Origin of the sequence: Ensifer sesbaniae (assembly GCF_013283665.1) — a bacterium.
GTDB classification, from domain to species: domain Bacteria; phylum Pseudomonadota; class Alphaproteobacteria; order Rhizobiales; family Rhizobiaceae; genus Ensifer; species Ensifer sesbaniae.
In genome coordinates this window covers 1-56966 of sequence record NZ_JABEKU010000005.1, presented here as the reverse complement: position 1 = coordinate 56966, position 56966 = coordinate 1, and the positions used below count along the sequence as shown (strand labels likewise).

General features: G+C 58.2%; 47 protein-coding genes and 10 pseudogenes (1 of these 57 running past the window's edge). 28 read left to right on the top strand and 29 right to left on the bottom strand.

Annotated elements, in window-relative coordinates:
* The 9 genes from nifA to BHMPCIPO_RS32455 all read right to left on the bottom strand — a co-directional run.
* Positions 1-770, bottom strand: partial view of a nif-specific transcriptional activator NifA gene (gene nifA, locus BHMPCIPO_RS32495; RefSeq protein WP_173520889.1) — the start only. 880 nt of this gene lie to the left of the window's left edge; the window shows 770 of its 1650 coding nt (coding positions 1-770); the start codon lies at positions 768-770; the stop codon falls past the left edge of the window.
* 207 nt (positions 771-977) lie between these two features.
* Positions 978-1271, bottom strand: a complete 294-nt coding sequence (locus BHMPCIPO_RS32490; RefSeq protein ID WP_084435709.1) for a ferredoxin family protein — start codon at positions 1269-1271, stop codon at positions 978-980.
* A 14-nt stretch (positions 1272-1285) separates the two neighbouring features.
* Positions 1286-2593, bottom strand: a complete 1308-nt coding sequence (locus BHMPCIPO_RS32485) for an FAD-dependent oxidoreductase (RefSeq protein WP_173520888.1) — start codon at positions 2591-2593, stop codon at positions 1286-1288.
* Positions 2594-2604: 11 nt separating this feature from the next.
* Positions 2605-3717: an electron transfer flavoprotein subunit alpha/FixB family protein gene (locus BHMPCIPO_RS32480; RefSeq protein WP_173520887.1), complete on the bottom strand. Its 1113-nt coding sequence runs from the start codon at positions 3715-3717 to the stop codon at positions 2605-2607.
* Positions 3718-3734: 17 nt separating this feature from the next.
* On the bottom strand, positions 3735-4586 hold the full coding sequence (locus tag BHMPCIPO_RS32475; protein ID WP_173520886.1) for an electron transfer flavoprotein subunit beta/FixA family protein: 852 nt from the start codon (positions 4584-4586) through the stop codon (positions 3735-3737).
* 160 nt (positions 4587-4746) lie between these two features.
* Positions 4747-5124 (bottom strand): nitrogenase stabilizing/protective protein NifW, encoded by a 378-nt coding sequence (gene nifW / locus BHMPCIPO_RS32470; RefSeq protein WP_173520885.1) that lies wholly within the window; start codon positions 5122-5124, stop codon positions 4747-4749.
* Between the two features lie 100 nt (positions 5125-5224).
* On the bottom strand, positions 5225-6427 hold the full coding sequence (gene nifS / locus BHMPCIPO_RS32465; protein WP_173520884.1) for a cysteine desulfurase NifS: 1203 nt from the start codon (positions 6425-6427) through the stop codon (positions 5225-5227).
* 113 nt (positions 6428-6540) lie between these two features.
* Positions 6541-6861: an iron-sulfur cluster assembly accessory protein gene (locus BHMPCIPO_RS32460; protein WP_173520883.1), complete on the bottom strand. Its 321-nt coding sequence runs from the start codon at positions 6859-6861 to the stop codon at positions 6541-6543.
* 1230 nt (positions 6862-8091) lie between these two features.
* Positions 8092-8631 (bottom strand): peroxiredoxin, encoded by a 540-nt coding sequence (locus BHMPCIPO_RS32455; protein ID WP_173520882.1) that lies wholly within the window; start codon positions 8629-8631, stop codon positions 8092-8094.
* 556 nt (positions 8632-9187) lie between these two features.
* On the opposite strand from BHMPCIPO_RS32455, the gene BHMPCIPO_RS32450 reads away from it, so the two are divergent.
* The 13 genes from BHMPCIPO_RS32450 (at position 9188) to BHMPCIPO_RS32390 (ending at position 25261) form a co-directional block, all read left to right on the top strand.
* Positions 9188-9862 (top strand): nitrogen fixation protein NifQ, encoded by a 675-nt coding sequence (locus BHMPCIPO_RS32450; RefSeq protein WP_173520881.1) that lies wholly within the window; start codon positions 9188-9190, stop codon positions 9860-9862.
* 108 nt (positions 9863-9970) lie between these two features.
* Positions 9971-11299, top strand: a complete 1329-nt coding sequence (locus BHMPCIPO_RS32445; protein ID WP_210266770.1) for a dicarboxylate/amino acid:cation symporter — start codon at positions 9971-9973, stop codon at positions 11297-11299.
* Between the two features lie 244 nt (positions 11300-11543).
* Complete coding sequence (locus BHMPCIPO_RS32440) at positions 11544-12761, top strand: cytochrome P450 (protein WP_173520879.1); 1218 nt, start codon at positions 11544-11546, stop codon at positions 12759-12761.
* Between the two features lie 393 nt (positions 12762-13154).
* The gene (locus tag BHMPCIPO_RS32435; RefSeq protein ID WP_173520878.1) at positions 13155-13730 is read left to right on the top strand and encodes a nuclear transport factor 2 family protein; all 576 of its coding nucleotides are present in this window, start codon (positions 13155-13157) and stop codon (positions 13728-13730) included.
* A complete protein-coding gene (locus tag BHMPCIPO_RS32430; RefSeq protein ID WP_173520877.1) occupies positions 13730-15361 on the top strand; it encodes an SDR family oxidoreductase in 1632 nt (543 codons plus the stop codon). Before BHMPCIPO_RS32435 ends, BHMPCIPO_RS32430 begins: the two co-directional genes overlap by 1 nt.
* 178 nt (positions 15362-15539) lie before the next feature.
* Positions 15540-16595 carry an LLM class flavin-dependent oxidoreductase gene (locus BHMPCIPO_RS32425; protein ID WP_173520876.1) on the top strand — a complete coding sequence of 352 codons (1056 nt, stop codon included), beginning with the start codon at positions 15540-15542 and terminating at the stop codon, positions 16593-16595.
* A gap of 595 nt (positions 16596-17190) precedes the next feature.
* Complete coding sequence (nifH, locus tag BHMPCIPO_RS32420) at positions 17191-18084, top strand: nitrogenase iron protein (RefSeq protein WP_173520875.1); 894 nt, start codon at positions 17191-17193, stop codon at positions 18082-18084.
* Positions 18085-18183: 99 nt separating this feature from the next.
* The gene (gene nifD / locus BHMPCIPO_RS32415; RefSeq protein WP_173520874.1) at positions 18184-19686 is read left to right on the top strand and encodes a nitrogenase molybdenum-iron protein alpha chain; all 1503 of its coding nucleotides are present in this window, start codon (positions 18184-18186) and stop codon (positions 19684-19686) included.
* 102 nt (positions 19687-19788) lie between these two features.
* Positions 19789-21330, top strand: coding sequence for a nitrogenase molybdenum-iron protein subunit beta (nifK, locus tag BHMPCIPO_RS32410; protein WP_173520900.1), 1542 nt, complete (start codon positions 19789-19791; stop codon positions 21328-21330).
* Positions 21331-21382: 52 nt separating this feature from the next.
* Positions 21383-22873, top strand: coding sequence for a nitrogenase iron-molybdenum cofactor biosynthesis protein NifE (gene nifE, locus BHMPCIPO_RS32405; RefSeq protein WP_173520873.1), 1491 nt, complete (start codon positions 21383-21385; stop codon positions 22871-22873).
* Between the two features lie 9 nt (positions 22874-22882).
* Entirely contained in the window at positions 22883-24289 is a 1407-nt protein-coding gene (gene nifN, locus BHMPCIPO_RS32400) for a nitrogenase iron-molybdenum cofactor biosynthesis protein NifN (protein ID WP_173520872.1), read from the top strand.
* On the top strand, positions 24286-24768 hold the full coding sequence (gene nifX, locus BHMPCIPO_RS32395; RefSeq protein WP_173520871.1) for a nitrogen fixation protein NifX: 483 nt from the start codon (positions 24286-24288) through the stop codon (positions 24766-24768). The genes nifN and nifX overlap by 4 nt, the downstream gene beginning before the upstream one ends.
* Before the next feature lie 4 nt (positions 24769-24772).
* The gene (locus BHMPCIPO_RS32390) at positions 24773-25261 is read left to right on the top strand and encodes a NifX-associated nitrogen fixation protein (RefSeq protein ID WP_173520870.1); all 489 of its coding nucleotides are present in this window, start codon (positions 24773-24775) and stop codon (positions 25259-25261) included.
* A 316-nt stretch (positions 25262-25577) separates the two neighbouring features.
* On the opposite strand, the gene BHMPCIPO_RS32385 is transcribed toward BHMPCIPO_RS32390, so the two are convergent.
* From BHMPCIPO_RS32385 to tnpA (BHMPCIPO_RS32365), 4 genes and pseudogenes are all read right to left on the bottom strand, one after another.
* Complete coding sequence (locus BHMPCIPO_RS32385) at positions 25578-25883, bottom strand: hypothetical protein (RefSeq protein WP_058326152.1); 306 nt, start codon at positions 25881-25883, stop codon at positions 25578-25580.
* Complete coding sequence (locus BHMPCIPO_RS32375) at positions 25883-26590, bottom strand: transposase domain-containing protein (RefSeq protein WP_376741747.1); 708 nt, start codon at positions 26588-26590, stop codon at positions 25883-25885. Before BHMPCIPO_RS32375 ends, BHMPCIPO_RS32385 begins: the two co-directional genes overlap by 1 nt.
* Before the next feature lie 53 nt (positions 26591-26643).
* Positions 26644-26961 carry an IS66 family insertion sequence element accessory protein TnpB gene (gene tnpB, locus BHMPCIPO_RS32370; RefSeq protein WP_173520869.1) on the bottom strand — a complete coding sequence of 106 codons (318 nt, stop codon included), beginning with the start codon at positions 26959-26961 and terminating at the stop codon, positions 26644-26646.
* A pseudogene (gene tnpA, locus BHMPCIPO_RS32365) lies at positions 26942-27405 on the bottom strand (IS66-like element accessory protein TnpA). The gene tnpB and the pseudogene tnpA (BHMPCIPO_RS32365) overlap by 20 nt, the downstream one beginning before the upstream one ends.
* A 1597-nt stretch (positions 27406-29002) precedes the next feature.
* On the opposite strand from tnpA (BHMPCIPO_RS32365), the gene fdxB reads away from it, so the two are divergent.
* From fdxB to BHMPCIPO_RS33975, 5 genes and pseudogenes are all read left to right on the top strand, one after another.
* The gene (gene fdxB / locus BHMPCIPO_RS32360; protein ID WP_173520868.1) at positions 29003-29320 is read left to right on the top strand and encodes a ferredoxin III, nif-specific; all 318 of its coding nucleotides are present in this window, start codon (positions 29003-29005) and stop codon (positions 29318-29320) included.
* Complete coding sequence (locus BHMPCIPO_RS33410) at positions 29292-29678, top strand: exopolysaccharide production repressor protein (protein ID WP_246304815.1); 387 nt, start codon at positions 29292-29294, stop codon at positions 29676-29678. The genes fdxB and BHMPCIPO_RS33410 overlap by 29 nt, the downstream gene beginning before the upstream one ends.
* Positions 29679-29706: 28 nt before the next feature.
* The gene (locus BHMPCIPO_RS32350) at positions 29707-30192 is read left to right on the top strand and encodes a NifX-associated nitrogen fixation protein (protein WP_173520867.1); all 486 of its coding nucleotides are present in this window, start codon (positions 29707-29709) and stop codon (positions 30190-30192) included.
* Positions 30193-30386: 194 nt separating this feature from the next.
* The gene (locus tag BHMPCIPO_RS32345) at positions 30387-30731 is read left to right on the top strand and encodes a hypothetical protein (protein ID WP_173520866.1); all 345 of its coding nucleotides are present in this window, start codon (positions 30387-30389) and stop codon (positions 30729-30731) included.
* A gap of 250 nt (positions 30732-30981) precedes the next feature.
* Positions 30982-32327: pseudogene (locus BHMPCIPO_RS33975) on the top strand (tryptophan halogenase family protein).
* Positions 32328-32622: 295 nt separating this feature from the next.
* On the opposite strand, the gene BHMPCIPO_RS32335 reads toward BHMPCIPO_RS33975, so the two are convergent.
* The 3 genes from BHMPCIPO_RS32335 to BHMPCIPO_RS32325 form a co-directional block, all read right to left on the bottom strand.
* Positions 32623-33174, bottom strand: coding sequence for a recombinase family protein (locus BHMPCIPO_RS32335; RefSeq protein WP_312033100.1), 552 nt, complete (start codon positions 33172-33174; stop codon positions 32623-32625).
* Between the two features lie 26 nt (positions 33175-33200).
* On the bottom strand, positions 33201-33662 hold the full coding sequence (tnpA, locus tag BHMPCIPO_RS33965; RefSeq protein ID WP_376741746.1) for an IS66-like element accessory protein TnpA: 462 nt from the start codon (positions 33660-33662) through the stop codon (positions 33201-33203).
* A gap of 567 nt (positions 33663-34229) precedes the next feature.
* Positions 34230-35267 carry an IS110 family RNA-guided transposase gene (locus BHMPCIPO_RS32325; protein ID WP_173520834.1) on the bottom strand — a complete coding sequence of 346 codons (1038 nt, stop codon included), beginning with the start codon at positions 35265-35267 and terminating at the stop codon, positions 34230-34232.
* A gap of 1062 nt (positions 35268-36329) precedes the next feature.
* On the opposite strand from BHMPCIPO_RS32325, the gene BHMPCIPO_RS32320 reads away from it, so the two are divergent.
* The gene (locus BHMPCIPO_RS32320) at positions 36330-38162 is read left to right on the top strand and encodes a PHA/PHB synthase family protein (RefSeq protein WP_173520864.1); all 1833 of its coding nucleotides are present in this window, start codon (positions 36330-36332) and stop codon (positions 38160-38162) included.
* Positions 38163-38405: 243 nt separating this feature from the next.
* On the opposite strand, the pseudogene BHMPCIPO_RS34020 reads toward BHMPCIPO_RS32320, so the two are convergent.
* Positions 38406-38537: pseudogene (locus BHMPCIPO_RS34020) on the bottom strand (IS110 family transposase); the annotation flags it as partial.
* 648 nt (positions 38538-39185) lie between these two features.
* On the opposite strand from BHMPCIPO_RS34020, the gene BHMPCIPO_RS32315 reads away from it, so the two are divergent.
* Entirely contained in the window at positions 39186-41579 is a 2394-nt protein-coding gene (locus tag BHMPCIPO_RS32315) for a DUF3141 domain-containing protein (RefSeq protein WP_173520863.1), read from the top strand.
* Here BHMPCIPO_RS32315 and BHMPCIPO_RS32310 read toward each other — a convergent pair.
* A complete protein-coding gene (locus tag BHMPCIPO_RS32310) occupies positions 41571-41726 on the bottom strand; it encodes a hypothetical protein (protein WP_173520862.1) in 156 nt (51 codons plus the stop codon). The two genes, BHMPCIPO_RS32315 and BHMPCIPO_RS32310, sit on opposite strands and share 9 nt — an antisense overlap.
* Positions 41727-41920: 194 nt before the next feature.
* Between BHMPCIPO_RS32310 and BHMPCIPO_RS33960 the strand changes: the two genes are divergently transcribed.
* The 6 genes and pseudogenes from BHMPCIPO_RS33960 to BHMPCIPO_RS32290 all read left to right on the top strand — a co-directional run bounded on the left by BHMPCIPO_RS33960 (position 41921) and on the right by BHMPCIPO_RS32290 (position 44587).
* Complete coding sequence (locus BHMPCIPO_RS33960; RefSeq protein WP_376741745.1) at positions 41921-42184, top strand: transposase; 264 nt, start codon at positions 41921-41923, stop codon at positions 42182-42184.
* Positions 42181-42795, top strand: coding sequence for a DDE-type integrase/transposase/recombinase (locus BHMPCIPO_RS33955; RefSeq protein WP_376741744.1), 615 nt, complete (start codon positions 42181-42183; stop codon positions 42793-42795). Before BHMPCIPO_RS33960 ends, BHMPCIPO_RS33955 begins: the two co-directional genes overlap by 4 nt.
* Positions 42699-43006 (top strand): annotated as a pseudogene (locus tag BHMPCIPO_RS33950) (integrase core domain-containing protein). Before BHMPCIPO_RS33955 ends, BHMPCIPO_RS33950 begins: the two are co-directional and overlap by 97 nt.
* Positions 43007-43046: 40 nt before the next feature.
* Positions 43047-43277, top strand: a pseudogene (locus BHMPCIPO_RS32300) (transposase); the annotation flags it as partial.
* Positions 43264-43545 (top strand): annotated as a pseudogene (locus tag BHMPCIPO_RS32295) (NAD(P)-dependent oxidoreductase); the annotation flags it as partial. The pseudogenes BHMPCIPO_RS32300 and BHMPCIPO_RS32295, both read left to right, overlap by 14 nt.
* A 10-nt stretch (positions 43546-43555) precedes the next feature.
* A complete protein-coding gene (locus tag BHMPCIPO_RS32290) occupies positions 43556-44587 on the top strand; it encodes an L-idonate 5-dehydrogenase (RefSeq protein ID WP_173520861.1) in 1032 nt (343 codons plus the stop codon).
* Between the two features lie 3 nt (positions 44588-44590).
* Here the strand turns inward: BHMPCIPO_RS32290 and BHMPCIPO_RS32650 are convergent.
* Positions 44591-44982, bottom strand: a pseudogene (locus tag BHMPCIPO_RS32650) (NAD(P)-dependent oxidoreductase).
* 37 nt (positions 44983-45019) lie between these two features.
* Here BHMPCIPO_RS32650 and BHMPCIPO_RS32280 point away from each other — a divergent pair.
* A pseudogene (locus tag BHMPCIPO_RS32280) lies at positions 45020-45717 on the top strand (SMP-30/gluconolactonase/LRE family protein); the annotation flags it as partial.
* 499 nt (positions 45718-46216) lie between these two features.
* On the opposite strand, the gene BHMPCIPO_RS32275 reads toward BHMPCIPO_RS32280, so the two are convergent.
* The 6 genes from BHMPCIPO_RS32275 to BHMPCIPO_RS32250 form a co-directional block, all read right to left on the bottom strand.
* A complete protein-coding gene (locus tag BHMPCIPO_RS32275) occupies positions 46217-46405 on the bottom strand; it encodes a hypothetical protein (protein WP_173520860.1) in 189 nt (62 codons plus the stop codon).
* A 27-nt stretch (positions 46406-46432) separates the two neighbouring features.
* Entirely contained in the window at positions 46433-47509 is a 1077-nt protein-coding gene (locus tag BHMPCIPO_RS32270; protein ID WP_173520859.1) for an alpha/beta hydrolase family protein, read from the bottom strand.
* A gap of 109 nt (positions 47510-47618) precedes the next feature.
* On the bottom strand, positions 47619-49265 hold the full coding sequence (locus BHMPCIPO_RS32265; protein ID WP_173520899.1) for a type IV secretory system conjugative DNA transfer family protein: 1647 nt from the start codon (positions 49263-49265) through the stop codon (positions 47619-47621).
* The gene (locus BHMPCIPO_RS32260) at positions 49262-49573 is read right to left on the bottom strand and encodes a mobilization protein (RefSeq protein WP_173520858.1); all 312 of its coding nucleotides are present in this window, start codon (positions 49571-49573) and stop codon (positions 49262-49264) included. Before BHMPCIPO_RS32260 ends, BHMPCIPO_RS32265 begins: the two co-directional genes overlap by 4 nt.
* 2 nt (positions 49574-49575) lie before the next feature.
* On the bottom strand, positions 49576-50022 hold the full coding sequence (locus BHMPCIPO_RS32255) for a hypothetical protein (protein ID WP_173520857.1): 447 nt from the start codon (positions 50020-50022) through the stop codon (positions 49576-49578).
* Positions 50023-50319: 297 nt separating this feature from the next.
* Entirely contained in the window at positions 50320-50616 is a 297-nt protein-coding gene (locus BHMPCIPO_RS32250; protein WP_173520856.1) for a mobilization protein, read from the bottom strand.
* Positions 50617-50842: 226 nt separating this feature from the next.
* Between BHMPCIPO_RS32250 and traA the strand changes: the two genes are divergently transcribed.
* Entirely contained in the window at positions 50843-54124 is a 3282-nt protein-coding gene (traA, locus tag BHMPCIPO_RS32245; RefSeq protein WP_173520855.1) for a Ti-type conjugative transfer relaxase TraA, read from the top strand.
* Positions 54125-54350: 226 nt separating this feature from the next.
* Here traA and BHMPCIPO_RS32240 read toward each other — a convergent pair whose 3' ends face one another.
* The 4 genes and pseudogenes from BHMPCIPO_RS32240 to BHMPCIPO_RS32225 form a co-directional block, all read right to left on the bottom strand.
* A complete protein-coding gene (locus tag BHMPCIPO_RS32240) occupies positions 54351-54620 on the bottom strand; it encodes a hypothetical protein (RefSeq protein WP_173520854.1) in 270 nt (89 codons plus the stop codon).
* A gap of 117 nt (positions 54621-54737) precedes the next feature.
* Positions 54738-54923: pseudogene (locus BHMPCIPO_RS33380) on the bottom strand (cold-shock protein); the annotation flags it as partial.
* Between the two features lie 187 nt (positions 54924-55110).
* Positions 55111-56121 (bottom strand): IS30 family transposase, encoded by a 1011-nt coding sequence (locus BHMPCIPO_RS32230; protein WP_173520852.1) that lies wholly within the window; start codon positions 56119-56121, stop codon positions 55111-55113.
* 286 nt (positions 56122-56407) lie between these two features.
* Positions 56408-56966: pseudogene (locus BHMPCIPO_RS32225) on the bottom strand (ISNCY family transposase); the annotation flags it as partial.

Genomic DNA, 56966 nt, shown 5'->3' with positions numbered 1-56966 from the left:
TCGTGGATGGCCTTTGCAAAGAACTCCTTGCCCGTGCCGCTTTCGCCCCTGAGAAGCACTGCAGAATTTGTTGTTGCAACGACTTTGATGCTTTCGACCACTTGTTTGAGCGCAGGGCTTTCCCCGACGATCCAATCGATTTTTGTGGGGCGTTGTGGGGCAGGTTCGGGGAGTTCCTTCTCGCCTGAACTAGTGTTGCGGGCTCCTTCCTCGCCCACGATTGGCTGACCATCGCCGCGCTGGTGGCGATCCAACCGAACGGCCCGGGCCGCAAGGTTGGCAATCATGGACAGAAAACGCACCTCTTCCTCAAATTGTATCCTCGTGCCGGCATCCTTGGCGCGGTCGAGCCATAGTGTTCCAAGCGTTTCTTGATCCACCTTCATCGGGACGCCAACGAAGGTGGTCGGGCCGGTGGCGTTCGAACTGGTTTGGAGCTCAGCCTGGAACAGGTCCGACTTGCAAGTGTCCGGTACGACCAGCGGCGCACCTTTTGCGACGATTCTATCTATTGCAGCCTTCGCCGGAATGCTCCGAGCGCCTTGAGATGCTTGCTCTACGCCGAGCGTTGCAACCATCTCGGGCGCTCCTCCAGCATTCAGAACGACGATTGCGCCGCGCCGCATTGGCAGAATTGCTGAGAGGGCCTTAATGACATTGGCAAGCTTGGTCTCAAGACTGGCTGGACCAATCAAGACTTTCGATATCCGATAGATACCGCTGCCCCAGAAATCCGGTTTGTGCATGGTTTGAGCGGATCGTTCAGTCATACCCTCATTGAGCCCAATGTGCAGCATTTCAGCCTGGAAACACCGTCCGGACCGCTCATGCTCCCAATGAGAACATACCGCGATGCTAATATTATCAGGTGCTTACATCGGCACTTGAGAGTACGCGAATGTAGCCGTCTTGCTCGACAAAAGCGAGATGCTTTTGGCTTCACTGTTTGGTTTCATGCGGACTAGAGTTAGCTGCTATCAACCGAATTTGAAGAGGACACCGAATCCACCTCGTGGGTAGCTCCAATCGATATCACCGTTTGCTTCGCACAATATTCTACATGTACCGCACTCCATGCACCCATCAGCAGTAACTTCCACTTGTCCGTTTTCATTCACCTCATAACATTTGGCTGGGCAGATCCGCGTCAGTGCGAGCAAGTTTGCGCTCGGAGACTGATGCGGTCGCACCTTGATGTGTGGCCGCCCCGCGTCCACCAGGTAGCGGTTCTGGTAAAGCCTGTCCTCGATGCGAACGACTGGAGCTGTCATCTCATTTCTCCCCTTTAGCGCCAAGCAAGTGCCAACCGGACCGCGTCGCTGAACAGTCCCCATCGCGAACGTGCCTTCACAAAAGCGGCCGTGGTCGCTTTTTCCTTCTCGATCTTGGGTGTGCCGTCAACGCGCACGAAGTTTTGGGCCGCCTGGGACAGCAGCTGCGGGTACGTCATAAAAAAGTTGCGTGAGTTCGTGTGGAGCAGGGCGGGCATGTCCTTGTACTTTTTAAGATCTTTGACGACGAAAGATTTGTCCAGCATGGCCTTGTAAAGGGAGAGGTTCTCCGTGGCCATCGGGCACCCTTGGCTCTTGATTATGGAGATCGCTTCGCCGGCGATGCGGCCCGACGTCATGGCGAGATTGGAGCCCTCGCGGTGCACGGCATTGTTAAGCTGCCCCGCGTCGCCAACCACAACCCAGCCGTTTCCAAAGAGCTGCGGAATTGCCTTGTACCCACCCTCCGGAATGAGGTGCGCCGCATATTCCTTAACCTCCGAGCCCGCAAGTAGCGGGCGGATTGATGGATGGTCCTTGAAGGCGTCAAGAAGGGTGTATGGATTTTCCATGGTCGCTGCGAAATCCGAGACAAGGCAGCCGATGCCGAGCGAGATTGATTCCTTATTGGTGTAAAGGAATCCCAGTCCGGCCATTCCGCGCGAGATTGTCCCAGCCGCTTCAATAACGCAGCCTTGATCGCCGGTAAGGCCGAAACGCTCAGCGATGACCTCTTCGGGCAGGAAATGCATTTCCTTGACAGCGAGTGCCACGGCTTCGGGTTTCGGCACCTTGCGAAATCCTGCTCTCGTGCCGAGGAGGCCGTTGACACCTTCTGCGAGGACGACTACTTCCGCGTGGATGGTGTCGCCAGCCCGATCGGTGCGTACGCCTATCACCTTGCCCCAGCCATCGAGAACCAGTTCCGTCGCCGTCGTCTCGCACAGAACTGTCGCACCCGCCTCCCGCACTTTGCGTGAAAACCACTTGTCAAACGGGGCGCGAATGATCGTGTAACGGTTCGGCGTCGGTTCATTAAAGTCCTCCGACCGGTAATGCATTCCGGTGTGTGATGTGTCGTCCATCAGCCAGAATCGCTGCTCGACTAGATGCCGCTCAAGAGGTGCGTCATCCCGGAACTCCGGAATGATTGTCTCTAGCATGTTGGCGTACAGGATGGCGCCTTGGACGTTTTTGGAGCCCGGGTACTCTCCGCGCTCCAACTGCAACACCTTTAGACCGCGACTTGCCATCGTGTAAGCAGCCGCGTTTCCAGACATACCGGCGCCGACGACGATGGCGTCAAATTTCTCCTTGGTCATAGGGTCTTACCTCAGTTCACTAGTCTGATATGATTGCCCGGTGCCAACCGTCTGATGAAAACTTCCGTCAGCGCCGGCAAAAAACTGACCGCGTCGGCGACAACACCGATATTGGCGAAATCGAAGATTGGCGCGTTCGGATCGGTGTTGATAGCGACAATGAGATCAGCTCCCTCGACGCCAACGCGATGCTGGACCGCACCTGATATGCCAGCCGCTATATAGAGTTTCGGCCGGATCGTTTTGCCAGTTTGGCCGATCTGCCGATCAGCCGCCATCCAACCCTTTTGCACTAACGGCCGAGAACAGCCATAATCGCCGCCGATCGTTTGCGCGAGATTCTTCAGGAGCTGCAGGTTGTCAGCAGCGCCGAGTCCAAGCCCGCCGGCAACTACTACATCCGCATAGGCGAGGTTAGCGTTCTCCGATTGGCCATCGGAAAGGAACCCGACCACCTTCGTCACGATCTCATCCTCGAGCATCCGCAAGTCATGCCGGATTACCCGCCCGATCGGCTTGTTTGACCGCTGTGGCATGCGCATGACCCTTGGTCGCACAGTTGCCATCTGGGGCCGGCAATTGAGCGTATAGATCGTGCAAAGCAAGGAGCCGCCGAATGTGGGCCGGGTGGCTGCGAGGGAACCATCGGCATCCACATCAAGTCCAGTGCAGTCGGCCGTGAGCCCAGTCAGCAGTGTGGTCGCTACGGAACCGGCGAGGTCCCGACCGAGCGTCGTCGCGCCGAGAAGCAGAATCTCGGGTTTATAGGTATTGACGAGATCTGTTAGTGCTTTGGTGAAAGACTCGTTTCTATAATCGGTGAGCAGCGGCTTCTCGACGAGGTAGACCAGGTCGGCATCATAGGCGAAGGCCTCAGCGACAGCACGCCGGGTAGAATCTCCGGGCGGCCCGAGAACAACACCCGCGAGCTGCACGCCCAGCTGGTCAGCCAGTCTGCGGCCTTCGCCGAGAAGCTCGAACGAGACCGGGTGGACCTCCCCGCGCTCCAGCTCGATGAAAACCCAGACGTGCCGGTAGTTCTTGAAGTGGTCAGGAAGGTCCTTCTCGGTGCCGGCTCGGCCGAGCGCAGCGGGTGGCGGTGCTTTAGTCTTTCGAGTTCCCATTATCTGCTCCTATCTCGTCACGCGCTACCAGCAGAGGAGAGCTCGTGTTGCAGTGCCGGCTGGTGAGTGAAAATGGACGCGACCAGCTCGTTAGCTATGTCGTGCACTCTCTTTTCAGTAGTGTCGATTTGCACCGCTTTTTGTTCTCGCGGGGTAGGAGCGAAGACGCGCTTGACGACCGTCGGTGAACCGCGCAGCCCGCATTTGGTGATGTCTTCAATGCCGGCTTCCGCCGCGTTCCACTTGACGATCTCGCTGCGCGCTGCGCGCAAGGCGTCATCAAGTGAGCCGCGGCGAATGACAGTGGTGCCCTCTAGCATGGTGATGAGGCAAGGCAATTCGCTTTTTAGAACGTGCGTGCCGCCTTCCGAGCGGCGCTCGACCGTAATCGCGCGCGCGCTGAGATCTATTGAGGTAATCTTCGCAACATAGGTCAACTGCACGAGGTTCAGGCGCTTTGCTATTCCGGGGCCGACCTGGGCGGTGTCGCCGTCGATTGTCTGCTTGCCTGTGAAGACGATGTCGGGCGTGTCAAAGCTGTTGCCAATCTGCGATATTGCCTGAGAAAGTGCGAAGGAAGTCGCCAACGTGTCAGAGCCGGCAAAGTGACGGTCAGTCAGGAGTATCGCCCGGTCTGCGCCATAAGTGAGTGCCTTGCGCAGTGCTTCCTCTGCCATGGGCGGACCCATGGTGAGCACCGTGACCTCGCCGCCGTGATGGTCGCGCACTTTGAGGGCCTCTTCGAGAGCAAACAGGTCGTAAGGGTTGATGATGGTCGGCACGCCTTGGCGCATAATCGTGTTCGTCACCGGATGGACGCGTATCTGCGCTGAGTCCGGGACCTGCTTGATACAGACTACAATGTGCATGAGGTCTCTTTAGCTCCGATCGCATTTGGGCCTGAAGGTTTCGCCTGTCTTCAAAGCACCAATCGTGCCAACCACATGACCTGTCAGTAACCGACTGGAATTTAAGCATTGTTCGTTTCTGTACGATCGGATTTCTGACAGACTTGTCGGATTTGGGACGTCATATGTCGTAAATCAACCTCACTTGTCGCAAAGACTTCAGCACGGTTTCCAACGGTACAAACGGTTGCCCTGGCGCCGCAGTTTTAGTCGGGTCGCGTTGCTCAAGCACCCTGAACACCCGATGTGAAAGTGGCGAAGAAGTCGCAAAATCCGCGTAGGCGCGTTCCAGCGCGTCGCGCGCACGGGCGCGGTGGTCGGAAAAGTTCTCCTCAGCCAGGTACTGTCCCATGCGTTTCATGATGTGGAGCCGTGAGACGTCGAGCACCTTCGGCTCATACGAAACGTCAAGGGCCTTAAAGAATTCCTCGGCAGTCGACAAGCTCTTTAGCCGCGCGAATATTGCGTCACTCGAAACGGCCTCGCCATCACAAGTCATTGCATTCTCCTATAGGTGGGATTAGTTGGCTGGTCCCAGTTGCTGCTAGACGCTGAAGCCGACCCGCCAGCGGACCTTTCAAACCGTTCCCGTGAAATGATTAGCCTGCTGCGGCCGCGGAGTTGTCTATCCTCCGCCTTTCACCTACCGCAGAGAATGGAAACGAACCGCGAAGTTTCTTCACAATTCCAGGTATCACCTCGAGTACCTGATCGACATCCTCCTCGCGGCTGAAGTGTGAAAAGGAGAAGCGAACTGCGCCGAGTGCCGCAGCGTCGGGAAGGTTCATCGCCTTGAGAACATGGCTCTGCCGCGAGGAGCCAGAGCTGCAGGCGGAGCCAAACGCGCAGGCGATGCCGTGGCGATTGAGCAGAAACTGAACGGCTTCACTGCCGATGCCCTCGAAGACCACATTTGTCGTGTTAGGTAACCGCGCGAGTGGATCGCCGGTGACGAAGGTCTTGGGAATGCGTTCGAGAAGTCCTTTCTCCAAACGATCGCGAAGCGATTTCACCCATGTGATTTCCTCGTCCATGCGCCACAAGGCAAGTTCGGCTGCCTTGCCCAAACCTACAATCCCGGGCGTGTTCTCTGTGCCCGCGCGTCGGTTGCGCTGCTGGTGCCCACCCATGAAAAGTGCATGAAAGGGCACGCCGCTCTTTATGTAGAGTGCGCCGACGCCTTTCGGCCCATGGAACTTGTGGCCGGAGAGCGACAGCATGTCGATTGCGGTCGATTTCAGGTCCACCGGAAGCTTACCGATCGCCTGCACTGCATCAGTGTGGAAAATTGCGCCGACTTTCTTGGCCATCTCAGAAAGCCTGGCCACGGGGAAGATCGTCCCGGTCTCGTTGTTCGCCCACATAATTGAGACGATTGCCACGCGATGGGTGAGGGCGGCCCGATAGGCGTCGAGGTCGAGCCGGCCATGTTGATCGACCGGGATCCGGCGCACCTTGATTCCTCTTGTTTTTTCAAGGTAACCACAGAGCGTTAGCACCGCCGGGTGCTCAACCGCTGAAGTGACGATCTCTGATCGCTCGTGCATCACGTCCAGCGCTGAAAGAACCGCCGTATTGTTGCTTTCGGTCCCGCCCGACGTAAAGATGATCTCATGGTCGAACTTGGCACCGATCAGCGCTTGCAATTGCTGGCGCGCCGTCTTCATCGCTGCGCCGGCAGCGGCGCCAATGTTGTGCATCGATGAGGGGTTGCCAAACTGGTCCGCAAAGAACGGCAGCATTGCCTGGAGAACTTCGGAATCGACGCGTGTCGTTGCGTTGTTATCGAGATAGATCGACATCCAGGATGGCCCTCCGCCTACTTAAATGACGCCAGGAGCACGCTGGAACACCAGCACTGATGCAGCATTCTTGATCCTTTTTCATGATGATCTCGTATTCTCGTTCTGCCCGGTCAGCTAAAGGACTTCCCGCAGGCGCAGTTCTCGCTTGCGTTGGGATTGTCGAAGATGAATCCGGGTGAATTCACATCCGTTGTGAAATCGACTGTTATGCCGCCGACGTGAGGTTGAGAGTCTGAGTCTACGAATACTCTAACCCCTCCCGCCTCAATGACAGCATCGCCGTTGCGTGACTCGCTTTCCAAACCCAGGTGGTATTTGAAACCAGAGCAGCCGCCCGCTTGCACTTTGATGCGTAATCCAGTCGCCGGCTCGGGAGCCTTTGAAAGCGCAAATTTTACTGCGGCAATGGCACTGTCGGTGAGCGTTATCATGGACCGTTTCCCCTGGTTCCGAGTTGCGCTTGCGAAAAGCGATGCACCTGGCGTGCCAACAGAAAAACCGTTCGAAAACAACACCCCATCCAAACACAGAGGTGTCGCATGTATGACACCGTCGAAGTTCCGACATTGCCGAGTTGATCACTCCGAGTTCTTGTGAGGTCTTGCCGGGGCTGGGCAAAGGAGGTTATTCTCTCTTTATAGGCGACACGGTAGCAGTCGGCTCGGGCTTGCTCCTGCCCCAGTGGAGCGACTCCGGCGTTTCTCGAACTTATCTCCTGGGCCAGTTCATGGGAGTGTCGTTGAGGTCTCGGACTAGATATCGAGCGACAGTCGACCTTTGGGCCGACAAATGATGCGGTCAGCCCAACCGCCCAGGTCGGATCCGCCGGGTCACGTCGATGTGTTCTGTCCGGCAGCAAGTCAAAGCACGCAATCGCACACCGTAGGCAGTTGCTCCGCGGTCTTCTTTTAGCAAGCGAAATCGTTGTCATTCACATGATGGCTGATGAGCCCAACGGCATAAAGCGGGCGCTGGCACGCTGTGGTGCTGCCTTTTCCTGTGCATGCGAAACGCTTTCGTTAAGCGATGGATAAAGCATGCGAGATGCTCGCGGGCGGATTACCCAGACAATTCAACGGGAGAATGTTGCTCCCGTTGGCATGTTTATCGCTCAGGTTCGCCGAACCAGTCGATTAAAGTAGCGGGTGCAATTTCCTTGTGAAAAAAAGGTCTCGTCAACCAGCTCCGCTCGGCGTGGCGGTGGGCCTTTGGAGCGGCCGCGTTCGGATCGTGTCTTCTTGCCTCTGCAACGATGGGGCAAGACAATCTGCTGGATGAGGCGAGATCGCTATTCAGCGCCACAAGGACCCGACAGCTCTAGACTACAATCCGGCGACACCGGAGAAGCTCGAGCCTGGCAAGATGCTGTATTTCGAACCGCGACTTTCAAAAACCATAACATCAGCTGTGCCACCTGCCATCAGATTGGGTGCCGCGACGCAGACGGGCGACCCATCTTAGAGGCTTAGCCGGCAGCGCGTCGGACGAAACGCGCTGACCGTGCTGAACTCCGTCTTTGGTACTGCTCAGCCGCGGGGTTCATGAGAGAGTGCGATGGTTTAGTGCCGGCGGCAGCTGCGGGGCCCAACGTCAGCGCTCGGCCTCCACGACATCAAGCTAGAAAGGTCACACAGAAGCATCAAAATCCTGTTGGGGACCGCTCAAGAGACGGGAGCGGTCCTCAAGGTTTCAAGAATGTTCTGCGGAGAGGAGACCTCATAGGGATCGGACTCGCAGTTGTCCGAGAGACCTTCCTCTTCGAACCATTTCTCCACCACGCCATCGTTGACCACGGCAGCGTAACGCCAAGAGCGCATCCCGAAGCCAAGATTATCCTTTGCGACCAGCATGCCCATTTTGCGAGTGAATTCGCCGGAACCATCCGGAATGAGATTGACCTTTTCTACGCCCAAGGCCTTACCCCACGCGTTCATGGCAAAGGCATCATTGACTGATAGGCAGTAGACCGACTCGATCCCCGCATCCCGGAACTCGTCATATAGCTTCTCGAAATCGGGCAATTGCCGAGTTGAGCAAGTCGGGGTGAACGCACCGGGAAGCGAAAACAGAACGACGCGCTTGCCGCTGAAGTAATCCTCAGTTGTTCTGACTTCCCACCGGTAGGGATTTGGCCCGTTCACGGTCTCGTCGCGAACGCGCGTATGAAAGGCAACGAAGGGAATTCTTTTTTTCATTGGCATCAGCATTCTCCTTTTATGGCATCAGCATCCTTCGGAAAAGAGCCGGCGCATTCGCCGTGATTGGCAGCTTGGCTACCGACGAGCAAACAGCAAGCGCCGTGCCACTTGACATCCAAACTGCAGCAGCACTGCTTTGTGGCGCGCATGGCCATGTTGGTGTGCGCGTATTGGCTTTGGCCACAAACTCCAGCAGGCGCCTTTCGAGGCTCACCCGTCGGCGTGATTGGCCGGCAGCTGCTGGCGCGTACTATCGCCTGCGAGGCCGATTTGCCGCGTCACGGTTCGGCGTTTCCTGTTGAGTATCCGGCCGCTACTCTTGGCAGAGAACCGACATCTCATGTCGTCCTTGTCGTCCTCCTGACACGGCCGCATCCCCCCGAGCTCCTGCCAGACTTTCGTTTGGTCCTTGAATAGCAATCACAAAGTTACCTCTTCGGCTCGGCAGATTCGATTGGCACGAGACTTGAAACGTCCCCGACACGACGCGGCCAGAATTGCCTTGCGGCAAGCACCCGCGGGCGCTCGGTGTGGTGGAACGAAGAGGGAAGGAAGCAACGTGTCAAATCTAGCTCAAGTCCGCGCTTTGTCGAAAGGGAGAACAGTCCTTGGAGCCGGAATCTCCGATCGGCCCGGTTGGCGACAATTGTCCGAAGTTCTGGGCACCGGAGCCTGGCCGTCCGTAGATCTTAAAATGGATTTCGATCAGTACGTGCTCGCTTGTGTCCTTTCGCGTGCGCTTGAGGAGATCGATGCCGGCGAGGCAACTGCGACAGAGGCAACGGGCCTTTCGCAAGTCGAGCTTCGAGACATCCTGAACCGCAGTTTTCCCGCACCAACGCTTCACGCTTTCTGCCTGGAAGATGTCAGCGATGCGGAGCCCGGCGTGGAGGAGGAGCTTCTGCGCGGTCTGCTGCTCGCGCATGCTCGACCGGGCGATTCAGCGAGCGTACGTTTCGCCAAGATCATAGCCCGCCGTGCTTTACGCCACAACCATCTGTGGAGGGAGCTCGGCCTTTTCGATCGGGTCGAACTCAGCCGATTGCTCTCAACCCATTTCCCAACGCTTGCAGCCGGCAATACCGACAACATGAGGTGGAAGAGGTACTTTTACCGCAAGCTCTGCGAGGCTGAGGGATTTTCGCTGTGCACGGCAGCCGCTTGCCAAGAATGCAAGGAAATGGAGAGCTGCTTTGCCCCTGAGGAAAAGGAAAGTGTTCGCGTGGAGCCCTAGTGGGAGCCAACATTGAGGTAGGCACCGCCGACGCCGGCTGTGGCCGCTGCGCTTCGCCGATTCAGCGTGCCCGGTTTACGACACATGCATGCACCCGTGGAGGCTATCATGTCGATCGCAGAACATTACGCGGAGGTCCGCGGCAAGACACCCCTTTATCGCCATCTCTATGTCCAGGTGCTGGCAGCGATCGCCGCGGGCATCCTGCTCGGGCATTTCTATCCGGATATCGGCACTGAGCTCAAACCGCTCGGCGACGCCTTCATCAAGCTCGTCAAGATGATCATCGCGCCAGTCATCTTCTTGACGGTCGCGACCGGTATTGCCGGCATGACCGATCTCGCCAAGGTCGGCCGTGTCGCCGGCAAGACAATGCTCTACTTTCTAACCTTCTCCACTCTCGCGCTCGTCATCGGCCTCGTGATCGCGAATGTAGTGCAGCCGGGCGCCGGCATGCATATCGATCCGGCCTCGCTCGATATGAAAGCGGTCACCACCTATGCCGAGAAGGCGCACGAGCAGTCGGTCACCGGCTTCCTGATGAGCATCATTCCGACGACGTTGGTCAGTGCTTTCGCCGAGGGCGACATCCTGCAGGTGCTCTTCATCTCGGTCCTCTTCGGCATTTCGCTCGGCATGGTCGGCAACAAGGCCGATCCCGTCGTCGACTTCCTGCAGGCGCTGACGCTGCCGATATTTCGGCTCGTCGCCATCCTCATGAAAGCCGCGCCGATCGGCGCCTTTGGCGCCATGGCCTTCACCATCGGCGAGTATGGCATCGCCTCGATCGCCAACCTCGCCATGCTGATCGGCACCTTCTATCTGACGTCGTTCCTGTTCGTCTTCGTCGTCCTTGGCGCCGTCGCGCGCTACAACGGCTTCTCAATTCTCTCGCTCATCCGCTACATCAAGGAGGAGTTGCTGCTGGTGCTCGGCACCTCGTCCTCCGAAGCCGCACTCCCGGGCCTCATGAACAAGATGGAGAAGGCGGGCTGCAAGCGCTCGGTCGTCGGCCTCGTCATTCCGACCGGCTATTCCTTCAATCTCGACGGCACCAACATCTACATGACGCTTGCGGCGCTCTTCATCGCCCAGGCAACGGACACGCCACTCTCCATCGCCGACCAGGTCCTGCTCCTGCTCGTCGCGATGCTGAGCTCGAAGGGGGCCGCCGGCATCACCGGCGCCGGCTTCATCACGCTCGCCGCAACGCTCTCCGTCGTTCCATCCGTACCGATCGCCGGCATGGCCCTGATCCTCGGCATCGACCGCTTCATGTCGGAATGCCGGGCGCTAACCAACTTGATCGGCAATGCGGTCGCGACCGTGGTAGTGGCGAAATGGGAAGGCGAGCTTGCCGGGGCGCATCTTGCAGCCGCCCTTGCAGGCAAGGCGCCGGTCCATACCATGCCGGCGGTTGTCAAGCCAGCGGAGTAATGCCCTTGAAGCCGGACGATAAGTGCTTTTTTGCGCGACCTATTTCGCAGATCGCGCCCACTTTCTTGCAGCGCGACCACGGGCTGCCTGTATGGGCAGCAGGTATTTACCCCAACACTCCCGCATTCTTGATCGTCGCCGAAGGGGCAAAGAGCGATTTCTGACGGAATTCTCCCGATCGGTTCCGCTCAGATCCTCGACGGCCCACGCAGTTGATGAGTGATTGACAGAAGGGACAAAGCGCGTGAAGACCAACACCATTCCAGATCATGTACCGCGCGAACTGGTGCGGGACTTCAGTCTTTTCAGTTCACCTGGCATGGCTCCGACGCCTAACGGCGATCCGCACGCTGCCGTGGCCTGTGTTCATGACGGCCCACCGATCTTTTACTCTCGGTCCAACACGCGTGATGGGCGAGGTACCTGGGTCATAACACGCGCGAGAGACCAGCGCCGGGTGCTGCAGGATACAAGGACCTTTTCCAGCCATCGCAGCATCTTCGCCTCCGCACTCGGCGAACATTGGCCGGTCATCCCGCTCGAACTGGATCCACCGACCCATGGTGTGTTTCGTGCACTGCTAGATCCTCTGTTCTCATCCGAGCGGGTGATTGCACTCGAGCCGACTATCCGCGAGAGAGCGCGCGCGCTGATCGACCGCATAGCGAGAGAGAGAACCAGCTGTGACGTCATGAGGGATTTTGCCTTGCCCTTCACGGTCAGCGTCTTCCTTAGCTTTCTGGGGCTTTCGCAGAGGCGATCCGAAGTATTTGTTGGCTGGGTAAGCGATTTACTCCACGGTAACGCAGACAAGCGAACGGCAGCAGCCCGGTCTATCGTGGGCTTCATTGACGAACTTGCAGCCAGGCGCCGCAGGACACCAGCTTTCGATTTCATGACTTTTGTCGTGCAGGCGGAGATTGATGGCCGCTCCTTAACAGAAGAGGAAGTCCGTGGCATCGGTGTGCTTTTCTTGGTCGCGGGACTCGACACGGTCGCGGCTGCCATAGGCTTTGACATGGCCTATCTCGCACGCAATCCAAAGGACAAGGAGTTGTTGCGGAACGAACCGGATCGGGTCATGCTCGCCGTCGAAGAATTGCTGCGCGCCTATTCAACCGTTCAGATGATCCGCGTGGCCGCGAAGGATATCGTGTTCGAAGGCGTACCGATCCGCAAGGGTGATTATGTTTCCTGCGCCACTATGATTGCCAATCGTGATCCATCGGAATTCGAGTGCCCTGAGACTATCGATCTGGCACGACGGGGGAACCACCACATCGCTTTTGGCTATGGTCCACACCTTTGCCTCGGAGCGCACCTCGCACGGCGAGAAATCGTCGTTGGCCTACGCGAATGGTTGGCGCGCATCCCGACTTTCCGCATCAAAGAAGGTGCGGCGCCGATTACCCATGGCGGTCATGTATTCGGGATCAAGGATCTTATTCTGACTTGGACCTGATCAGGATCTTGGGGTGGTCAGCCAGATTGGCATGAACTTTGAACGTGCTCCATTGAGCGGTGGCGCCTAGTTGCTAGTGAGCACACTACCACGGGCCTCGAGTACTCGAGATCTCAGGTCCAAGTGGCCGCGGTTTCACGAACCATTACCGCACACTCGGTTGAGTTCTCGTGACGCGTCAAGGTGGAAGCTTAGACCGTCGTAAGCGAAAGGGAAAAACGAGGTGATGAAGACCGCAGAAAGGCCGGCCCTTTTGGGGAAATCTCGAAAACTCCGTTGTCCGGTCCAGGCGGGGCAGCGGCGAGCTTCGCGCCGGAAACCGCGTATCTTCGCCGATAACGCGTGGTCCTGCGGACACGCTTCATAGAATTTTCAGGGACCTCTATTGAGCCGATGCATCAACCAACCATAACCCAACTCTTCGACCGGGAAGCAATCCGCGACTGTCTCCATCGTTACTGTCGAGGGATCGACCGGGCAGACGAGGCCGCTTTGCGCAGCTGTTATTGGCCGGATGCAACTGACAATCACGGAAGTTACTCCGGCTCTGCCGGGGGGTTCATTCAGCTTGCGCTTAGTGTCTTCAAAACCCAGCCGCGCAACATCCACCAGCTTGCAAACATAATGGTCGAGTTCCTGGGCCCGGCAGAGGCCGCGGTCGAAGGTTATTTCACCGCGCTGCAGCGCGGACCCGACGAGGCAGGCGAGATGAGGCAGATGCTCCTGTGCGGACGCTACTGTGATTTGTTTCAGAAAAGGGAAGGGGAGTGGCGCATCTTCGAACGCACCGTAGTCTATGATTGGGTCGAAGAGCAGAGGCCCCCGACGTCCACTGAAGCTGAGCGGTTCGGCCCTCGCCAGCCGATTGGGGCACCGCACCCGAATGATCCCGTCTACGAACTTTTGAAGCGGCGCGCTCCTCTGAAAACTCATCCAAAGAACCGGGTTGGCGGTGGAGAAGAAGAATAATGACGCGACTTCGCTACCCTCCTTTTCCCTCCGCCACCGCCTGCCCGGTGAAGACACGCCTGGACGATTGGCCGATTCAGCCAGGGCGGGTCATCATCGTGACAGGTGCGGTAGGGGGTATCGGCCGTGCGCTGGTCGATATTTTTGCCACGAGTGGAGACATTGTAGTCGCGGTGGACCTTCCAGACAGCGGTGTGATCGAACTGGGCCGTGATCTCGGCCACCCCCATCTCGGCCTTGAGTTCGACGTGTCGCGACAGGACGATGTCCTCGCATTCTGTACCCTTCTGGAAAAACGATTCTCGCAGATTGGAGTGCTCGTCAATAATGCGGGGATAGGGCCGACGATGGCTGCGACCGTCGATACTCCCATCCAAGATTTTCAACGCGCTCTAGCAGTAAACCTCATCGGGCCGTACTCGGTGGCGTGCGAAATCGCCAAGCTGATGAAACCTGGCGCAGCCATCGTCAACGTCGCCTCGCTTGCTGGCCTCCTCGGCAACCCGAAGCGCAATGGCTACGCCGCTTCGAAAGCTGCGCTGATCTCAATCACGAAAACGCTGGCGTGCGCATGGGGTTCGCGCGGCATCCGCGTGACAGCGGTAGCCCCCGGTTACGTGCGTACGCCAATGGTCGCGGAATTAGAAACAGCTGGCAAGTTGGACGTCAGGGCAATAAGGCGCCGCGTGCCGATGGGCCGACTGGCTCGTCCCGACGAGATCGCGCGAGCCGTGCACTTCCTGGCCAGTGAACAGGCAGGTTACATCACCGGATCGACGCTTGTAGTCGATGGTGGCTGGATGTCATTCAACGAGCCAGGTGAAGCCCACCCGACTCAGGGTAGGACGCCCGGAGCAGAACTCTTACGCCCGGTCGAGGGCACCGATGCGAGAACGGTGGTCGTCATGGACGGTGCTAAAGGCATAGGCGCGGCTATCGCTCGCCGCTTTGCCGCGAGCGGCGATACGGTTGTGATCGCTGACGGAGACGGTGGTGCAGCCGTAAAGGTCGCTGACTTGCTCGGCGGCAAGCACCTGTCTAAGCGCGTGGACAGGACAGTCGAGAGCGATGTCGTCGCGCTCTTCGAAGAATTGCGGAAGCGCTTCGGTCACATCGACGTCTTCGTCAACGGCCTTGGCGTGAATGGCACATTCGTCCCCGATATTGAGCAGGCCACAGCAGGGCTCAAAAACACTCTGGGTATAAATCTTACTGGCGCCTTCACCTGCGTGCGCGAGGCCGTGATATCGATGCGACCTGGTAGTGTAATCCTGAATCTCGCATCAAGTTGCAGGCTCTTACCTCTCTCGATGAAGCATGCTTACGCCGCGTACAACGCCGGCCTGGATATGCTTACCCGGTGCATGGCGGCCGAATTCGGGCCACTTGGGATCCGCATAGCCACAGTCGCTCCAGGTCACATCCGCGCGTCTGGCGACATCCAGTGCGAAACGGCTACCGGCACAGGCCCGAGATCGCTCCGACAGGAGATCCCTTTGGGCAGGTTTGGGGAACCGGAGGAAGTCGCCGAAGCCGTCTACTTTCTCGCATCGTCTGATGCCTCCTACATCAATGGCTCGATCCTGCACGTGGACGGAGGCTGGAGCTCGTCCGGAGACGCGGGGAGCTGAGAATTTCCCATATTGGCTGTGGAGCTCTTAACCACAATGAGACCCCTTCGACAGAGTCGCTTCATCGATCATGGGAGCGTGCTCATGAATCGAGGTCGTTCCAGGCACGCCTACATGCCCGTACTGACCGCCCGGTCATCACGAGCTGTGTGATCCCTTCCGCAAACAAGGAGACACCATGGAGTTCGCAACGTTCATTCTGGCTACCCAGCGAGGCTATCATCAATCTTCCGATAGCGTCATCCGCAACTCAATAGAGCAGGCCGTTCTTTCGGAGCAGGCTGGCTTCCGCACAGCTTGGTTCGCCGAGCACCACTTCAACAACTACAGCCTCGTCCCGTCGCCCTTGCTGATGGTCGCCCACTGTGCCGGATTGACGAGCACCATACGCCTCGGCACCGCGGTCTGCGTGCTGCCACTCTATCAACCGCAGCGCCTGTTGGCGGAAATCGGCCTTGTCGATATCGTTGCGAACGGCCGACTCGAGCTCGGCGTTGGTTCGGGATACCAGCAGTTTGAATTCGACCGCTTCGGCGTCAATTTAGATGAGGCGCCGGCCGTCTTTTCGGAATACCTCGACATCTTGCTCAAGGGTCTCAAGCAAAAGATCTTTTCCCACAATGGTCACTACACGCAGATACCTGCGACGGCGATTTCGGTGCGCACCCTTCAAAAGCCGACCCCGCCGATCTGGATTGCCACCGGGTCCTCCAAAACAATGCGCCGAGCCTATCGTGAGGGACACAACCTTTTCGTTACCGCCCTCCATGAGGGCTTGGAAACTCTGGGCCTGCTGCGAGACATCATCCAGACCGCCGCTGTATCCGAGGGCAAGAAGGTCCGTGACGCCAAGCTGTCGCTTTTGCGGTGCTGCTATGCCAGCAATGACGGAGCGGAAATCAACCGCTATCTCGATAACGCCCGCTTTCAGCGCCGGCTGTCCGAGGCCCTGCATCAGCGTCGGCAACAGAGCAAGGACGGCTACATGTTGGAGGAGGTGCCGACGCATCAGGACCTGTCGTTCGATACTATGCGCAAGAACCTGCCCATCGGGAACATAAATCGCGTGATTGACCGCCTTCTGGAGGAGATCGAAGTCTTGAAGCCGGACCAGATTGCAGTTCAGACGCAGTTGGGGGATTTGAACCAAAGAACGATGCTGCGCCAGATAGAGCTCTGGGGAGACAGGATCATCCCAGCAGTCCAGAAATCTCTCGGGCAGCCGGACACTTGAAGTTATCTGCCTGACTTTGACATCAGCTCACCTTCCTCACGCGCTGTCGCACTGCCCGGCAAGTGCAAGCCGGACCTCCAGATGTCGGGTACACATTGGAGCTGAGCTCTTCCTGAGGCACCGGCTCGTGGATCGTCATGGGACGCATACACATTCATACGACAGTACCGATTTGAGCTCCGATGGCCGAATTCAATCGCGGTTTACTCAAGTGAGGGCCGGGAAAGCAGTGTGAAGCACACTTGATCGAACGGCTGGCACTTCAAGTTGACAAAGCCTCCGAGAAGAGCACTCCCAAACCCCTCCTCAGTCCCTGATCGGCAGCATCATCTTGTCGGATCCTAACGTCTGATAGGCAACGCTATACGACAATTGCTGGTTACAATTGTCGGTTCCGCGACAAGGACTTGCTTTGTGATGCGGGTGGTCTCTTTTCCGCATAAGTAGCTGATAACTTAGTACAATGTAACTCTATTCGGTCTACCCGCCGAGTTGGCACGGGTCTTGTAACCATCCTTGCGCAGGCGGCGAAAGCTGCCGGCGACATTCATGTTGCGGGCAACCGCGATGGTTTGAACAAACGAAGGAAAGCAACATGGCAGGTCTGCGTCAAATCGCCTTTTACGGGAAGGGTGGTATCGGAAAGTCCACCACTTCACAAAATACGCTCGCCGCCCTTGTCGACCTCGGGCAGAAGATCCTTATCGTGGGCTGTGACCCCAAGGCCGACTCCACCCGCCTGATCCTGAACTCGAAGGCGCAGGACACAGTACTGCATCTCGCGGCAAAGGAGGGTTCGGTGGAAGACCTCGAGGTGGAGGACGTGCTGAAGGTCGGTTACAGAGGCATCAAATGCGTGGAGTCCGGCGGCCCCGAGCCGGGCGTCGGTTGCGCCGGGCGCGGCGTAATCACGTCGATCAACTTCCTGGAAGAAAACGGCGCCTACGATGATGTCGACTACGTCTCCTACGACGTGCTCGGCGACGTGGTGTGCGGCGGCTTCGCGATGCCTATCCGCGAAAACAAGGCCCAGGAAATCTACATTGTAATGTCCGGCGAGATGATGGCACTGTATGCCGCCAACAACATCGCCAAGGGGATCCTGAAATACGCCCACTCGGGCGGCGTGCGGCTCGGCGGGCTGATTTGCAATGAGCGACAGACAGACCGCGAACTCGATCTCGCCGAGGCACTCGCGGCCAAGCTCAATTCCAAGCTCATTCACTTCGTGCCACGCGACAACATCGTCCAGCACGCCGAGCTCAGGAAGATGACTGTTATCCAGTATGCACCGGAGTCCAAGCAGGCGGCGGAATATCGCGCGCTGGCTGAAAAGATCCATGCCAATTCGGGTCAAGGCACCATCCCGACGCCAATCACCATGGAGGAGTTGGAGGACATGCTGCTCGACTTCGGCATCATGAAGACCGACGAGCAGATGCTTGCAGAACTCCAGGCCAAAGAAGCGGCGGTAGCAGCCGCCCAGTGACTGCCCGCAGGCGAGGTCGGGACTTTACCCGGCGCGACATTCCACCAACGATGCCTCTTCTTGGAGGCATCACCCGAACCGCGAAAAGGGGGCAGGCGAATGAGCCTCGATTACGAGAATGACAGTGCTCTTCATAAGGAGCTTATCACGCAAGTGCTGTCGCATTACCCAAACAAAGCGGCGAAACGTCGCCAAAAGCACCTCAGTGTCGCATCGGATGGTGAGGAGGTCGGCGAGGAAGGCCAGGCCATCTCCGAATGTGACGTAAAGTCGAACATCAAGTCCATTCCAGGCGTAATGACGATCCGCGGCTGCGCCTATGCTGGCTCGAAAGGTGTGGTCTGGGGCCCAGTCAAAGATATGGTCCATGTCTCGCATGGGCCGGTCGGTTGCGGTCAATATTCATGGTCGCAGCGCCGCAACTACTACGTCGGCACGACAGGTGTAGATACATTCGTAACGATGCAGTTCACCTCCGACTTTCAGGAGAAGGACATCGTATTCGGTGGCGACAAAAAGCTGGAAAAGATCATCGATGAGATCGAGGAACTGTTTCCCTTAAGCAAGGGCCTCACCATCCAGTCCGAATGTCCGATCGGTCTCATTGGTGACGACATCGAGGCGGTGTCGCGCAAGAAGGCCAAGGAGTACGAAAAAACAATCGTGCCGGTACGCTGCGAAGGCTTCCGCGGCGTCTCGCAATCGCTCGGCCACCACATCGCCAACGATGCCATACGTGACTGGGTCTTCGGCAACGCCGAAGTCGAATTCGAAACTGGCGCCTACGACGTTAACGTCGTGGGCGACTATAACATCGGCGGCGACGCCTGGGCCTCGCGCATCCTGCTTGAAGAGATGGGTCTGCGCGTAGTCGGCAACTGGTCGGGTGACGCCACGCTCGCGGAAGTGGAGCGGGCCCCGAAGGCCAAGCTCAATCTCATCCACTGCTACCGATCGATGAACTACATCTGCCGGCACATGGAGGAAAAATACGGCATCCCCTGGATGGAATATAATTTCTTTGGCCCATCCCAGATCGAAGCCTCTCTGCGCAAGATAGCCAAGCATTTCGGCCCTGCAATTGAAGAAAGGGCCGAGAGGGTCATCGCCAAGTACCAGCGCCTGGTCGACGATGTGGTTGATAAGTATTGGCCGCGCCTCCAGGGCAAGAGAGTGATGCTTTATGTGGGTGGGTTACGCCCCCGTCACGTCGTCACAGCCTATGAAGACCTCGGCATGCAGATCGTCGGCACCGGGTACGAATTCGCCCACAACGACGACTATCAGCGCACCGGCCATTACGTGAAGAAAGGCACGCTGATCTATGACGACGCAACCAGTTACGAACTGGATAAGTTCATCGAGAGGATTCGTCCCGATCTTGTTGGCTCCGGCATCAAGGAAAAGTACCCGGTGCAGAAGATGGGCATACCATTTCGCCAGATGCACTCATGGGATTATTCCGGCCCATACCACGGCTATGACGGCTTCGCCATCTTCGCCCGCGACATGGACCTGGCCATCAACAATCCGGTCTGGGACCTCTACGACGCGCCCTGGAAGAAAGTGACCGCGCCTGCCTCAGCGGTTGCAGCCGAATAGAAGCGTGGTCTTCCGCGGACAGGAACCTGCGGGAGACCCGACGTCTCAAAAAGTTTTCCTGTGCCGCCGTTTGACGAGGCCAGATGAAAAAGGGTGACCAATATGCCGCAATCGGCCGAAAAGATTCTTGACCATGCTCCCTTGTTCCGCGAGCCGGAATACAGAAAGATGCTAGCGGAGAAGAAGCTGAATTTCGAATGTCCTCACTCCGATCAGATCGTTACTGATCAAGGTGAATACACCAAGACCTGGGAATATCGCGAAAAGAATCTTGCCCGCGAAGCGCTCGTGGTGAACCCAGCCAAAGCCTGCCAGCCGCTGGGCGCGGTATTCGCCGCCGCGGGATTCGAGCGGACCATGTCCTTTGTGCATGGCAGCCAGGGCTGCGTTGCTTATTACCGTTCCCACCTTTCGCGGCATTTCAAGGAGCCTTCATCGGCAGTCTCATCCTCGATGACCGAGGACGCGGCAGTATTCGGCGGTCTGAAGAACATGGTCGATGGGCTCGCCAATACTTACGCGCTCTACGACCCGAAGATGATTGCCGTCTCTACCACCTGTATGGCGGAAGTCATTGGTGACGACCTACATGGCTTCATTGAGAACGCCAAGAGCGAAGGCTCAGTCCCTCCCGACTTTGACGTGCCCTTCGCCCATACGCCTGCCTTCGTCGGCAGCCACGTCGACGGCTATGACGCCATGGTCAAAGGCATCTTGGAGCACTTCTGGAAGGGCAAGGAGCGTACGGAGGCGGCTGGCACGATTAATATCATCCCGGGCTTCGATGGCTTCTGCGTCGGGAACAATCGCGAACTCAAGCGCCTGCTCAACCTTATGGGCGTGTCCTACACCTTCATCCAGGATGCCTCCGACCAGTTCGATACGCCGTCCGACGGCGAATTCCGCATGTATGACGGAGGCACGAAAATCAAGGACGTAAGAGCGGCACTTAATGCGGAGGCGACGCTCTCGCTGCAGCACTACAATACCCGCAAGACGCTCGAGTATTGCCAGGAGTTCGAGCAGGCTACCGCCTCCTTCCACTACCCCCTCGGGGTCAAGGCAACCGACGAGTTCTTGATGAAGGTGTCGGAGATTTCCGGCAAGGAAATCCCAGAGACAATCCGCTTGGAACGCGGCCGACTGATCGACGCCATGGCGGACAGCCAATCCTGGTTGCACGGTAAAAAATACGCAATCTACGGCGATCCTGACTTCGTCTACGCCGTAGCCCGGTTCATCATGGAAACCGGCGGCGAACCCATCCATTGCCTCGCCACGAACGGCACGACCGCCTGGGAAGCCGAGATGAAAGAGCTCCTTGCATCTTCTCCCTTCGGCAAGGATGCCCAAGTCTGGCCTGGAAAGGATCTGTGGGCAATGCGATCGCTGCTCTTCACCGAGCCGGTAGACCTGCTGATCGGCAATTCCTATGGCAAGTATCTCGAGCGTGATGCCGGCACGCCGCTCGTCCGGCTTATGTTTCCGATCTTCGACAGGCACCATCACCATCGTTTTCCGCTCATGGGCTACCAGGGCGGACTGCGTGTCCTAACAACAATCCTCGACAAGATCTTCGACAAACTCGATCGCGAGTCGATGCAGCTTGGTGTGACGGATTATTCTTATGACCTCACGCGCTGAATGCCGCTGCCGGCAAAGACCGGCCCGCCTGTAAATGTAGGAGGTCAACGAAATGTCCTCGCTTAGTGCCAAAATCCAGGATATCTTTGTCGAACCCGCCTGCGAGAAAAATCGCAGGAAGGATGCCGGCGCCCGCAAAAAGGGCTGTTCGAAACCGCAGACCCCCGGTGCGGCGGCCGGAGGCTGCGCTTTCGATGGCGCCAAGGTAGTGCTACAGCCGATCACCGACGTCGCGCATCTGGTTCATGGACCACTCGCCTGCGAAGGCAATTCCTGGGACAACCGAGGTACGGCGTCGTCCGGTCCCACGCTGTGGCGCACCAGCTTCACCACTGATCTAACCGAACTCGACATCATCATGGGGCAGAGCGAACGCAAGCTGTTCCACGCGCTGCGCCAGATCAAGGAAGCCTATGCGCCGCCAGCGATCTTTGTTTATGCGACCTGCGTGACCGAACTCATCGGTGACGACATCCAGGCCGTCTGCAAGCGCGCGGCGGAAAAATTCGGCTTACCGGTGGTGCCGATCAATGCGCCGGGCTTCGTTGGTTCAAAGAACCTCGGTAACAAGCTCGCCGGCGAGGCATTGCTCGATCACGTCATCGGCACCATAGAGCCTGATGACGTCGGCCCTCACGACATCAATATCCTTGGAGAGTTCAATCTGTCTGGCGAGTACTGGTTGATAAGGCCACTCTTGGACCGGCTTGGCGTCCGTGTTCGCGCCTGCATTCCCGGTGACGCGCGCTACCGAGAGGTTGCCTGCTCGCACCGCGCACGCGCAGCCATGTTGGTGTGCTCGACGGCACTCATCAACCTTGCTCGGAAAATGGAAGAGCGTTGGCAAATCCCGTTCTTCGAGGGGTCCTTCTACGGCATCGCCGCCACCTCGGAAGCTCTGCGGCGGATTGCGGAGCTGCTCGTAAAAAGAGGTGCCGATGCACAGATCCTCGATCGCACCGATACACTCATTGCAGAGGAGGAGGCGATTGCGTGGAAAAGACTTGAGGTATATCGCCCCCGGCTCAAAGGCAAGCGGGTGCTCATCAACAGCGGCGGCGTGAAGTCTTGGTCGCTTGTACATGCGTTGATGGAGATCGGCATGGAGATCGTTGGCACCTCGGTCAAGAAATCGACGGCCGGAGATAAGGAGCGCATCAAGCAGGTGCTGAAGGACGACCACCGCATGTTCGAGTCGATGGCGCCTCGAGAGCTCTACACCATGCTATCAGAGCACAAGGCCGACATCATGCTGTCAGGCGGGCGCACCCAGTTCATCGCGTTGAAGGCAAAGACACCTTGGCTTGATATTAACCAGGAGCGCCATCATCCCTATGCCGGCTATGACGGCATGGTAGAGCTGGTCCGCCAGATCGACTTGGCTATTCACAACCCTATCTGGTCCGAAGTGCGGGAGCCGGCACCGTGGGAAATCGATTCTCATGCGGAGGAACAACCGAGTGCGCACACGCTCACCGAGGCTGCGGGTGTCGCACCCTCAAAAACTCGCCGGCACGACGTCGGTGACTTTGCTGAGTGTTGAGGAAAGTCAATGGTTCACGTCTATCCCCAAACCAAATCAGCAACAGTCAATCCGCTCAAGTCGTCCCAGCCGCTGGGTGCCGCGTTAGCCTTTCTCGGCGTCGAGGGTGCGGTTCCGCTGTTCCACGGCAGCCAAGGCTGCACCAGCTTCGCCTTGGTTCTATGCGTGCGCCATTTCAAGGAAACGGTCCCTCTGCAGACTACGGCAATGGACGAATTGGCAACAGTCGTGGGCGGGGCAGGCCATCTGGAAGAGGCGATTCTCAACTTGAAGGAGCGCGCGAACCCGCGGCTGATCGGGATCTGCACGACGGCTCTAGCGGAAACGCGTTCTGAAGATTTCGCTAGGCAAATCGCCAACATCAAAATGATGCGCGCGGAGGAATCTGGCACGGAGATAGTGCTGGCAAACACGCCGGATTTCGACGGCGCCCTCGAGGAGGGATGGTCCAAGGCCGTCGCCGCAATGATCGAACGGATTACGCGGCGGGGCCAGCAGGCGCGTCGCTCGAAAAAGGCAACAGTGATCGAGAGGATTAGAGAGCCTGGCGAGCAGCCGTTGAAGCCGAAGAAACTCGCGATCTTGCCCGGCTGGCATCTGACGGTCGCTGATATAGAGCATTTGCGCGAGATGGTGGAAAGTTTCGGGCTCAAGCCGGTGATCCTTCCGGACCTTTCCGGCTCGCTTGATGGAACGGTGCCTGACCGCTGGATGCCTGTCACCTATGGCGGCACCAGCGTTGAGGATATCCAGGAGTTGGGTACGGCGGTGCAATGCATCGGAGTCGGAGAACATATGCGGCGGCCGGCTGAACTGCTGCAGAAGCTGACGGGTGTGCCATACATCTTATTCCAGTCGCTGACGGGAGTGAGGAACGTCGACCGGTTCGTCTCACTTCTTTCTGAGATTTCCGGCGTGCCGGTACCGGCAAAAATCCACCGTTGCCGCTCACAGCTGCAGGACGCGCTACTCGATGGACACTTACATTTCGCCGGCAAGAAGATCGCGATCGCCGCCGAACCGGACCAGCTTTACCAGTTAGCCACCTTCTTCACCGGGCTGGGCGCCGAGATAGTGGCGGCTGTTACCACTACCGGTACATCAGAAATTCTCCAGAAAGTGCCCGCCGAATCGATCCAGATCGGCGATCTTGGCGATTTCGAAAAGCTAGCCGGCGGCGCTGATCTTCTCGTTACCCATTCGCACGGCCGCCAGGCGGCGGAGCGCCTCGGCATTCCTCTCCTGCGCGTCGGCTTCCCGGCCTTTGACCGTCTCGGCAGCCAGCACAAGCTCACAATTCTGTATCGGGGCACGCGCGATATGATCTTCGAGGCGGCAAACATCTTCCAGGCCAACCAGCACACGCCATCGCCCGAGATGGTCGATGCACTGCGGAAGCGGAGTAATGCCGGATGAATTCGTTTCGTCGCCTGTCGCTCGTCGCTGACGAGATTCACCCGCGGCATCCCGGCGCATTGCGCATCGCGATTGCGACGCAGGATATGAAAGCGCTTAATGCCCATTTCGGATCGGCCAAGCACTTTGCAGTCTACGACGTGACGCGCGACGGCTGGGATTTCGTGGAAGCTGTGAGCTTCGATGACGTCTCCGACGAGACCGGGAAGCATCGGATCGAGGGCGATGACCGGATCACACCGAAGGTGAACGCGTTGAGCGGCTGTCACCTTCTATTTTGTGTGGCTATTGGCGGACCTTCCGCAGCCAAGGTGGTATCGGCGAAAATCCATCCGATAAAGGTGGGGCACCCCGAACCCATTCAAGACGTACTTTCGCGAACCCAGAAAATGCTTAAGGCGGCACCTCCGCCGTGGCTGCGCAAGGCTCTGGCGCAAGCAGGCGTCGCCGAAAAGAAGCCGTTCGAGGAGGAGGACTGATGTCATGAAAAAAGTGTCGGCCACTAGGGGCACGCCTGCTGTCAACGAGTACGAGGCGGTCCTTGCCACCCCTTTCGTCAGATGCCTCACGCGGCTGATCCGCGCTCAGGATGCCTATGGACGGCAGGACGGCGCGTCGGACGCGGAGCTGTTAGCCAAGTTCATCGTCACCGAAGAGCACCGCCGTCAAATCCCGATCATCGGCGATCCCGATCCTGACATGATGTTGAGGCTCAATCTCTTTTACACCGCCGTCGGACTTACAATCGAATCGCACACCGGCTTGGTGGCGTCGCCGGCTATGATGATCAGCCATGAGGGCTTTGGACGAGTGCTCCTCACGACCGGTCGGCTGGTCGTGTTTTCGAAAACAGTGCGCGACGTCCACCGATTTGGCTTCGCGACGCTTCCTAAGCTCGCGGAGGCCGGTGCAAAGTTAGTCGACGATGCGATCGCCGCCATCGAAGCCTATCCCGAAGTGGCGCGGGCCTGACGGTCGACTCGTCAATAATGAACCGTCGGCCCTCACGCCCCTCGAGGGCCGACGTGGGCAGCGGGGCTGATCTCCCCATTACTACCGGTCCCGATGCCGTCACTGCACCAACCTGAGGCGCCAGCATGCCTAGGGTGCTGTGAAGGCCCACGATGACCGTAAGCGCTATTTTCCCCGCACGTTGACGCCGGCGATCTCGACGGATCGCCTTCGAGTTGGAGTGGTCTGGTCAGGCAGCGGCGGTTTTGGCGAAGTTGAAGGGCAGCAGATCGTGAGCGTCCGGCGAATGCATTTTCTGCGTGGTCGAGGCGCAGGGTTAGGGCGCGCGCTTTAGCTCGTCGGTCATTATGCGCTCGATCCTTTCAGGGTCGCATTGTTCATCGACCAAGAACTGACGGACTCCTCCGTGCCATGTCCGGATATCCGCTAGGAACTCCTCGAGGCATTCGACGCCTCTGTCCGTGAAGCCGGTTGTGCCCTCTTCGGTCGTGTTGTGGACGTGCACCATTTCGCCGTAGTCGATATTGTCCGAGTTGGCGGAGATTTCTCTGAGCAGTTCGAGGTTTTCGCCGATCATGGCGGCGACGTTTTCGATCGTATAAATGTGCATCGAACGAGCCATCAGACAGCCTTCTGCAGTGCGGGTCCTGCTGGGAGCATATTCCATGGCAACAGATCTTCCAGCCTGTCTATTGGGTAATCTTTGATCCGGGTTAGCACGTCCGTGAGGTAGGTTTCGGGATTGTGGCCATGCAGTTTGGCCGTTTCGATGATGGTCAGGATATTGGCGATGCGCATCGGCGCGATGACGACAGGCGTGTTGAGGCCGGTGCGGTCGCAATTGCGGCAAGCATATTTAAACCGCACATTCTGCAGGACCTTCGCCTTCACCTCGATATGAAGTTGCTCGGTAACGGTCTCGCCCATGCGATGCATCCGGCCGGCGCAGCAAGGGCACACCTTCTGATCGTCGGGAAGGTCATACTCGATGCGCTCGCTCGGCAGGTTTTCCGGCAACGGTCTGCGGCCGCGCTTCTTTCCTGTCGTACCTGCGACCGCCGGTAACCCCGTGTCCGGCAGGGCGACGACATCGCCATCTTCGCCGTCGGCGTCATCGGCACTCTGTTCGGCTTCATTGAAGATGCGATCAACGTGCTTTTCGCTCTTCGGCGCAAAACGATGCAGCCGCGCAAGCGCCAGCTCTTCCTCGAGTTTGACGACGCGCTGCGAGAGCGCTTCCTTCTCGGCTTTGAGCGCGGCGATTTCGGCAGCGTGTGCCGCCAACTGCGCCTTCAACTCTGCAACATCAGGTTCGCCGGTTCGAGTCATCGTAGTTTTGAATCTGAACCGCCCCGTCGCGTCAACCGCTCAATTTGCGGCCGTCAGCCCGCCACCTGGTATTGCCGAACCGGATGACGGACCATCGCATCGATATCAATGCCATCGAGGATCCAGTGGAGCTGCTCGGTCGTCAGCGTGACGACCGGCACCTCACGGCGCGGCAGCACAAAGCCCGATCGATCGAAGAACAGGAGCTTCATCCGGTCGCGACGGCGGTTGCAGAAGGCAAAAACGGCAGGTGCAAACGGATCGAGCGCCATCGTCTCCTGGACCAGGACCGCAAGGCTGTTGATGCCAGCCGGAAAGTCGATCGGTTCACGATGCAGGTAAACCTTGAGGTCAGCGCCCAGCCTGAACATGACCCAACGCTCCGATTATCGCGGCTAACGCTTTTACATCACCGCATTCCACCATCAGATTCACACCGTTCGGCAGTGACGCGCTCACCTTCGCTAGAAAGGATAGCGGCCGATCCTCTCAGCGTCAGACCGCTGCTCTTCTCCACGCACGGCTGGCCTATCCAACGCGCTACTTTGCATCGGCAGCAGGCTGCCATCCGTGACCACCTGGACCGGAACGAACGCCGATGTTGACGGTAGCGGCACAGGCTGGGCTTGCCGAGCCTTCTTTATCCATTTCCGCAGGAGGTTGGCATTGACCCCGTGTTCAAGCGCGAGGCGCGATACCGAGACGCCAGGTTCAAGGCAGGATGCGACGAGGCGCTCTCTCGAAGCGGCGTCATAGCGACGTCGCCCATCACTACCCACAAGCCTCACCCGCAGCTTTTGATCCGCTTCTTCCATGATTTGGTGTCCACCTATTTTGGTGGACACCTTGTATGCCTCAGAACATTCAGCCGCAAAAGGTGCGCAGAAATTCGCGCTTACCGATGACCAGCAGATCGCCCGGATAAGCTAGGAGCTGAAAAACATTGGACGGCATCGGTTTTGGACGGGTGAGTCATGCCACATCTTCGAAAAATATTCAATGTTGTGCGCATGAGGCATAGCGTGTTTGCCGAGTCTAAGGGGTCTCAAATTACGAGCATTTAACGGAGTGCGCGCTGAACTTTCATTTGGATGGAATCCGAGGTTAGGTAGGCGGTCTTTCTAGACAGGAGCCGTCATTCACGACCGTTGCACATTAACTGCATCCCAAGTTCCGTGAAACCTACGCACTGTTCACGGCGAGCATTCTTTTGAGCGGTTTCCACCCTGACCGTCCTCCACGCCGTGAATTTACCTCAGGTTCGGTTGCAGCGGCGGCTGCACGTCCTTCGGAGATCGGGCGAGTATACGATATGGCTGCGATGCGCGACCGAAGATCTGCCTTAGCCTCTCCAAAAGACCGGCATCGCCGAAATGATCAGAACGAATTCGTAAATCGGAAGATGAAGTGTTGGTTGCAAGCTTTGCTATCGGCACCCTGCCGGAGAAGAGCAATGTGTAGTGATCCAAACGGTGGCGTCGACTTTGTCGGTTCAGCGACACAAGCTCGTTACCAAACATTTCTTTGCCTCTGAATAAAAGACTGAAAAGCAGCAACAAACTCCTTTTCCAGTTCCAGCAGCCAACTGGCACAAGTCTTGAAGACATTCCATTGAGAGGCGCCGAAAACTGCCGATCGGCAGGGATCAACGAAGGAAGGTAACATGGCAGGTCTGTGTCAGATCGCATGCTGCTGCAAGGAGCGCATGGGCACGTTCGCCGCCACGCGCAAGTATGCTCACCTCCCTTATCGGTCTCGGACCAAACATGCATATCGTCAGCGGCGACAGGAGGATCGATTTCAGACGCCTTATCCTGAACTCGAAGGCGCGGGACTGCGCGGCAGCGCCCATACGACCCCGTTTGTCAGCGGCTCCGATCGTTTCCACATCGCCGTCGCGCGTGCGACGCGCGCACCGGCCGGTGGCTCCGCGGACTATGGCGAGGGGTCACGAGGGATTCGGGATGCCCGGACCTGGTCGTATTCACCGACGTCCGCCCTGGGCTTCGAGACGCTTGGGAAGCTCGCCGGCGGCCTTTGCGAAACTGGTCGACAATGCGATCACTGTGATCCATGGGTATCCCGAAGTGGCACGGTTGATGGTCGACCTTGGCGATGACAAAACTCGGCCCTCCCGTTCTCCCGGGGGGGCGACGTCAGGCAGCGGGGCCACTCCCTCCCCATGCCCCACCGGTCCTGCTGCCGCGACCGTCTCAAAGGGCGAGGCTCGAAAAAGCCTCGGCACATTTTTGCAATGGCGGACCGATGATCAGCAGACCGCCCCCGATAGGCTGAATAACAAAAACCGAGATGCGGGCGGACGAGACGGCTGTGACGGATGAGATCGTGTCCGACTTGGAAGACATTCCACGTTCGGCCGCTGCCGAGAGAGCCTGCGTTGGAGACCTTACGATGACCAGTCATTTCTTTACCCGCGATGGCTCGAAATGGATTCCGCAATATCTGACGGCGATTGATGCCGTGACCTGCATTGGCTGCGGCCGCTGCGTCAAAGTCTGCTCGCGCGAAGTCATGCACCTGCACGGTGTCGACGAATCGGGTGAAATCCTCGGCGCCTGCGACGGCGAGGACGAGGACTTCGATGGCGAGCTCAGTCGTATGATCATGGTTATCGACCACGCCGGCCGCTGCATCGGCTGCGGAGCCTGCGCCCGCGTCTGCCCCAAGAAGTGCCAAACCCATGTCGCGGCTGACAAAATTGTCGGTTGATCTGACGGACGAACCAGGAGAACCGGCGTTGCCTTTCAAGTCCTTATGTCGCGTCCTGCAGTTGGTCCTGTGCGCCGACCTTCTAGCCGTCTACTTCGTCTCGCATTCGATACGCAAAGCAATCATTACAGCACTGGGTGCTTCGGTGATTCTTCAAGTTGCCTATTTCGGAAGCGTACTTTTTTTTTGGTTTGGCGGGCTAGGTGCACTCGGACAGCTGTCGAAAGGACCGGGCAAGAAAGGTCCGACTCTGACCATTCCTAATGCGCATGGCTGCAAATGCATTTTGCATGGTGGGAAGCGGCTATCTCGCACTAGCATCGGACGGTGCCCGAAGAACGCATGGATAGAAGACTAAAGGTAGCATGAAGGATGAGGACTAAACGATGACAACATTACCGAATCCCGCTGTTATCCCGGTTCTCGACCACGACAAGGTCGTTACCGCTCCTTTTATCAGGTGCCTGGTGCGATTGATTCGCGCGCAGGATGCCTACGGATCGTGGAAGGAAAAGTGCGACTTTGATGTGCTCGACCACTTTACGGTCGCCGACGAAAAGCGCTGTGCGCTTCCACTCATGGGTGATCCCGATCCGGACGTACTGTGGAGGCTCGACGTATTTTACCAGGCCGTCGGGGTCGCTATCGAGGAGCGCTCCGGCCTTTTGGTATCGCGGACCATGGAAATCAACAATGAGGGCTTCGGGCGCGTGCTTTTTACGACCAGACGGCTCGTCCTTCTGTCGAAAACCCTGCGCGATGTTCACCGATTCGGCTTCAGTTCTCTTCGCAAACTCGCCACGACAGGCGCGAAGCTGGTCAACGATGCGGCCCGAGTCATCGAAGCTTATCCGGACGTGGCACGGGCGTAGCGGCGCTGTTTTAGAGGAAAATATCACGCCACAACCTGAAGAAGACAATCCGGATGCTGCAGTAGCGCGCTGCAACCGCAAAGATGGTATCACACGATCGTTCTCCCAGGCTTTCTCCACCGGCCGGAGCAATGTCACGACCCGAGAAGAACCTTTTTTTGCTCAGTTAGCAGAAGAGACTAGGGAGAATCGCAATGCCCTTCAGAACCTTTCCCTGCATATTTTGCTTGCTCCTGTGCACCAATGCTCTCGCCATCTATGCGGTCTCGCATCCTGTTCGCAGCTTATTGGTCGTGATACTCGCTTATTCACTGCTTCTGCAGATAGCTTATGTCGGAAGCGTCTTCCTGCTGGTCTGCCTAATTGCACTGTCCAAAGGACTGACCAATTTCCGTCTTGTTATCGGCGCGCAAATCCAGAACGTCCGCGGAAAAGGGAAGGTCTGGCAGATTGTCACTCCTCCAGCCCAGCCGGCATGGGGCAAGGTCGAAGGAGAACGGCTTGAAAGGGCATCACGCGCGTCGGAGCGCCTGCATTAGGAAGTCCCAGGACTGTAATGAATGCCATCAACCAGAAATCCTGGCCAACTGAGTAACGCTGCCGACCCCGGCCACCGCCGAGTTGGAGCGATCTCATTTAGTCACGGCGCATAGACAGTCGGACGTCCCGAGATAACTCGACGTCTGGCCAACCGGCCCTCCCAACCAATCGAAAATTACTGTTGAACGTGAATGCTTGATTTGAGAATGCAAGACGGATAGGAATCATCGGCGGGGGCGTTGTGGGCTTGTGGCGATCGAGTTGTCCCGTGTTTTTGATCCCGATCTGGATGTGACGGTCATAGAGGCTCCAGTGCAATTTCCACTTGGTCTCGGGGAGGGGGGCTCGCTCAACCTGATTGATACGTTGTGTCGCAATGATCTCGACTTGGACGTCTTTACCGGTGAAGCCGGTGCCACATACAAGTATGGTGTGCTCTATGAGAATTGGACTGGTGGAGGAGTTCCGGATCGCTACTACCACCTGTTCGGCGGGCTAGGTATTCCGGAGATCGAATATCACGTCGATGGCTTCTTTCCTCTGCTGTCCGCGAGGATCGCGGCGGGGGAGTGCCTTCACACGTGCATCCCGGGGTTTGAGGCGATTGCCAGGAATGCATCGCAGCAGGAGATCGACGAGTTGATGGCGACCGGCGAGTCCGGTCTCTACCCGTCCTACCATTTTGATGATGCCTGCTTCGAGCGGTACTTGAAGCGGGTTGGCCTGGCACATGGGATCACTTCCCGGGACAGCGCTGTTGTGAGATGAGGCTTGATAACCGGGGCCATGTGTGCGCCTTGCAGCTCGAAGGAGCGCAACTCGAGGTCGACTTCGCCGTCGACGCCTCAGGGCTGGCCCGGATGGGTCTCGGCAGTGCCTTTAGACCCGGTTGGCGTACATTCGGAAGTGTATTGCCAACGGACCGCGCAATAACCTTTGATCTTCAGCCGACAGGGTCTTCGCTTCGAACCCTGACCCGTTCCACCGCCATGACGGCCGGATGGATCTGGGAGATTCCATTGAATCGCGCCACCAGGGCCGGCTATGTGTTCAGTAGCAGACATGCCGACGATGCGATGATGATGGCGGAGGTCCAGCACCGCTTTGGATACCATGTCCAGCCAAGGCACGAGCTTTCGTTCGATCAAGGCTATTTTGAAACTGCCTGGGTCAACAATGTGGTGGCGCTCGGAACGGCTTCCGGATTCGTCGAGCCCCTGGGGGCTGCGCTTGCCGCCCATACCTTCGAGCAGTTGAGGAATTTGGAGCGTATTCTCGCCAGCGGAGGCGGAATCGTGCCCGCTCATGCGATCGAAGCCTTCAGCAGCGCGAACGTACGATCCTGGACGGGCGTCCGCGATTACCTCCGGCTGCACTATGATGGTGGCAGAAATGATACGCCGTTCTGGCGAGAACTAACTTCGGCCGAGTTGCCGAAGAGTTATGCCCAGTTAAGGGCCTGCTTTCAAAAACGCACACCGCGCCATATTGATATCGAACCGTATGTCGGAAGCGGGTGGCAAAGCCTATTCCGTCAAATCGATTGGCTCTCGGTGGCGGCCGCTGCACGAGGCCCTTCTCGCCCTTGCACTTAATGTAACCATCCATTGCGTGGTCTGATCGTCGGCATCGCTCCTTCTAACAGGTCTGGCTTGGTCCTCGCCTTGCCATTCGAAGAAGATCTGGCGGAGCTCGGCGCGCGCCGCCGCCGGCGGCACTACCCCAAGAGGGGGCGACACCTAGTGTCCTGATCGATAAATTTGTGCGATCATTTTCCCTGTTTGAGAAGGGGATGATCCGGAGAACGCGGCGACCAAAGCCGCCACCTACACCACTCCCTGGGACATGATCCATTTAACATGCCGATGATTTCGGAGCGCTGATCGGACGTTAGTTTCGGACGGCGTCCACCCTTCGCCCGCGTTCGCGGGCTGCCTGTAGACCCGCCATTGTGCGTTCCCGCACGATAGCACGCTCGAATTCGGCGAACGAGCCGAGCATCTGCATCATCATGCGTCCCGCCGGCGTCGTCGTGTCAATTGCCTCGGTCAACGAGCGGAACCCCGCGCCGGCAGCTTCGACCTTCTCGAGGATGAGAAGCATGTCCTTGAGTGACCACGTCAGCCGGTCAAGCTTCCAGACGACAACGACATCCCCCTCATCGAGTTCATCGAGCAGCCGGTGCAGTTCGGGCCGATCCCAACGACCGCCTGAGGCTCTTTCTTCATGGATCCGCTTGCAACCGGCATCCCAAACAGCGGATGCCAAGGATATGCGATCGTCGCAAAACGAAAACGGTATGCAGAGTGGCGGTAATTGGGCCCGCTTGGCCCGGAACACGTAGATCGTGCCGGAGAACGGGTCAGCACCCATCTCGGCCTTGACCAGCGCCGCCAGGCCCTCCGCACCTTTGCGGAAATCGACAGGCCGGGTGGCGACCATGACCTTTACCGCTCCCGACGGCCCGATCACGACTGTGCCTTCACGGCCTGAATGACGGCGACAATCGTAGCGGCGTCCGCGTCGGATGCGATCCTCACGATCGCCCCGCCGATCTCCAATTCGATTGCGCCGCTACTCGACTTCTTTCTCGACCCACCCGCCCGTTCAGGCTCCTTCGCTACCGCCTTCCCAGAAACGTCAACGACTGCGGGCGCAAACATCGGAACGTCAACTTCGAGTGGCTTGCGGGCGAGCCGACGCCAGGTGAACAATTGCTGCGGGGTCAATCCATGACGCCGAGCCACGGCGCAGACCGTCACGCCCGGCTCATAACTCTCGGCGACGATCTCAGCCTCGCTCGTCGCTCCATTCGCGCCGTCGGCCGCCGCCCGTGAAAACCTCGAAACGGCGCGCCGGCTCTTCATCGCTGGATGTAAGCGTAAGCTGTGAAATCGACATATGTCCAAGCCCTCGTTCGGGCTCAGCATCGTCAATCATGCAGTGATCGGGAAGGTGGGCGCAAAACACCGCTTACCCTGCTGCCATGTGCTTGGAACTTTATCGTGCCGGTGGCGATCTTTGCCCTTAAGATCTCAGCGCCGGCTGGGGCATGCCGTCTTGGGGTCTTGAGCCGTAAAAGGGCGTCTGTCGCGGCCGCTTCGACCCGGATCCGCGACGTGAGCAGCCTGTGTGCATGGTCACTATGGGACAGGGCAGCCAAGGCCCGCACAGGACGGACGCCAACGTGGAACGCCCCTCCTTTGTTGCCTTCTCTTCTCTATTCGGCGTGGTGAGGTCAAGCACCTTCTGACTGTCCGTAGCTATGGTGATTGATGTCTTCGCAGTATCGCGCTTCTCTCCGGGATCGGCCTGCGTGGCCCTCCCATTATGGGACCAGAAGAATGAGGCGGAACAATCTAATCGGCGACCTGATCGCAATAAACGACCGTACCAAGACAACACGCGAACTCACCCCATCCGTCGTCCTGCGAAGGACATCTTTCCACCGGCGGCGGAATCTTGTCTCCTTTTGTTCTTGTCACCTTGGTTGCTAATTACGCGGCAACAGGCAAGCTCTCCCGTGTCCAACAGAATTCGGTTCCGTCACTCCACATGCGATGCATGATCACAGCAAGCCGTCGGGCCAAGGCTACAACCGCCTTTTGCCTGCCGCGGCGTTTGGCGATATTCATCGCCCAGGCTTTTAGCCACGACCATTTCTTAACGTTTACCAGCAGGACTTGCGCGGCTTCGTACAGCAGGGATCGCATCATTGCGTCACCGCAACAGGATACTCGCCCGACCCGTTTGCTTTCACCAGACTCGTTCAGTTTCGGCGTCAGCCCGAGCACAGAACCCACCGCCTTTGAATGTGGAAACCGCCCAGGAATGTCGATGGTTGCCGTATAGGTGAGAGCGACAACGGGCCCGACACCGGGGATCGTCGTCAACCGGCGGCAGACTTCATCCTCACGGACCAAATCCAAAACCTTCTTGTGCAGCTTGGTGAACTCTTCGCGCAGCAGTTTGCGTGCAGCTAATAAAGGCTGCATGATTTCACGAAGATCAGGCCTGTCTTCGACCAGCTCATTGATTCGCTCATCGAATTTGACCTTGCCGACCAATCCGACTTTCAGTCCGAAGTTGCGCAACAATCCGCGAATGTCATTCGCGATGGCGATGGCTTTTTCCTGCAGGAGTTTGCGCGCGGTCAGCAATGCCCGGTGCTTCTGGCTCGTCAGTGTCTTCACATGCACAGGCCGGTAGAGATTGACGCGCATCATCTGGGCTATGCCACGCGCATCGTTGCGGTCCGTCTTATTCGGTTGGGCTTTCAAAAATGCCTTGGCATGCCTGGTCTCGATGCAGATCACCGGCAATCCTGCCTTGGCAAGTCCTTCATAAAGCCATTGCGACAGTGGCCCGGCTTCAAGACCGATCCGCTCGATTTGCCACTTCGGATCCTTGATCACCGAGATCAAATCCTCAGGGTGACTGGCAACTTTCACCTCTCGGCAAATTTTGCCTGTGTCATCAACAATGCAGACCGCGGTCTCTTTCACCGACACATCCAGTGCACAATAGTGTTTCATGCTGCGCTTCTCCCTTTGATGTTTGAGGCTGTTGAAAGACATGACCTCGTTTTACCATCAGCCAGAAGCGCAGCACCGCAATCCACCATGGTCAACGCTGAGACGCAAAGCCGAATATCCCATCTAATCGCCTCGAGCTCTCGGCGTCACTTGCGCTGCCTCAAAACTGTCGGGTTTGTCTAGGCCGCGACACGGCGCTGTTCGGCGAGGTGTCGCCGTGTTTTCATTGAAGCCATTGAAGTTCATGCAGGAACGGCTTTTCCAGGGCAGCTGGCACACTTCTTGAGTGTCTCTCGTGATCATCGACTGACGGTTTGAGCGCTAAAAAGGAGACGACGATGAAGACGAAAGTGACAGCCTCTGGCGTGACCGAATTGACTTCCGAAGAAGCATCTACAACTTCAGGAGGATTCGAGGGCTCATCTTTAGGAGGATGCGGGGACTCATTTATGGTACCGTTCCACCCCCTCCCCTTCCCATTCCCTTTGCCTCCTAAGCTACCCTGATATCGTGACTCCTAAAGAACATAGGGGGTGAAAACCCCTATGGCTAACACGAGATGGCGGCGCGGGAGCAGCCTTCATCAGCAGGCTGTCGAGACCGCAGAGTTCCACGCGATGCGTTATGCAATCTTATTAGGCTGGGACGTGAACGCTCGTAACAAGCCGCGCACGGGGCTCGTGAAGAGTGACGACCTGGTCGAGATGCACGCTCAGCTCTGTGACCGCCAAATTTTCGAGAACAGGTCGGTCCACGCAGAGAAGATCGCCGTGCCGGGTTTTGAAGTGTGGCCGACACGTACAACCGGGGTGCAACTACGATAAGATGCTTGAGGTTTTACGTTCCCGAGGTCCTATGTTGATGGCAAACTTTGGCAAGAACGGCCTTCCGCACGACAGCGCCGTGCGCCTACCGAACAATGACGGACTTGAGCTCTTCTGTGCAAGTTGATGTGCCGTCCCACCGCTCAAGGCCACCCCGAACCTGCCCGTCGATGCCACTTAAGGGAGTCCAAAAGGCTGACCTGCACAGACCTGAGAACCAGCTGAATGGAGTTTCGCGATGAAGACGCGTGACACACCAGTCTTGGTCACAGACCGCCCGGCGCAAGCAGGGTCGGCCGTCTCGGTAGCGGCTCAATCGGCATTGCCGCACGAGGACGAGGACTTGGGGAGCGAAGCATTCCGGGCGATTGATCGGATGCGTGAAGCTCTGAGTGCAATGGCGACGGGAGGTCTTTCACCTGCCGCATTGGCGCTCGCCTTCTTCGACTGGTCGATCCACCTCGCATCGGCTCCGGGCAAGCGCATGGAACTTGCCGACAAGGCTGCGCGGAATTGGGGCCTGCTACTGACTTACACGGCTGCGGCCGCCACGCGTCCGGACGCGCCGCCTTGCATTGAGGCGCTGCCGGGAGACAACCGGTTTCGCGCCGAGGGCTGGCAACAGCAACCCTACACCGTCTGGGCTCAGGCGTTCTTGCTGTACCAGCAGTGGTGGCACAATGTTACGCGCAACGTCCCCGGCATGACACCGCACCACGAGGACGTCGTCTCCTTCACGGCGCGTCAGCTGCTGGACATGTTCTCGCCGTCCAACATTCCCTTCGCCAACCCGGAAGTGATCCACAAGGCGATGGAGACGGGCGGGGCGAACTTCGCGCAGGGATTCCGCAATTGGTTCGAAGACGCCAGCCGGCTGGCCATGAAGCAGCCCCCGGTCGGGACGGAAGCGTTCCGCGTCGGACGGGAGATCGCGGCGACGCCCGGAAAGGTCGTTTATCGAAACCACCTGATCGAGCTGATCCAGTATGCGCCCGCGACGGAGAACGTCCTGGCCGAGCCGATCCTGATCGTGCCGGCCTGGATCATGAAATACTACATCCTCGACCTTTCCCCGCATAATTCACTCCTCCGCTATCTCGTGTCGCAAGGCCACACAGTTTTTTGCATTTCCTGGCGCAACCCGACCGCGAACGACCGCGACCTCACTCTCGACGATTACCGGCGGCTGGGAATCATGGCCGCACTCGATGCCGTCAGCGCCATCGTTCCTGAACGCAAGATCCACGCAACTGGCTACTGCCTGGGAGGGACGCTCTTAGCGATTGCGGCGGCCGCGATGGCGCGCGCGGAAGACAGGCGATTGGCATCCATTACGTTGTTTGCCGCCCAGACGGACTTCTCCGAACCTGGCGAACTGGCGCGCTTCATCGACCATAGCCAGATGCACTATCTCGACAGCATGATGTGGAATAGTGGCTGTCTCTCCGCCGACCAGATGGCGGGCGCATTTCAACTGCTGCGCACCAACGACCTCGTGTGGTCGCGCCTCGTCCACGACTACCTTATCGGTGAGCGCACCCCCATGAGCGATCTTATGGCGTGGAACGCGGACTCGACCCACATGCCCTACAGGATGCATGCGGAATATCTGCAGCGCCTCTATCTCGACAACGAACTTGCCTCCGGCCGTTTCATCGTTGACGGACGCCCGGCTCACCTCCAGAACATCCGCGTTCCCATGTTCGTCGTCGGGACGGAGCGAGACCATGTCGCACCGTGGCACTCGGTCTACAAGATACATTATCTCACCGATACCGATGTCACCTTTGTGCTGACAAGCGGGGGTCACAACGCCGGCATCGTCTCCGAGCCAGACCATCCCGGCAGACGTTTTCGCATCGCATTGACGCGCGAGGTCGACTCTGGCGTCAGTGCCGAGGAATGGGCCGCGGCAGCCTTATCGAAGGACGGCTCATGGTGGCCGGATTGGGTCGAGTGGCTTGCCAGTCATTCTGCGCCGGAACGGGTGGCGCCTCCGGCCATCGGCGCCCGCAAGAAAGGCTATCCTCCGATTGGGGATGCGCCCGGCACTTATGTGCTTCAGCGATAAAGCCATTCTTGAGCAGTGATGGACCGTCACCCGCTAAAGGCTATCGAAGCTTAGTCGCGTCGGCCGCAGTCCTGTCATTCTTTGCGGTTCCTGTCGATACATTATGCGATCTTCTGTAGCGGGCTTTGCGTCAATCCCTTGTGAGCTTAACCCCTCGCCGAGTGCTTGCTTCTGTCTGCAGTCGGCGCTTTGCCGCTGCTCTATGGGGTCTGCTGAGGACCGGTTGGCCAATCTTAGAAGCGGCTTGCGGGCCAGCGCCACGCGCGCCTTTTTGGGGCCGGCACGTCTTGCGACCGCCAATGCCCAGCCCTTCAGATCCGAACCTTTGACCGGTCGCGTCAGGATGACGTTGGCCGCCTCGTAGACCGCGGCTCTCTCTTGGCACCGCAGCAGCCGCATCGAGTGTTTTGCGGTGAAAGACCGTAATGACGACGAACTCATCTCGCCTTCTCCGCTCGCGTCGAAGCACGATAGCGCTCCGAAACTGCCGCCGTCAGTTCTTTCCTCGTCGCATGCTCAGCCGTCCCATAGTAGCCCCTGGTCATCCCCTCGGCAGGGAGCAAATTATGTGAGGCAACGGTTGAATATTCAGGAACAGTTTCGACGAGGCAATGCGCGTCTCACCTGTTTGTCGCGCTGCAGAGGGGAGAAGGCTGGGCCCAACACGGCGGCTTGGCGAAACAAGCGTCAGCTTACAAAGCGCGTAATTGTCGGATGCGTCGTCTTCATGGTCGGTGCCGACACGGCAGATCGACAGTGGCTGGAGCTAAACGTTGATGCGCATAGCGCCTTTGCTTGGCACGAAATTTGCTGTCTTGATCTACGCACCGGTGATCGACCTTGGAGCGAGTGTGAAGTGGCTACAGACTTAAAGGATTGTTGGAGGTTGCGCCGGTGACGGAATCAAAACGCTGCGCCGACTGCTCCCCCAGCGGTACCAATTCGCTCACATCCGTCGAACGAGCTTGTGCCGAACTGAGAGTGGGCTATCGACTGCGGCTAACGATTAGATGAGGGCCTATCATGGCCAACAAATCTGCAATGCACGATCCGGTTCGCCGTCGGAACGCGAAATCAAGTCAGCTAGAGTTCTTCGGCATTCCAAGTTGCTCTGGGACCTTCCTGGAAGACATTATGGCTGCAAATATTGGCGCTGCTTTCACCGCACTGACTGCCCTACAACGGCGCATCCAGCGCATGATAAACACCCAATTGGAGAGCAACGCCTATAACGTCGGGAGTATCACGCAGTTGTTAGGGCGTCTGCTCCAGGTGAACGGAAACGGAAATCTGGCGGCATTTTGGTTGGAATACCTTCAGGACTCGGCCGAACGCGCCGTGTTGACTTCGGATGTCTTCAGAGTGTCTGGCGATCTCTTCCACGAACATGAGGCGGCTGGATGTCCGCCCGTTCTGTTCTACGAGCATGAGGTGATCATGGACGGGAGGGATTTGCCCGTGAAGTCCAATTACTTGTTGCTTCGTGTGATCCCGGGGGAAGGTCTTGTGGTCGACGAAACCCGTCGCCCATTGGTTATAGTGTGTCCGCGCGCTGGACATGGTGTAGGCGCTGGCGGCCACAGCGCCGACAGCCAAGTGGGTTCGGCCTTGCGCGGCGGACATCCGGTCTATCTTATCTCGTTTCGAAATCTGCCGGAGGAGGGGCAGAATCTTTCGAACGTCGCTGACACCGAAGTGGTATTCGTCCGCGAGGTCGCGCATCGGCATCCAAACGCCGCCAAACCCGTCTTGATTGGCAATTGCCAAGGTGGTTGGGCGACTCTTAACCTCGTTGCCACATACCCCGATTTGGACGGTCCGATTGTGGTCAATGGCGCTCCAGTGTCGTTCACCGCGGGCAAGCTCGGGGAGCACTCCTTCCGCTACAATGCAGGTCTACTCGGTGGGGCTTGGACAGTCATGTTCCTGTCCGATCTTGGAGGCGGACTATTCGACGGCGCCCATCTTACATTGAATTTTCTGATGTTCAAACCTGATCATCAGTTGTTCCGTTATCTCGATCTGTTCCGCGACGTTGACACGGCGCAGGAGACTTTTCTTAGAGCCGAGACATGGTGGAGTAGCTTCTGCCTTCTCGCTGAGAACGAGATCCGTTGGATCATTGAACAACTTTTTGTCGGCAGTCGGCTCGTGAAAGGCCAAGCTCCACTGGGGCCGGGGCGGCCGGCTATCGATCTGAAGGAAATCCGCGCACCCATTGTCATCTTTTGCAGCCACGGCGACCAAATTACTCCCCCAGCGCAAGCACTAACATGGATCCTTGATACATATAAGGACGAGGAAGAACTCCGCATCCTCGGAAAGCGCATCATCTATTTAATACATAATCAAGTTGGCCATCTCGGGATTTTCATCTCGTCAGATGTAATTAGCAAAGAGTACCAAGAGGTCGTCACGACGCTAGATGTAATCGAGTTGCTGGCACCCGGTATCTACGAGCTACGCATTGAGAATGTCAGAGAGGTTGGAACCAACGAGATTTATTCTGTCGAAATTGCAGAGCGCAGCTTTGACGACATCAGAACCGTCTGTGATAATTTTAAGTGCGAAAGCGCCTTCACCGCTGTCAGCCGCGTCTCCGAGTTTCAGGCGCAGCTCTATCAGATGCTGGTACGCCCTTTTGTGAAGATGGCGGTCACGAATTTTACCGCCGAGCTCGGTCGGAGCATGCACCCTCTGCGTCTGTCGCGAACGTTAATGTCTTCGAACAATCCGTTTACCGCCAGCGTCGAGTATGCAGCCAAGCAGGTAAGAGCATGCCGCCACAAGCCCTCAGAGGACAACCCCTTTCTAGCTGTGGAAGCTGCTTGGGCCCTGGGGGTGAGGCAGGCGCTGGAGTTCTGGCGCGAGTGTCGTGACATGTCCAGTGAGATGTTGTTTCTCACCCTCTGGAACACGCCTTGGGTACGCTACATTGAACATTCCCGCAATACAAACGAAGGAAGCACCCTTGTTGACGATCTGCAGCAGTTATCCGGATCCAGTATAGCGCTCTCGGACAGCATCGCCGGCGGCTTTGTCGAAGCTGTCATTCGGATGTTGGTGCTCCTTGTGAGAGATCGTCACTCAGTACGCCGCGATCGTCTCAGGCGCTGGCTGGGTGTCCTCAAAAATGAACCTTTTAAGTCGCTAGATGCTGAACGCCTGCAAACCATAGTTCGTCAGCAGACAGCTATTGCCAGCGATGAGGTGGAGCAGGCGATCCAGACCCTGCCGCTTCTGTTGCTCGAGTCCGAGAAGCGACGCCTTGCCTATCGCCTCGTCTGTTATATTGTCGGCCCAGCGAAGGAAATGTTGCCGCGAACTGATGCATTGTTGCAGCAGTTCGCCGAAGTGCTCGGACAGCCTCGCGCCGAAGACGATGTTGCTGAGGATCCGTTGTCGACTTTAAGTTAAGTCACACCAGCTGCGCAGGTTTCGTTTGCTTGGCAGAACAGCAACAGCGGTGTCCAGCGTGAGCTTGGCGAGCGCCGCATGGACGGTGGTGCCTTTGTTGTACACATCCAGCAGAGGAGCTTTCACTGCAGCTTCGACGGCCGCCATTCGTTCCTTGTTTCCGTCTCCGCCCCATTGGATAGGCTGTATTTTGAGGCTGGCTGGGCGTGCGAGAAGGTTTCCAGACTATCTGGAGATTTGCATGGCAGATGATGGATTTGTTGGGCGCTACGGTAATCCTCCCCGGCATTAACGGGGTTCAAAAGTAGAATTTTCTCGGCAATATGATCGAGGAGATTTTGATGAAGACGAGCAGATTTAGCGAACCCCAAATCCTTGCGATCTTGCGCCAGGCGGAAGGCGGTGTACCGGTACCGGAGCTGTGCCGGGAACACGGCATGAGCACGGCGTCGTTTTACAAGTGGCGAGCCAAATACGGCGGTATGGATGCCTCGATGATCAGCCAAATGAAGGCTTTGGAAGAGGAGAACCGACGGCTCAAGAAGATGTATGCGGAGCTGAGCATGCAGGCAGACCTTCTCAAAGAGGCTCTGGGAAAAAAGTGACGCGGCCGTCTCAACGCCGGGAGATGGCCGGGAAAGCAGTGGCGTTACATGGGGTCAGCATTGCGCTGGCCTGCCGCACCTTTGGTGTCAGCGAGACCTGCTGTCGTTACAGCCGCAAGCTGAACGACGAGAACGAGCAGATCGCCGACCTGCTGATCGGGCTGACGCGGGCGAAGAAGACCTGGGGCTTCGGCTTGTGTTTCCTTTACCTGCGCAACGTCCAGGGACACCGCTGGAACCACAAGCGCGTCTACCGCATCTACCGCGAGCTGGAACTGAACCTCAGGATTAAGCCACGCAAGCGGTTGAAGCGGGACAAGCCGGATGCACTGGGCGTGCCGGAAACGCCAAACATGGTCTGGTCCATGGACTTTATGGCAGACCGTTTGGAGGATGGCAGGCAATTCCGGCTGTTGAACGTCCTGGACGACTTCAACCGTGAGGGGTTGGGCATCGAAGTGGACTTTTCCCTGCCTGCCGAACGCGTCATCCGAAGCCTAAACCAGATCATCGAATGGCGCGGCAAACCGCTCGCCATACGAGTGGACAATGGCCAGGAATATGTCAGCGGCAAACTGATGGAGTGGGCGAGAAACAGGGCATTGCGTTGAGCTATATCCAGCCCGGCAAGCCGCAGCAGAATGCCTATGTCGAGCGCTACAACCGCACCGTTCGCCATGAATGGCTCGACCAAACATTATCGAAAGCATCGAGGAGGCACAGGAATTCGCCACGCAATGGTTATGGACCTATAACAACGAACGGCCCAATATGGGTATCGGCGGCATCACACCCGCACAGAAACTGAAAATGGCCGCGTGAATTCTACAATAGCGCCCCGTTAAAAACGGGAGGATTACCCTACGAAGTTGTCGAGCCGCGCCGCGGAAACCGGCGTTGGCCAGATGATGTGAAGGCGCGGATCGTGGCGGAAAGCCTTGAGCCTGCTGTTCGTGTTGTTGATGTCGCGCGCCGTCATGACGTTGTTCCGCACCAGCTTTCGTTGTGGCGCCGGCAAGTGCGCGAGGGCATTCTGGCGCTGCCTTTTGAGTCTATGCCGGGCCTATCGGAGAGCGGCGATGCTCGCCGCGCTCGGCGCCGAGGGCATGCTCGTCAACATTTCCCGCGCCTCCAACATCGATGAGGAAGCGCTGGAGAACAAGACCTTGGGTTCTGCGGCGCTCGACGTATTCGAAGGCGAGCCGGCGCTCAATCCGCGTTTTCTTGCCCTCGACAATGTGCTGCTCCAGCCGCACCATGCCTCCGGCACGATCGAGACGCGCAAGGCCATGGGCCAGTTGGTGCGCGACAATCTCGCCCCGCATTTTGCCGGCAAGCCGCTGCTTACTCCGGTTCTGTAAGGAGGTTCCGATGAAAGCCATTGTCGTTCACGGCGCAAAGGATCTGCGCATCGAAGAGCGGGCAATCGAAGCACCGGGCGCCGGCGAAGTGAGGTTGCGCCTCGCCGTCGGCGGCGTCTGCGGCAGCGACCTGCATTATTACAATCACGGCGGCTTCGGCACGGTGCGGCTGCGCGAGCCGATGATCCTCGGCCACGAGGTCTCGGCCTATGTGGAAGCGCTCGGACCGGGTGTCGAGGGCCTGAGCATCGGCCAACTCGTCGCCGTGTCGCCGTCGCGGCCCTGCCGGACCTGCCGCTATTGCCAGGAAGGGCTGCACAACCAGTGCCTCAACATGCGCTTCTACGGCAGCGCCATGCCCTTTCCGCATATCCAGGGCGCCTTCCGCGAGCTGCTGGTCGCCGATGCAATCCAATGCGTGCCGGCCGATAGCCAGACGCCCGGCGAGGCGGCGCTCGGCGAACCGCTGGCGGTGACGCTGCACGCGACGCGCCGGGCGGGCGAAATGCTCGGCAAGCGGGTTCTGGTCACCGGCTGCGGGCCGATCGGAGTGCTTTCGATTCTCGCGGCGCGCCGGGCCGGTGCGGCCGAGATCGTTGCCACCGATCTTTCCGACTTCACCCTGGCGCTCGCCAAAAAGGTCGGCGCCGATCGGGTCATCAACATGAAGAGCGAGCCGGATGCACTCACCCCCTATGGGGCCGACAAGGGCAGCTTCGATGTTCTCTACGAATGCTCCGGTGCCGCGCCGGCGCTTGCCGCCGGCATCGCCGCGCTGCGCCCGCGCGGCGTCATCATCCAGCTTGGGCTCGGCGGCGACACGAGCCTGCCGATGATGGCGATCACCGCCAAGGAACTGGAGCTGCGCGGCTCCTTCCGCTTCCACGAGGAATTCGCGACCGGCGTGGGATTGATGCAGAAGGGGCTGATCGACGTCAAGCCGCTGATCACCCACACGGTGCCGCTTGCCGAGGCGGTCGCCGCCTTCGAGCTTGCGAGCGACCGCAGCCAGGCGATGAAGGCGCAGATCGACTTTTCCTGATCGTCAAGTGATGCCCTTCAGCCAGAGATAATAGGCGGCGTGGTCGAGGTCCCCGCCGCCCTTGTGGTCGACAAGGTCTGCGAAACCTTCTGTCACCGTTTGTGCGAGCGGGAGCACAAGACCGGTTTCAGCGGCGGTATTGAGAGCATTGCGCAGGTCTTTGAGCTGTGCGGCCGAACGCCCACCGGGCTGAAAGTCGCCCTTCACCATTCGGTTTCCGTGCAGATGCAGAATGCGGCTGTCGGCGAAGCCGCCCTTAAGAGCCTCCACGAGACCTGCCGGATCGCAACCGGCATTTCGGCAAGATGGAGTGCCTCAGCCACCGCGCCGATGGTTATCGCCACGATCAGCTGGTTCGCCAGTTTCGCGACCTGTCCCGAGCCGACCGGCCCCATATAAGTTGGTCGCCCCAATGCGGAAAGGAGCGGAAACGAGCCGTCGAACTTCGCCAATGGCAACACACGGGATCGACAGGGGAGACTGGTGACCTGTGAACATGGCACGAGACGGGTCACCCGGACGGAGCTCGACGGGTCGATCACCGTCATTGCCGACAGCTTTCAGGGCAAGCGGCTGAACTCGCCCAACGATGTGGTCGTCAGATCCGATGGCTCGCTATGGTTTTCCGATCCGCACTATGAGATCATGACCGACTACGAGGGCTATCGCTCAGAGCAGGAGCTGCCTTGTTGCGTCTATCGCGTCGACCCGGCAGGTCACATCGAGCCGGTCGTGACCGATATGCACTGCCCGAACGGACTGGCCTTCAGCGCTGACGAGACGCGACTTTATGTGGCCGATACGGGCGGATGTTCCACTCGGACCCGCAGCATATTCGTGTCTTCGACGTCGGGTCGGACGGCAGGTTGTCCGGCGGAGAGGTCTTCCACGCCATCAATCCTGGCTGCGCCGACGGCTTTCGGATGGACAGCGACGGTAACCTATGGTCCTCGGCGGCCGACGGCGTGCATTGCATCGCGCCCGATGGTCATCTGATGGGCAAAATTCTTGTCCCTGAACTTGTTTCCAATCTCTGCTTCGGAGGGCGGGCAAAGCATCAACTCTTCATCACCGCAACAACCAGCGTCTACGCGGTCTCGCTCAATCGTCGCGGCATGCAACACCTGTGACCAAGGTGACCAACCGAGGCTGGAGCATCAGCTGCCGATTTAGGAAGATGGAAGTTTCGACATAACGGTTGCGCCAACGCTGCAGTGCAGGAATACCAGTCAGCGCCACAGAGCAGTGGCAGGCACGACATCATTGGAAACAGCCGTTTGACTGAACCGTCGAAAAACTTGCGTTTTTCGACGGCGCCCGATGGAGGAAATCCTCCTTCCTCCATCGGGCGACCAGAACTGCATGATTGGCTGCCGATACACTGCAAATCGCACGCGCCCCGTTCGCTGTGGTGCTGGCCCAGCAGCGACATCAGCGAAGCCGAGCCGCTCCTTCTGAGGCGGCCCTTCCCAGAGGGGGCCATGTGCGATGGCCCTGGGTCGACAGCCACGCGCTCTCATTTATCGTTCGACAGGATACCGAACGTACTTCATCCCCCCGGACTTGCCGGGCGCGGGGCGATCGCTTCGGGATCTGTTCTCTTCACCTAACGGCATCTAACGCCCGCGCTTAAGGTAGTATTTCGCCCCCTCCCGCAAACGACCCCGTGATCGGCGAGCCGGTGGCATGCAGTCTTTCGACCACGATCACATTCATGAGGGCGACCTGTTTGAGGCGGGCAGCCGACGTTTCATCCTCGAAGGGATTTGCCATGATCTGCCGCGTGACCATGGTGAGCAGGGCAAGTTCAAGCTGCATCGAACGCTCCCTTGAACGGACTTATACTTAAACTTCGCTAAAGTCGTAGCGAAACCCCCGAACATCCCAGAGTTCCGCAAAAGTCGGAGTTTCTTTCAAAAATCGCAGCACCTTCCTGGCCGCGATGATGTTGTAGGGGAAAATCCCGACAGACGAATGTCCGCAATTGAGACGCAGAACCTCTGGCGAGCGGTTGCATTTCGTCAATAACTCTATCACGCGATCCGAGGCTTCTGGACGTGTGATCGTATCGTCCTTGCCAAGCACGAACATCATATCCAACCGAGGACGTGTAAGGCCGAAGATATGCATCTCTAGATCGATGAGGCCCCAAGCGGTTCTCAAATCTTCAAGTGACATGACGGGTTCGATACGATCACGTAACGACTTCATGGTTTCCGCAGTCCAAACAAGATCAGCGGGGCTCCCTGGCGATACCATGAGAACCGCTTTGTCGACCTTTTCTTCTTGGGCAGCGATCAGACCAGCAACCGTGCCACCTAAGCACATGCCTACAACCGAGATTTTGTTATACCCCTGATTATAAAGCCAACGAACAATCTTACGGCCGTCCAATACCGCCTGCCTCATGGAGCGAACGCTACGGCCTAAACTCGCGTTGAAAAATTGTTCCTCCGAGTACTCGTCGGAACCACGACCAAAGTGATACGGAAGGGTAGCCTCAATAACTGTTATGCCTTTTGCAGCAAAGAACTTGGAGAATGCGTGGTATCGGTTTCGCGCGTACCAATGATGAAACACGACAAGCGCATGATCTTTGGATCCACTATCAGTAACTACGCAGTCGAATGTATTGTTCTGTTCATCTGCCGTTATAATATCAGACTGAAATGTAACACTATTTTCGTCTTCCTTTAACGGTTGAGCGGGCAAAATCGGAGCGAAAAACAGTTCTGCGTCAGAAATTTTCTTGAACGCCAATTCACCGCTACTCGTCGCATGTTTGTCTTCGGCCTCGTTCACCGCGAACGCTAAAGACGTATCATAACCAAACTCAATGGGCCTGTGCTGGATACGTTCCTGGCGTTGCAGTGACCTCAAGATGTGCTTTCGATCATGACGGCGGGCTAGATAACGAAACATGTTTTCTCTTCCAATTATTGCGGACTAGGAACGGGATTTGCGCTGCGCGCTCCAGGTCGCGACGCGTCCTGTCGGGCAGATGGGCAAGCCGGACGGATGGGCAAGGCGTTCAGGGAGCATCATACAACCCTCGGAACTCGGGATCGGCGTAATAGGCTAGTTTCCCGGCGATGATCGGTCGTTGTCCTGCCAAGAACAGCAATTCGATGTGCTGCGCTATGCTGCGGACTTCATCCGGCGTGAGCAGTGGGCGGCCCGTGTGTTGCTGGCTGTAGGAGATTCCTGACTTCTCGGAGTCAAGCGCACGGGCCATGGTCTGGAAGACGACAGTTTCCTGTCCGACCAGATCAGAGACGAGCCGCGCGCTATCGTGGTCGTTGACGCCGAACACCTGTAGCGCGCCGGCATTCGATAGGAAGGTGCCCGCCCGCTGTCCGTAAGTCGCACGGAGTTGGTGAACGTCCTGAAGGATGGGCCAGAGCTGGACACCATAGCCGGCCATGAGGCCCATAGCGCGTTCGACGGGTGCCAGGTGACCGAGGGCAGCGAACTCATCAAGCAGGTAGAGAACCGGCGCTTCCGGTTTCGCGGGATCGCGGGCCACGTCCAGCAGGCTCTGGGTGATGAGCAAGCGCAGCCATCTGGAATAGGTGGAGAGCCGATCGGGCGGGAGGACGAGGAAGACCGATGCATTGCGGTGTTTGAGATCGGCAAAGCGGAAGTCCGACCGTCCGAGAACGGTCGTCATACGCGGTGAATCGAGGAAATGCGTGTGACGCTGCGCGGCGGAGAGTACGCCGGCGGCTTCCCGATCGGACTTGCCAAGGTGGCGGTTGGCGGCGCGAGCAATCAGCCCGCCAGCCTCGTCCATGTCCTGCATGCGTTTGAGCAAGGCGGCAAAACGTTCGGGGGCGAGGGTGAGATATTCGCGTAGGGTTCCAAGGTGACGGCGGGCGGGAGATTCCGCAGCAACAATTTTCAGGATCAAGCCGGCGATGAGTGCCTTGGCTTCCTCGTTCCAATGAGCCTCGCCTGCCATGCCCGGTTCGTCGAACACGAGTGCGTCGGCTAGAGTACTGGCATCTTCCGCAACATCGAGTCCATCAGGATCAAGCGCGTCGAGCGGATTGAACGCAGCCGAGGGCGTGCCGGTCACGCCGAAGGGGTCGAGGACATGGACAGGGCCGAATTGCTGGCGGGCACGGCCGGCGATCTTCGCATTTTCGCCCTTGGGGTCAATGCAGATCACCGAGCGGTCAGCGGTGAGCAGGTTTGGGATGATTGTTCCTACTCCCTTGCCGGTTCGCGTCGGCGCCATGGTCAACAGATGGGCCGGACCGTCGTAACGCAGTAGCTTCCCGCTCTTCGGATCGCGGCCAATCAGGAGGCCGGAGTCGGCGCGGGCGAGGTGAGCAACCTCCCTGTCGCTCGCAAAGCGAGCCGAGCCGTGCGTCTCGGCGTCGAGGTGCCCGAAATGGATTAAGACGGACGGGGCGATCATCGCCAGGAAGAGCAGCGCCATGAAGGTCATGAACGCGATGTTGAAAACGCCCCATACCCACGTGCCTTCTTGAAACCCGGCCTCCAAGAACATCGGTCCGGCCGTAACGCCGGCAGCGATAACAAGCCCCATATAGATAGCGGCGAACTGCAAGCCGCTCTTGCTCAGCGCAACCGCGACCAGGTTGGCGAATGCCCAGCCGGGGTTTTGAACCGCCAGGCGAAACATGGTCGAAAATGCTTTCGTCACTCTCATGTGGGTTCGTCCGTGGAAGGGGAGGTGCTGACGGGTTCGCAAGCGTGCTTCGCGTTGAAGCGATCCACAAACGACGCCTCACCACTATGACGGGTGAGGTAGCCCGGAAGCGCGCGGTGGAAAGAGTCACCGAGGCGATTGGTGAATTCCGGATCGCCTGCGTTTTCAAATCGAGGCAGGAAGAACGCATCAAGCAGCGCCTTCGGGCGCGCGTCGTTGGCTCGCTCTGGTTTCGACAGCCGCGTCTTGTGAGCAGAACGTTGTGCCGCCAGCTCGGCCAAGGACGGGTCGATGGATTTTCGGACCATTCCTAACTCCGCGTGCTGACGGCTTTTATTCTGTCGATGGCTTCCTGGGGTGTGATCTCGCCCGACGCCAACGCCGCATCAACGGCAGCCAGCGTTTTGCCGTCCGGTGACCAATAGGGATTGTCGTGTGTGGCGGTATGCTCCGGCGCCGTGCCGGTGGCCGGAACAACGATACCCGTTACAGCCGGATCATTCCGGAAAATCTCGGCAAGCATCCGATCGACTTCAGCCGCATAGCCGCTTGCAAAGTCCCGCGTCACGCGGATATCGCCAGTCGTGGTTTGAATGGTGAGGCTGCCGAGGTGGGGCAAGAGTTCGAAGATGCGGGTGAGGGCGTTGTTCGTCTCGGTGCTGAGCGCCAGCGCGTCTGCACGAACACTGGTGATCAGCAGTCGCCACGGAGGTCTGCGAACCTCGGCAAGTTTGGCCCTTATGGCTTTGCGTGACATGGCCTAATCCTTCTACTCTCCGTCGATCGGGAGCGTGATCGCATGAGCGATCACGAAGTGATGTATTCCCGTGGGGCGACCAACAGATCTGGCCGCCGTCCGTACCTTGCAACTCGCCATGATGCAGACGCCTGATTGTCGATCATCGACGTTCCCATCTCAAAGGTTGATCAGATATCATGCAATTGCGGCGTTTATGTCTTTTGCCATTTAATATCGATGGTTGCAACAGTGATGGTAAACGCGCGGCCTCTCGCATCATGTTTTTGAATACTGCACAGGCTAGTGCCACTTCATTCATCCTGCGGATCCTCCCGTGCCTGCGCTGGTCGTTGCAGGGTTGAGCAGGTCGGCAAAGAGATCCTGATCACCGTCACGCGTGAGAAAGCCGGGCAACTCTCGCCGCAGCCAGTCTCTCATACGACGCGTAAAATCGGGATCGTTCGAGTGCTCCAGCCGGTGAAGCACCAGTGCGCCAAGCAGGATCTTGCGACGCGTGTCCTGGGCGCGCGCCTGTTTTCCAAGCCGAGCTTTGAGCGTCTTCTTGCGCTCTTCCAGTTCGGCGAGGCGCTGTGAGATCGACTTGCGTGCCATGCGATTCTCCTAATGCTCGTGATTCTCCAGAGTTTCTGCCATTGCGCGTTGTGTGCGGAAGGTATTCGACATTGCGGAATGCACAACCCTGAATTAGCAGGGGAAACGTGCATCTTGCATAATCCCGGACGGAGGGAGCGGAGCGAACGAAGTCTACAAGGGCGCACTTACGAGTTGCATGGCAACTCAGCGCTTGGTATGGTTGTGCGACTTTGGAGAGTGTCGCTTGGCCATCTACCATTGCAGCATGAAGCCGATCGCTCGAAGCGGCGGCCGCAGCGCGGTCGCCGCCATCGCTTATCGGACGGCGACAAAGATGCTGAATGAGCGCGATGGCATGGTGCATGATTTCACGCGCAAGCACGGCGTCGAGCATTCTGAAATCGTTCTTCCGGATGGTGTCGATGCCGCCTGGGCACTCGATCGTTCAGTGCTCTGGAATGCGGTGGAGAAGGCGGAGCATCGCAAGGACGCTCGCGTCGCGCGCGAATTCGAAGTGGCGCTTCCGCATGAGATCGATGCCGCCGATCGCCTGGCGCTGACCCGTGACTTCGCGCGCGAGCTTGCGAACCGCTACGGTGCAGCAGTCGACTTCTCCATCCACCAGCCGCAGGGCGAAACTGACATCCGTAACTTTCACGCTCATGTGGTGATGACAACGCGGGTGGTGACGGAGCAGGGGCTCGCAGAAAAGACGTTGATCGAGCGAGAGAACAAGTGGCTGCTCGAGAACAATCAGCCGACCTCGCATATGCAACTCCGCGAGATCAGAGAACTGTTCGAGCATCACACCAACCGTCATTTGACGCGGCTCGGACTGGACGTTCGCGTCGATCATCGCTCGCATGTGGAGCGCGGTCTGGAGATCGAGCCAACGGAGCACATGGGCGTTCACGCCTCGCAGATGGACCGTCGTGGCTTGGAGGTGTCGCGCGACAAAATCGATCCCAAGGCGGCGCGCTTGAATGCGCAATTGATCCGGAGAAAACCCGAGCAGGTACTCACCATCATCACCTGCGAAAAGAGCGTGTTCGATCGTCATGACGTGGCGCGGGCGTTGCATCGCTACATTGACGATCCACAAGGTTTCCACAATGCCTTTGCGGCTGTCATGGCATCACCGACACTTGTTGAGTTGAAGCCCGAAACCGAGACTGAACTTGCGCGCTATTCGACACGGGAGATGGTCGAGACCGAACACGCAATGGCAGCACGTTCAGAACGGATGGGACATCGCTCCAGTCACCCTGTTCGTCCGCAACACGTCGAGCGAGCGCTGGAGATTCAGGACGCGGCCATTCGCGCCAATCTGTCCGCGTCCAAGCCTCGGCAGCAGCAGCCAACAGCGGATCAAGACCAGGCGAACATGTGTGTCGGGCTCAGCGAAGAACAGCGTCTCGCCGTGCGTCACATCACGGGGTCTGAGCAGATTGCCGCCGTGATCGGATTTGCTGGAGCGGGCAAGTCGACGATGCTCGCGGCGGCAAGGAGCGCCTGGGCCGCGCAAGGTTACCGCGTTCATGGTGCTGCCCTTGCCGGCAAGGCAGCCGAAGGGCTCGAAGAGTCATCCGGCATTGCGGCGCGTACGCTCGCCTCCTGGGAGTACGGTTGGCAAAACGGCAAATGCCTGCTTACCAGCAATGACGTTCTCGTCATCGACGAAGCCGGCATGCTTGGCAGCCGACAGCTTGCACGTTTCGTCAGGCAGGCCGAAACCTCCGGCGCCAAACTTGTTCTTGTGGGTGATCACGAACAGCTGCAAGCGATCGGCGCCGGTTCTCCGTTCCGCGCGATTGTCGAACACATCGGCGCGGTGCAACTCTCTGAAATCCGCCGCCAGCGCACGGCTTGGCAGCGCGAGGCCTCGACCGCGTTTGCCACGCACCGCACGGGGGAGGGGCTTGCGCTTTATGCTGAGCACCATGCGATCCAGTTTCGCGAAAACCGAGATCAGGCAAGAACGTCCCTGGTGCAAGATTACCTGGCAGACAACGAAGCGCGTCCAGCCGGCTCCCGCATCGCACTCGCCCATCGGCGCATCGATGTGAGGGCGATCAATGCCGAGATCCGTTCCGGCCTTCAGGAGCGTGGTCTGTTGGCGAAGGGCAGCGAGGAACAGGCTTCTCTTGGGCAGGAAATCGTCTATCGGACGAATGACGGCGAGCGGGCCTTCGCGCGTGGCGATCGCATCGTCCTTCTCGAGAACAATCGCGATATGGGTGTGAAAAACGGTATGCTCGGTACCGTGATCGCCGTCGAGCCGGACGCACTACATTTTCGTCTCGACGGCGGAGCTGGCAGCAGCAACAGCGCTCGCGCGATCTCCATACCGGTCAACAGTTACCAAAGCTTTGATCATGGGTACGCCACGACGATTCATAAGTCGCAGGGGTCGACCGTTGATCATGCCTTTGTCATGGCGTCGAGAACCATGGATCGTCATCTTTCCTACGTTGCGATGACCCGCCATCGCGATGAAGTTCAGCTCTATGCGGGTCGAGACGAACTGAAAGACATGAAGGCGCTCAGCCTCAGCATGGGGCGCTCAGGTGCGAAGGAAACAACGCTCGACTATACCGGCGCCTTTGCCGAGCGGCGAGGGTTGGCCGAACAGCTTGGAATAAGCAGCGAGATCCAGATTGGCCCCGCTCAGGATCGCTCGTCCCAAAGAAATTCAACGAGGGAGACTGCCGATCGTAAGCTTTCGAACGCCGTCCAGGCTGCAGCGTCAGAAAAACAAGCCGATGCGCGCCGGATGATCGAGCTGCTTATTCCGGCACTCACCTCTTACGCCCGCACGGTCGACGACATGGCGCGCGAAAGAGCCAAGCCTAACTTCGATCGCGAAATGGAGTCGGTGCGGTCGCTCGGGCGACGCATTTACATCGATGCCGATGCCGCCGCCGCCAAGATCGGTTCAGCGATTGTCGAGAAGAGTGTGACTGGGGAGACGCTTGCCAAATCTATCGCAGAGCGGCCAGAGCAGTTCGGTGAGTTGCAGGGCAGGGTAGGGCTATTTGGCCAGAACAAAGAGCGCAAGGCTGCCCGTCAATTCGCAAGCGCCTTTGGTAATCGTGTTGCAGCTGCCGCCGAGACATGGACGCGGCGACTTGAGGCGGAGCGCGACGCTGAGACCTGGCAGCGGGAAAAGCGCGACGTCGTCGAAATCCCCGGACTCACGCCGCGCAGTGAGGGCATCCTGAAGCACCTCGATAGCTTACCCCACGCGCAGAAGGCGCAATTCGTGGAAGAGCTCGCTCGCAATCCCGAAGGAAGAGACGCACTCGAAGAGGCAAAGCGGACCGCGCGTGCGCTTGAACAGCGCTTTGGCAGCTCAGACCCCCGTTCGTTCAAGAAGGAACTCGATCGACTTCAGTTAGCTGACACCGCGAAGATCGAGCGCATCAACGAGGTCGCTCGCATCGTTGATCGCGCGCATAGGGCGGAGTTGAGCCAAAAATATGAGCTTACACGAGGACTGAAGAAGGGGTTGGGTTTGGGGATGTAAAATTATCGAAGCAAAGCACAGGCTTCGCCTCGAAACCCGCAGATATCTCTGGCCTCCAACTGGGGTTCCATCAGCTTCGACAGATTTACAATCTCTCGCTGCAGGCTCGATGTCGGGTAACTCGACATTGGTTGAGAGGAAGGAGGGCGCCATCAGGCGTCAGCTTCTGTCCTGCCATCGCGGATTTGGCGACACCATTCACGGCCGGCAGTGCAAGTCATAACGCTCAACGGCTTGGCGCCGGAACATCGCCGCGGAGTCGTAAAAGCCTTTTCCTGCAGCTGGTGCCGAGGTCCCCCGGGGTTGCTGTTGTGGCCATACGGGCCACGGTGGCCATTTTATCAGCTCGCACAAGATTGCCGCTCTCGATCACTTCATCGGGCTGCGGTGCGACGCTTTCCGCAGCGGAAACGAGGGCTTCCGCATCGACATCCAGGGCAAACGCACAGGCTATGCCGCTGCCCATGTGCCCTGCGCCGACCGTCTCAATCGCCATGTTCCCCCCACGCAACGCCCCGGTTTAGGATCTGGTGATCCTTTCCGATTCTGAGACAACCATGTCCCGGTAGAGCTGCTGGAGCGCCTGGATTTTAGCGTCAGAAAGGTCTGACGTTTCGGCCTTTGTTTTTCCGGTCTTGCGATCTTGTCCGAGATCGTATGACACCGTCTGACCTTTTTTCAGCACGTCCCCATATTGGAGTGCCGAGACATGAACGAACACATCGACGCCAGCAGTATCCGGTGTGATGAAGCCGAAGCCTTTGTCTGCATTGAAAAACTTCACTTTGCCCGTCGGCATCAAGCCCCCTCCCAGTTAAATGCGGGCACACTAATGTTCACGCACCGGCCAATCAAGTTGACGCAGACAGAATTTTTGGCGGGTTTCGTCTCGGGAAGACTTCCACCAGTTGGGTTGGTGCCTGGTCGCTTTTGTTATGTTATTGGTGCTGTGAGTTCATGCCGAACTGCGACTTGCGCGTGCAATGCTAACCGACACGTCGCATATGCGCGAGTAGTTTCTTGCGGAACACTTCCGCGGGCGTTCGGTAGCCGAGGCATTTCCGCGGTGTCGAGTTAAGCTGATCGCAGATGTCCTTGAGGTCACCATCAGTGATCGACAGGGGATCAACCTCTCTCGAAAGCCATTTGCGCGCGCGGCCATTGGTGTTCTCGACCGTGCCTTTCTGCCAGGGCGACTGCGGATCACAAAACCATGGCTGCGCTCCAATGCCAGCCTGCAGATAAGGCCACTCGCTGAACTCAGTGCCACGGTCGAAGGTGATGGAGCGTCGAGCAGCGTGGGGCAGGGACTGCAGCACCTGGATCAGCCCTTCCATGATCGGCCGCGACTGGCGGTCGTTGTTGCGGAGGAGGACGGCAAAGCGGCTGACCCGCTCAACCAGCGACGTCACATTGGCCTTGCCGAACTTCTTGCGAAACTGAATGAGATCGCACTCCCAATGCCCGAACTGCTTGCGTTCGGCCACCGAGTCCGGGCGGTGGAGTATGTTGAGTTCTGGGCTGAAACGACGGCCATGGCGCCGCCTGGCGTGCCGTGGCCGACGTCTCGCACGCCGTTCCGGCAGATGTCGCCATAGCTTGATGGCCTGACCGTCTGGAGAATAGGCGAATTTGTAGATCGTCTCGTAGCTGACGGAAATCGGATGACGCTCCAGCCGCATGCGGCCGGCGATCTGCTGCGGCGACCAGCCATGCATGATCCGCTCGATCACCGATCGGCGCACATGCGCAAACCGAGCAAGCTTGCGCAGCTTGGCTCTGCGCTCACGCGCCATCTCATTGGCGGTGACGCAGTAGTAGCCGCTGAGCTCCGGCATTTGCGCATCCTCAAAAGCATTGCGGCTGAGCTCACGGAAAATCGTCGAGCGGTGCCGCCCAAGCTTCTCGGCGATAACAGTGGCACTCAGGCCAGCCGCTCGCCAGCGGGCGATCCTACGACGTTCGTCCATATCGATTTGGGAGTAGGTGCGTCTCATGAGCCATTCCTTGCGAGTGACAACCCATTGGTATCTATCGCAAGTCGCACTTCATCCTTGAATCCACCCCCCTACATGGCTTGTCACAGCTATTTAAAGATGAGACAAAGTAGTCAACTTAGAAATGCGACATCATCCTATTCCTGATTACTGCGTTTGCAAGTTGCTATATTTACAAAGTACGTAGACGCAAGCCGCCGGCCGGGTGGAGCTGGTCAGGGTTGCGCAGCCCGGTCGGCGGCGGATGGCTCCAGCTGCAAGATAAACTTTAGCTTTGACACCCCGATCACTCCGCCGCTTTCAGCTGCGCGAGGGCTTGCTGGCGCTTGGCGATGACCACCGGATCCTTGGTAAAATCCGTCTTCCGGCCAGGCTTGGTGCCGCGCTTTTGGTAGCCATTGCTCTGACTGCCGTCGCGAATGCCGAACATATGGTCCGTCTGGCCGCTGCGGCGCGGTCCGCTCTTGCTGCGCTGTTGCTCGCGTCCGGCCTGCATCTCGGCCACGATCGAAAGCATGTCGTCCAGCCGCTTGTTGTCAACCACCTCGGAGCGGTGCACCGAGCGCAGCGTGTCGAAGGTTCTGTAGGGCAGGGAGGTACCCTCATGGGTGACCTCGAGGCGACCATCGGGATAGTCGCAGACAATGACCTTCTGGCCGGCCAGCGCCGTGGCGAGGTCGGTCGGATCGAGGATGAACATCACCTTGTCATAGCGCAGCGTCAGCGACTGCGACAGCTTGCGGATCTCCTTGCGGCACATGGCGCCATCGAGGTTCTCATGCGCGGCAAACGGCCGATGCATGTCCTTCGGATTGCGCGGCGGCTTGCCAAAGCGACGATTGAAG

Excerpts from the sequence above, each read along its gene's own strand:
- BHMPCIPO_RS32490 (WP_084435709.1), bottom strand. The coding sequence starts at position 1,271 with ATGACAGCTCCAGTCGTTCGCATCGAGGACAGGCTTTACCAGAACCGC.
- BHMPCIPO_RS32485 (WP_173520888.1), bottom strand. The coding sequence starts at position 2,593 with ATGACCAAGGAGAAATTTGACGCCATCGTCGTCGGCGCCGGTATGTCT.
- BHMPCIPO_RS32480 (WP_173520887.1), bottom strand. The coding sequence starts at position 3,717 with ATGGGAACTCGAAAGACTAAAGCACCGCCACCCGCTGCGCTCGGCCGA.
- BHMPCIPO_RS32475 (WP_173520886.1), bottom strand. The coding sequence starts at position 4,586 with ATGCACATTGTAGTCTGTATCAAGCAGGTCCCGGACTCAGCGCAGATA.
- nifW (WP_173520885.1), bottom strand. The coding sequence starts at position 5,124 with ATGACTTGTGATGGCGAGGCCGTTTCGAGTGACGCAATATTCGCGCGG.
- nifS (WP_173520884.1), bottom strand. The coding sequence starts at position 6,427 with ATGTCGATCTATCTCGATAACAACGCAACGACACGCGTCGATTCCGAA.
- BHMPCIPO_RS32460 (WP_173520883.1), bottom strand. The coding sequence starts at position 6,861 with ATGATAACGCTCACCGACAGTGCCATTGCCGCAGTAAAATTTGCGCTT.
- BHMPCIPO_RS32455 (WP_173520882.1), bottom strand. The coding sequence starts at position 8,631 with ATGCCAATGAAAAAAAGAATTCCCTTCGTTGCCTTTCATACGCGCGTT.
- BHMPCIPO_RS32445 (WP_210266770.1), top strand. The coding sequence starts at position 9,971 with ATGTCGATCGCAGAACATTACGCGGAGGTCCGCGGCAAGACACCCCTT.
- BHMPCIPO_RS32435 (WP_173520878.1), top strand. The coding sequence starts at position 13,155 with ATGCATCAACCAACCATAACCCAACTCTTCGACCGGGAAGCAATCCGC.
- BHMPCIPO_RS32430 (WP_173520877.1), top strand. The coding sequence starts at position 13,730 with ATGACGCGACTTCGCTACCCTCCTTTTCCCTCCGCCACCGCCTGCCCG.
- BHMPCIPO_RS32425 (WP_173520876.1), top strand. The coding sequence starts at position 15,540 with ATGGAGTTCGCAACGTTCATTCTGGCTACCCAGCGAGGCTATCATCAA.
- nifH (WP_173520875.1), top strand. The coding sequence starts at position 17,191 with ATGGCAGGTCTGCGTCAAATCGCCTTTTACGGGAAGGGTGGTATCGGA.
- nifD (WP_173520874.1), top strand. The coding sequence starts at position 18,184 with ATGAGCCTCGATTACGAGAATGACAGTGCTCTTCATAAGGAGCTTATC.
- nifK (WP_173520900.1), top strand. The coding sequence starts at position 19,789 with ATGCCGCAATCGGCCGAAAAGATTCTTGACCATGCTCCCTTGTTCCGC.
- nifE (WP_173520873.1), top strand. The coding sequence starts at position 21,383 with ATGTCCTCGCTTAGTGCCAAAATCCAGGATATCTTTGTCGAACCCGCC.
- nifN (WP_173520872.1), top strand. The coding sequence starts at position 22,883 with ATGGTTCACGTCTATCCCCAAACCAAATCAGCAACAGTCAATCCGCTC.
- nifX (WP_173520871.1), top strand. The coding sequence starts at position 24,286 with ATGAATTCGTTTCGTCGCCTGTCGCTCGTCGCTGACGAGATTCACCCG.
- BHMPCIPO_RS32390 (WP_173520870.1), top strand. The coding sequence starts at position 24,773 with ATGAAAAAAGTGTCGGCCACTAGGGGCACGCCTGCTGTCAACGAGTAC.
- BHMPCIPO_RS32385 (WP_058326152.1), bottom strand. The coding sequence starts at position 25,883 with ATGGCTCGTTCGATGCACATTTATACGATCGAAAACGTCGCCGCCATG.
- BHMPCIPO_RS32375 (WP_376741747.1), bottom strand. The coding sequence starts at position 26,590 with ATGACTCGAACCGGCGAACCTGATGTTGCAGAGTTGAAGGCGCAGTTG.
- tnpB (WP_173520869.1), bottom strand. The coding sequence starts at position 26,961 with ATGTTCAGGCTGGGCGCTGACCTCAAGGTTTACCTGCATCGTGAACCG.
- fdxB (WP_173520868.1), top strand. The coding sequence starts at position 29,003 with ATGACCAGTCATTTCTTTACCCGCGATGGCTCGAAATGGATTCCGCAA.
- BHMPCIPO_RS33410 (WP_246304815.1), top strand. The coding sequence starts at position 29,292 with ATGTCGCGGCTGACAAAATTGTCGGTTGATCTGACGGACGAACCAGGA.
- BHMPCIPO_RS32350 (WP_173520867.1), top strand. The coding sequence starts at position 29,707 with ATGACAACATTACCGAATCCCGCTGTTATCCCGGTTCTCGACCACGAC.
- BHMPCIPO_RS32345 (WP_173520866.1), top strand. The coding sequence starts at position 30,387 with ATGCCCTTCAGAACCTTTCCCTGCATATTTTGCTTGCTCCTGTGCACC.
- BHMPCIPO_RS32335 (WP_312033100.1), bottom strand. The coding sequence starts at position 33,174 with ATGGTCGCCACCCGGCCTGTCGATTTCCGCAAAGGTGCGGAGGGCCTG.
- tnpA (WP_376741746.1), bottom strand. The coding sequence starts at position 33,662 with ATGCTGAGCCCGAACGAGGGCTTGGACATATGTCGATTTCACAGCTTA.
- BHMPCIPO_RS32325 (WP_173520834.1), bottom strand. The coding sequence starts at position 35,267 with ATGAAACACTATTGTGCACTGGATGTGTCGGTGAAAGAGACCGCGGTC.
- BHMPCIPO_RS32320 (WP_173520864.1), top strand. The coding sequence starts at position 36,330 with ATGAAGACGCGTGACACACCAGTCTTGGTCACAGACCGCCCGGCGCAA.
- BHMPCIPO_RS32315 (WP_173520863.1), top strand. The coding sequence starts at position 39,186 with ATGGCCAACAAATCTGCAATGCACGATCCGGTTCGCCGTCGGAACGCG.
- BHMPCIPO_RS32310 (WP_173520862.1), bottom strand. The coding sequence starts at position 41,726 with ATGGCGGCCGTCGAAGCTGCAGTGAAAGCTCCTCTGCTGGATGTGTAC.
- BHMPCIPO_RS33960 (WP_376741745.1), top strand. The coding sequence starts at position 41,921 with ATGAAGACGAGCAGATTTAGCGAACCCCAAATCCTTGCGATCTTGCGC.
- BHMPCIPO_RS32290 (WP_173520861.1), top strand. The coding sequence starts at position 43,556 with ATGAAAGCCATTGTCGTTCACGGCGCAAAGGATCTGCGCATCGAAGAG.
- BHMPCIPO_RS32275 (WP_173520860.1), bottom strand. The coding sequence starts at position 46,405 with ATGCAGCTTGAACTTGCCCTGCTCACCATGGTCACGCGGCAGATCATG.
- BHMPCIPO_RS32270 (WP_173520859.1), bottom strand. The coding sequence starts at position 47,509 with ATGTTTCGTTATCTAGCCCGCCGTCATGATCGAAAGCACATCTTGAGG.
- BHMPCIPO_RS32265 (WP_173520899.1), bottom strand. The coding sequence starts at position 49,265 with ATGAGAGTGACGAAAGCATTTTCGACCATGTTTCGCCTGGCGGTTCAA.
- BHMPCIPO_RS32260 (WP_173520858.1), bottom strand. The coding sequence starts at position 49,573 with ATGGTCCGAAAATCCATCGACCCGTCCTTGGCCGAGCTGGCGGCACAA.
- BHMPCIPO_RS32255 (WP_173520857.1), bottom strand. The coding sequence starts at position 50,022 with ATGTCACGCAAAGCCATAAGGGCCAAACTTGCCGAGGTTCGCAGACCT.
- BHMPCIPO_RS32250 (WP_173520856.1), bottom strand. The coding sequence starts at position 50,616 with ATGGCACGCAAGTCGATCTCACAGCGCCTCGCCGAACTGGAAGAGCGC.
- BHMPCIPO_RS32240 (WP_173520854.1), bottom strand. The coding sequence starts at position 54,620 with ATGGCGATTGAGACGGTCGGCGCAGGGCACATGGGCAGCGGCATAGCC.
- BHMPCIPO_RS32230 (WP_173520852.1), bottom strand. The coding sequence starts at position 56,121 with ATGAGACGCACCTACTCCCAAATCGATATGGACGAACGTCGTAGGATC.